59 protein-coding genes and 1 tRNA gene (1 of these 60 cut by a window edge) are annotated in these 54,523 nt (G+C 62.6%); 36 read left to right on the forward strand and 24 right to left on the reverse strand.

What is annotated here, in order from left to right; translation table 11 throughout:
* Window positions 1–261: 261 nt before the first annotated feature.
* Entirely contained in the window at window positions 262–2,073 is a 1,812-nt protein-coding gene (gene ade / locus NKH43_RS27980) for an adenine deaminase (protein WP_352860896.1), read from the reverse strand.
* 560 nt (window positions 2,074–2,633) lie between these two features.
* Entirely contained in the window at window positions 2,634–3,014 is a 381-nt protein-coding gene (locus tag NKH43_RS27985; protein ID WP_352681862.1) for a cupin domain-containing protein, read from the reverse strand.
* A gap of 351 nt (window positions 3,015–3,365) precedes the next feature.
* On the opposite strand from NKH43_RS27985, the gene NKH43_RS27990 reads away from it, so the two are divergent.
* Window positions 3,366–3,451, forward strand: a tRNA-Leu gene (locus tag NKH43_RS27990).
* A gap of 64 nt (window positions 3,452–3,515) precedes the next feature.
* Here the strand turns inward: NKH43_RS27990 and NKH43_RS27995 are convergent.
* The gene (locus tag NKH43_RS27995) at window positions 3,516–4,094 is read right to left on the reverse strand and encodes an NUDIX domain-containing protein (RefSeq protein WP_352860898.1); all 579 of its coding nucleotides are present in this window, start codon (window positions 4,092–4,094) and stop codon (window positions 3,516–3,518) included.
* 153 nt (window positions 4,095–4,247) lie between these two features.
* Here NKH43_RS27995 and NKH43_RS28000 point away from each other — a divergent pair, with 153 nt between their 5' ends.
* From NKH43_RS28000 to NKH43_RS28035, 8 genes are all read left to right on the forward strand, one after another.
* Entirely contained in the window at window positions 4,248–5,351 is a 1,104-nt protein-coding gene (locus NKH43_RS28000; RefSeq protein ID WP_352860900.1) for an NADH:flavin oxidoreductase/NADH oxidase, read from the forward strand.
* A gap of 112 nt (window positions 5,352–5,463) precedes the next feature.
* Window positions 5,464–5,781, forward strand: a complete 318-nt coding sequence (locus tag NKH43_RS28005; protein ID WP_352860902.1) for an SH3 domain-containing protein — start codon at window positions 5,464–5,466, stop codon at window positions 5,779–5,781.
* Window positions 5,782–5,843: 62 nt separating this feature from the next.
* Window positions 5,844–6,137: a DUF982 domain-containing protein gene (locus NKH43_RS28010; RefSeq protein WP_352641155.1), complete on the forward strand. Its 294-nt coding sequence runs from the start codon at window positions 5,844–5,846 to the stop codon at window positions 6,135–6,137.
* Between the two features lie 28 nt (window positions 6,138–6,165).
* Window positions 6,166–6,405: a DUF2188 domain-containing protein gene (locus NKH43_RS28015; protein ID WP_023674770.1), complete on the forward strand. Its 240-nt coding sequence runs from the start codon at window positions 6,166–6,168 to the stop codon at window positions 6,403–6,405.
* 164 nt (window positions 6,406–6,569) lie between these two features.
* Complete coding sequence (locus NKH43_RS28020; RefSeq protein ID WP_352860904.1) at window positions 6,570–7,655, forward strand: ABC transporter ATP-binding protein; 1,086 nt, start codon at window positions 6,570–6,572, stop codon at window positions 7,653–7,655.
* Between the two features lie 32 nt (window positions 7,656–7,687).
* Window positions 7,688–9,013, forward strand: a complete 1,326-nt coding sequence (locus tag NKH43_RS28025; protein ID WP_352495827.1) for an ABC transporter substrate-binding protein — start codon at window positions 7,688–7,690, stop codon at window positions 9,011–9,013.
* Between the two features lie 185 nt (window positions 9,014–9,198).
* Window positions 9,199–10,050 carry a carbohydrate ABC transporter permease gene (locus NKH43_RS28030; RefSeq protein ID WP_376705884.1) on the forward strand — a complete coding sequence of 284 codons (852 nt, stop codon included), beginning with the start codon at window positions 9,199–9,201 and terminating at the stop codon, window positions 10,048–10,050.
* Window position 10,051: 1 nt separating this feature from the next.
* Window positions 10,052–10,945 carry a carbohydrate ABC transporter permease gene (locus NKH43_RS28035; RefSeq protein ID WP_023717433.1) on the forward strand — a complete coding sequence of 298 codons (894 nt, stop codon included), beginning with the start codon at window positions 10,052–10,054 and terminating at the stop codon, window positions 10,943–10,945.
* Between the two features lie 97 nt (window positions 10,946–11,042).
* On the opposite strand, the gene NKH43_RS28040 is transcribed toward NKH43_RS28035, so the two are convergent.
* Entirely contained in the window at window positions 11,043–12,029 is a 987-nt protein-coding gene (locus tag NKH43_RS28040) for an alpha/beta fold hydrolase (RefSeq protein ID WP_352860906.1), read from the reverse strand.
* A 146-nt stretch (window positions 12,030–12,175) separates the two neighbouring features.
* On the opposite strand from NKH43_RS28040, the gene NKH43_RS28045 reads away from it, so the two are divergent.
* From NKH43_RS28045 to NKH43_RS28075, 7 genes are all read left to right on the forward strand, one after another.
* Complete coding sequence (locus NKH43_RS28045) at window positions 12,176–12,925, forward strand: competence/damage-inducible protein A (RefSeq protein ID WP_352481143.1); 750 nt, start codon at window positions 12,176–12,178, stop codon at window positions 12,923–12,925.
* A 79-nt stretch (window positions 12,926–13,004) separates the two neighbouring features.
* Window positions 13,005–13,838, forward strand: coding sequence for a universal stress protein (locus NKH43_RS28050; protein WP_023717430.1), 834 nt, complete (start codon window positions 13,005–13,007; stop codon window positions 13,836–13,838).
* Window positions 13,839–13,965: 127 nt separating this feature from the next.
* Entirely contained in the window at window positions 13,966–14,466 is a 501-nt protein-coding gene (gene gpt, locus NKH43_RS28055; RefSeq protein ID WP_352481145.1) for a xanthine phosphoribosyltransferase, read from the forward strand.
* A gap of 200 nt (window positions 14,467–14,666) precedes the next feature.
* Window positions 14,667–15,155, forward strand: coding sequence for an NUDIX hydrolase (locus tag NKH43_RS28060; protein ID WP_352790689.1), 489 nt, complete (start codon window positions 14,667–14,669; stop codon window positions 15,153–15,155).
* A gap of 654 nt (window positions 15,156–15,809) precedes the next feature.
* A complete protein-coding gene (locus NKH43_RS28065) occupies window positions 15,810–19,574 on the forward strand; it encodes a vitamin B12-dependent ribonucleotide reductase (protein ID WP_352481147.1) in 3,765 nt (1,254 codons plus the stop codon).
* 301 nt (window positions 19,575–19,875) lie between these two features.
* Window positions 19,876–20,607, forward strand: a complete 732-nt coding sequence (locus NKH43_RS28070) for a hypothetical protein (protein WP_352481148.1) — start codon at window positions 19,876–19,878, stop codon at window positions 20,605–20,607.
* A gap of 105 nt (window positions 20,608–20,712) precedes the next feature.
* Window positions 20,713–20,919, forward strand: coding sequence for a type II toxin-antitoxin system HicB family antitoxin (locus tag NKH43_RS28075; protein ID WP_023783899.1), 207 nt, complete (start codon window positions 20,713–20,715; stop codon window positions 20,917–20,919).
* 287 nt (window positions 20,920–21,206) lie between these two features.
* Here NKH43_RS28075 and NKH43_RS28080 read toward each other — a convergent pair whose 3' ends face one another.
* The gene (locus NKH43_RS28080; protein ID WP_352481149.1) at window positions 21,207–22,226 is read right to left on the reverse strand and encodes a GH25 family lysozyme; all 1,020 of its coding nucleotides are present in this window, start codon (window positions 22,224–22,226) and stop codon (window positions 21,207–21,209) included.
* A 258-nt stretch (window positions 22,227–22,484) separates the two neighbouring features.
* Between NKH43_RS28080 and NKH43_RS28085 the strand changes: the two genes are divergently transcribed.
* Complete coding sequence (locus NKH43_RS28085) at window positions 22,485–23,396, forward strand: hypothetical protein (protein ID WP_352817500.1); 912 nt, start codon at window positions 22,485–22,487, stop codon at window positions 23,394–23,396.
* Between the two features lie 13 nt (window positions 23,397–23,409).
* On the opposite strand, the gene NKH43_RS28090 is transcribed toward NKH43_RS28085, so the two are convergent.
* The 5 genes from NKH43_RS28090 to NKH43_RS28110 all read right to left on the reverse strand — a co-directional run bounded on the left by NKH43_RS28090 (window position 23,410) and on the right by NKH43_RS28110 (window position 26,174).
* Window positions 23,410–23,622, reverse strand: a complete 213-nt coding sequence (locus tag NKH43_RS28090; protein ID WP_352495816.1) for a hypothetical protein — start codon at window positions 23,620–23,622, stop codon at window positions 23,410–23,412.
* Between the two features lie 118 nt (window positions 23,623–23,740).
* On the reverse strand, window positions 23,741–24,139 hold the full coding sequence (locus NKH43_RS28095) for a GFA family protein (RefSeq protein ID WP_352481152.1): 399 nt from the start codon (window positions 24,137–24,139) through the stop codon (window positions 23,741–23,743).
* Window positions 24,140–24,334: 195 nt separating this feature from the next.
* On the reverse strand, window positions 24,335–25,291 hold the full coding sequence (locus NKH43_RS28100) for an alpha/beta fold hydrolase (RefSeq protein ID WP_352481153.1): 957 nt from the start codon (window positions 25,289–25,291) through the stop codon (window positions 24,335–24,337).
* Window positions 25,292–25,315: 24 nt separating this feature from the next.
* Entirely contained in the window at window positions 25,316–25,801 is a 486-nt protein-coding gene (locus NKH43_RS28105) for an SRPBCC family protein (protein ID WP_023717419.1), read from the reverse strand.
* 124 nt (window positions 25,802–25,925) lie between these two features.
* On the reverse strand, window positions 25,926–26,174 hold the full coding sequence (locus NKH43_RS28110; RefSeq protein ID WP_352481155.1) for a ParB N-terminal domain-containing protein: 249 nt from the start codon (window positions 26,172–26,174) through the stop codon (window positions 25,926–25,928).
* A gap of 157 nt (window positions 26,175–26,331) precedes the next feature.
* Between NKH43_RS28110 and NKH43_RS28115 the strand changes: the two genes are divergently transcribed.
* The 5 genes from NKH43_RS28115 (at window position 26,332) to NKH43_RS28135 (ending at window position 32,012) form a co-directional block, all read left to right on the forward strand.
* Window positions 26,332–27,972 (forward strand): N,N-dimethylformamidase beta subunit family domain-containing protein, encoded by a 1,641-nt coding sequence (locus tag NKH43_RS28115; RefSeq protein ID WP_352481156.1) that lies wholly within the window; start codon window positions 26,332–26,334, stop codon window positions 27,970–27,972.
* A 1-nt stretch (window position 27,973) separates the two neighbouring features.
* Window positions 27,974–29,341 carry an aminotransferase family protein gene (locus tag NKH43_RS28120; protein ID WP_352860909.1) on the forward strand — a complete coding sequence of 456 codons (1,368 nt, stop codon included), beginning with the start codon at window positions 27,974–27,976 and terminating at the stop codon, window positions 29,339–29,341.
* Between the two features lie 10 nt (window positions 29,342–29,351).
* Window positions 29,352–30,281, forward strand: coding sequence for a 3,5-dioxohexanoate:acetyl-CoA acetone transferase (gene kce / locus NKH43_RS28125; RefSeq protein ID WP_023717415.1), 930 nt, complete (start codon window positions 29,352–29,354; stop codon window positions 30,279–30,281).
* A 193-nt stretch (window positions 30,282–30,474) separates the two neighbouring features.
* Entirely contained in the window at window positions 30,475–30,984 is a 510-nt protein-coding gene (locus NKH43_RS28130; protein WP_352495812.1) for a GNAT family N-acetyltransferase, read from the forward strand.
* Window positions 30,981–32,012 carry a histone deacetylase family protein gene (locus NKH43_RS28135; RefSeq protein ID WP_352860911.1) on the forward strand — a complete coding sequence of 344 codons (1,032 nt, stop codon included), beginning with the start codon at window positions 30,981–30,983 and terminating at the stop codon, window positions 32,010–32,012. Before NKH43_RS28130 ends, NKH43_RS28135 begins: the two co-directional genes overlap by 4 nt.
* Window positions 32,013–32,030: 18 nt before the next feature.
* On the opposite strand, the gene NKH43_RS28140 is transcribed toward NKH43_RS28135, so the two are convergent.
* Together NKH43_RS28140 and NKH43_RS28145 are read right to left on the reverse strand one after the other, a co-directional pair.
* Window positions 32,031–33,296: a cysteine desulfurase-like protein gene (locus NKH43_RS28140; RefSeq protein WP_352860913.1), complete on the reverse strand. Its 1,266-nt coding sequence runs from the start codon at window positions 33,294–33,296 to the stop codon at window positions 32,031–32,033.
* A 48-nt stretch (window positions 33,297–33,344) separates the two neighbouring features.
* Complete coding sequence (locus NKH43_RS28145) at window positions 33,345–34,412, reverse strand: aldo/keto reductase (RefSeq protein ID WP_023717412.1); 1,068 nt, start codon at window positions 34,410–34,412, stop codon at window positions 33,345–33,347.
* 385 nt (window positions 34,413–34,797) lie between these two features.
* Between NKH43_RS28145 and NKH43_RS28150 the strand changes: the two genes are divergently transcribed.
* Complete coding sequence (locus NKH43_RS28150) at window positions 34,798–34,962, forward strand: hypothetical protein (RefSeq protein WP_023674744.1); 165 nt, start codon at window positions 34,798–34,800, stop codon at window positions 34,960–34,962.
* 52 nt (window positions 34,963–35,014) lie between these two features.
* On the opposite strand, the gene NKH43_RS28155 is transcribed toward NKH43_RS28150, so the two are convergent.
* Window positions 35,015–35,521, reverse strand: a complete 507-nt coding sequence (locus NKH43_RS28155; RefSeq protein WP_023717410.1) for a DUF1993 domain-containing protein — start codon at window positions 35,519–35,521, stop codon at window positions 35,015–35,017.
* A 123-nt stretch (window positions 35,522–35,644) separates the two neighbouring features.
* Between NKH43_RS28155 and NKH43_RS28160 the strand changes: the two genes are divergently transcribed.
* Window positions 35,645–36,676, forward strand: a complete 1,032-nt coding sequence (locus tag NKH43_RS28160) for a DUF1176 domain-containing protein (RefSeq protein ID WP_352860914.1) — start codon at window positions 35,645–35,647, stop codon at window positions 36,674–36,676.
* Here NKH43_RS28160 and NKH43_RS28165 read toward each other — a convergent pair.
* Genes NKH43_RS28165 through NKH43_RS28195 form a run of 7 tightly spaced genes read right to left on the reverse strand, consistent with a single transcriptional unit; the run spans window position 36,673 to window position 43,009 of the window.
* Entirely contained in the window at window positions 36,673–37,590 is a 918-nt protein-coding gene (locus tag NKH43_RS28165; protein WP_084642439.1) for an alpha/beta hydrolase, read from the reverse strand. The two genes, NKH43_RS28160 and NKH43_RS28165, sit on opposite strands and share 4 nt — an antisense overlap.
* A gap of 32 nt (window positions 37,591–37,622) precedes the next feature.
* Window positions 37,623–39,233, reverse strand: coding sequence for an NTP transferase domain-containing protein (locus NKH43_RS28170; protein WP_352495811.1), 1,611 nt, complete (start codon window positions 39,231–39,233; stop codon window positions 37,623–37,625).
* On the reverse strand, window positions 39,230–39,934 hold the full coding sequence (locus tag NKH43_RS28175) for an XdhC family protein (protein WP_352481162.1): 705 nt from the start codon (window positions 39,932–39,934) through the stop codon (window positions 39,230–39,232). Before NKH43_RS28175 ends, NKH43_RS28170 begins: the two co-directional genes overlap by 4 nt.
* A gap of 6 nt (window positions 39,935–39,940) precedes the next feature.
* Window positions 39,941–40,279: an XdhC family protein gene (locus NKH43_RS28180; RefSeq protein WP_023717405.1), complete on the reverse strand. Its 339-nt coding sequence runs from the start codon at window positions 40,277–40,279 to the stop codon at window positions 39,941–39,943.
* Between the two features lie 25 nt (window positions 40,280–40,304).
* Entirely contained in the window at window positions 40,305–41,549 is a 1,245-nt protein-coding gene (locus tag NKH43_RS28185; protein ID WP_352860916.1) for a vWA domain-containing protein, read from the reverse strand.
* Window positions 41,550–41,553: 4 nt separating this feature from the next.
* Window positions 41,554–42,483, reverse strand: coding sequence for an AAA family ATPase (locus tag NKH43_RS28190; protein ID WP_352495809.1), 930 nt, complete (start codon window positions 42,481–42,483; stop codon window positions 41,554–41,556).
* 31 nt (window positions 42,484–42,514) lie between these two features.
* Window positions 42,515–43,009: a flavin reductase gene (locus NKH43_RS28195; protein WP_023717402.1), complete on the reverse strand. Its 495-nt coding sequence runs from the start codon at window positions 43,007–43,009 to the stop codon at window positions 42,515–42,517.
* A 180-nt stretch (window positions 43,010–43,189) separates the two neighbouring features.
* On the opposite strand from NKH43_RS28195, the gene NKH43_RS28200 reads away from it, so the two are divergent.
* Together NKH43_RS28200 and NKH43_RS28205 are read left to right on the forward strand one after the other, a co-directional pair.
* Window positions 43,190–44,263, forward strand: a complete 1,074-nt coding sequence (locus NKH43_RS28200; RefSeq protein ID WP_352860918.1) for a branched-chain amino acid ABC transporter substrate-binding protein — start codon at window positions 43,190–43,192, stop codon at window positions 44,261–44,263.
* Window positions 44,263–45,282, forward strand: a complete 1,020-nt coding sequence (locus tag NKH43_RS28205; protein WP_352481167.1) for a P1 family peptidase — start codon at window positions 44,263–44,265, stop codon at window positions 45,280–45,282. Before NKH43_RS28200 ends, NKH43_RS28205 begins: the two co-directional genes overlap by 1 nt.
* 46 nt (window positions 45,283–45,328) lie before the next feature.
* Here NKH43_RS28205 and NKH43_RS28210 read toward each other — a convergent pair whose 3' ends face one another.
* Complete coding sequence (locus tag NKH43_RS28210) at window positions 45,329–45,583, reverse strand: DUF2171 domain-containing protein (protein ID WP_254817658.1); 255 nt, start codon at window positions 45,581–45,583, stop codon at window positions 45,329–45,331.
* A gap of 248 nt (window positions 45,584–45,831) precedes the next feature.
* On the opposite strand from NKH43_RS28210, the gene NKH43_RS28215 reads away from it, so the two are divergent.
* The 4 genes from NKH43_RS28215 to NKH43_RS28230 are packed head-to-tail and all read left to right on the forward strand — an operon-like array spanning window position 45,832 to window position 49,008.
* A complete protein-coding gene (locus NKH43_RS28215; protein WP_352481168.1) occupies window positions 45,832–46,557 on the forward strand; it encodes a DUF2259 domain-containing protein in 726 nt (241 codons plus the stop codon).
* Between the two features lie 11 nt (window positions 46,558–46,568).
* A complete protein-coding gene (locus NKH43_RS28220; RefSeq protein WP_031193518.1) occupies window positions 46,569–47,069 on the forward strand; it encodes a hypothetical protein in 501 nt (166 codons plus the stop codon).
* 59 nt (window positions 47,070–47,128) lie between these two features.
* Window positions 47,129–48,436: an adenylosuccinate lyase gene (purB, locus tag NKH43_RS28225; protein ID WP_023717395.1), complete on the forward strand. Its 1,308-nt coding sequence runs from the start codon at window positions 47,129–47,131 to the stop codon at window positions 48,434–48,436.
* The gene (locus tag NKH43_RS28230) at window positions 48,436–49,008 is read left to right on the forward strand and encodes an RBBP9/YdeN family alpha/beta hydrolase (protein ID WP_023717394.1); all 573 of its coding nucleotides are present in this window, start codon (window positions 48,436–48,438) and stop codon (window positions 49,006–49,008) included. The genes purB and NKH43_RS28230 overlap by 1 nt, the downstream gene beginning before the upstream one ends.
* 1 nt (window position 49,009) lies before the next feature.
* Here the strand turns inward: NKH43_RS28230 and NKH43_RS28235 are convergent, their stop codons facing one another.
* Window positions 49,010–49,822, reverse strand: coding sequence for a VOC family protein (locus NKH43_RS28235; RefSeq protein ID WP_023717393.1), 813 nt, complete (start codon window positions 49,820–49,822; stop codon window positions 49,010–49,012).
* 271 nt (window positions 49,823–50,093) lie between these two features.
* Between NKH43_RS28235 and NKH43_RS28240 the strand changes: the two genes are divergently transcribed.
* On the forward strand, window positions 50,094–50,642 hold the full coding sequence (locus NKH43_RS28240; RefSeq protein WP_023717392.1) for an RBBP9/YdeN family alpha/beta hydrolase: 549 nt from the start codon (window positions 50,094–50,096) through the stop codon (window positions 50,640–50,642).
* Here NKH43_RS28240 and NKH43_RS28245 read toward each other — a convergent pair.
* The gene (locus NKH43_RS28245) at window positions 50,639–51,412 is read right to left on the reverse strand and encodes an HpcH/HpaI aldolase family protein (RefSeq protein ID WP_023717391.1); all 774 of its coding nucleotides are present in this window, start codon (window positions 51,410–51,412) and stop codon (window positions 50,639–50,641) included. The two genes, NKH43_RS28240 and NKH43_RS28245, sit on opposite strands and share 4 nt — an antisense overlap.
* A gap of 120 nt (window positions 51,413–51,532) precedes the next feature.
* Complete coding sequence (locus tag NKH43_RS28250) at window positions 51,533–51,853, reverse strand: DUF1476 domain-containing protein (protein ID WP_023717390.1); 321 nt, start codon at window positions 51,851–51,853, stop codon at window positions 51,533–51,535.
* Window positions 51,854–52,123: 270 nt separating this feature from the next.
* Between NKH43_RS28250 and purC the strand changes: the two genes are divergently transcribed.
* The 5 genes in view from purC to NKH43_RS28275 are tightly spaced (at most 40 nt apart) and all read left to right on the forward strand, a layout consistent with a single transcriptional unit that may run on beyond the window.
* Window positions 52,124–52,918, forward strand: a complete 795-nt coding sequence (gene purC / locus NKH43_RS28255; protein WP_023674725.1) for a phosphoribosylaminoimidazolesuccinocarboxamide synthase — start codon at window positions 52,124–52,126, stop codon at window positions 52,916–52,918.
* Window positions 52,919–52,958: 40 nt separating this feature from the next.
* Complete coding sequence (purS, locus tag NKH43_RS28260) at window positions 52,959–53,201, forward strand: phosphoribosylformylglycinamidine synthase subunit PurS (protein ID WP_023717389.1); 243 nt, start codon at window positions 52,959–52,961, stop codon at window positions 53,199–53,201.
* A complete protein-coding gene (locus NKH43_RS28265) occupies window positions 53,198–53,755 on the forward strand; it encodes an RNA 2'-phosphotransferase (RefSeq protein WP_352481308.1) in 558 nt (185 codons plus the stop codon). The genes purS and NKH43_RS28265 overlap by 4 nt, the downstream gene beginning before the upstream one ends.
* Complete coding sequence (gene purQ, locus NKH43_RS28270) at window positions 53,752–54,420, forward strand: phosphoribosylformylglycinamidine synthase subunit PurQ (protein WP_352495802.1); 669 nt, start codon at window positions 53,752–53,754, stop codon at window positions 54,418–54,420. Before NKH43_RS28265 ends, purQ begins: the two co-directional genes overlap by 4 nt.
* Window positions 54,421–54,451: 31 nt before the next feature.
* Window positions 54,452–54,523, forward strand: the 5' end (the start) of a protein-coding gene (locus NKH43_RS28275) for a glutathione S-transferase family protein (RefSeq protein ID WP_352860921.1). 594 nt of this gene lie beyond the right edge of the window; only the first 72 of its 666 coding nucleotides appear in the window; its start codon is at window positions 54,452–54,454; the stop codon falls past the right edge of the window.

A 54,523-nucleotide genomic window follows, 5' to 3' on the forward strand; every position in this document is an offset into this window, starting at 1 on the left:
AGCGGCCGCTGAGCGGTCACTGTTGACGTCAGTTCGGAACAAAGCGCACGGCAGCGATCCTTCGCGCCCCCCTCTGTCCTGCCGGACATCTCCCCCACTTGGGGGGAGATTGGCCGCCACCTCGGCTTTTGCCAATCGCCAACGTTGCTGAACGAACCGGCGGCGAAGCTGCCGATCTCCCCCCTCGTGGGGGAGATGTCCGGCAGGACAGAGGGGGGCGCTGTCCCGCCGGCATCAAAAGGTTTCCACACCGCAGCAACCCTAAACGAACAGATCAACCTTCTGGAACGTCGTCACGTCGATCAGGCCGACGTCGGAAATCCTGAGCTCGGGGATGACGACCAGCGCCAGCAGCGAGTGCTGCATGTAGGCGTTGTTGAGCGAGCAGCCCATCTGGCGCATGGCGTCGCTGAGTTTGTCCGCCTTGGCGGCGACGATTTCCGCCCGCTCGTTCGACATCAGCCCGGCGATCGGCATTTCGACCAGCGCCAGCTCCTTGCCGTTGGAAAACAGCACGACGCCGCCGCCGACCTCGCCCAGCCGGTTCACCGCCAATGCCATGTCCTGCTTGTTGGTGCCAACGACGATGATGTGGTGGGCATCGTGCGCCACGCTGGAGGCCATGGCGCAGTCGCCGATATAGCCGAAGCCGGAGACGAAGGCGTTGGTGACGCCGCCGGTGCCCTTGTGGCGTTCGACCAATGCGATCTGGCAGACATCGTTGCGGCGATCCATGGCAACCAGCCCGTCCTCGACGGCAAGATCGGCCTCCAGCGCCCGCGTCGGCGCCTGGTTTTCGATGACGCCGATGACCCGCACCCGCACTTCGTTGGCGCCCATGGGTGCCGCGATGTCGAAATCGCCTGCCTTGAGCTTCTTGCCGAGCTTGACGGTGTTCTTCGCCGTCCGCGGATAATTGTAGGCTGGAATGTCGATTTCGAGCTTGCCGCCCTTGGCCAGCCTGACGCCGCGGCCATAGACCTCGTCGATGGTCATTTCGGCGAGGTCGGAGACGATCAGCAGATCGGCGAGCCGTCCCGGCGCGATCGAGCCGATCTCGCGCTCCAGCCGGAAATGCTGGGCGGTGTTGAGCGTCGCCATCTGGATCGCCGTCACCGGCTTCAAGCCCTGGCTGATGGCGTGGCGCACGACCCGGTCCATATGGCCTTCGTGCACCAGCGTACCGGAGTGGCTGTCGTCGGTGCACAGGATGAAGTTGCGCGGGTCGAGCCCGCTCTCCGTCACCGCCTTGATCTGCGAGGCCACGTCATACCAGGCCGAGCCCAGCCGCAGCATCGCCTTCATGCCCTGGCGGACGCGGGCGATGGCATCCTCGGCGCGCGTGCCTTCATGATCGTCCTCGGCGCCGCCGGCGACATAGCCGTGGAACGGCAGGCCGAGATCGCGCGAGGCATAGTGCCCGCCGACAGTCTTGCCGGCCCTCACCGTCGCCGCGATCTCGCCCGACATCACCGGATCATTGGCGGCGACGCCCGGAAAATTCATCACCTCGCCGAGCCCGATAATGTTTTCCCAGCTCATCGCCTCGGCAACATCGGCGACGGTCAGCTCGGCGCCGGCATGCTCCAGCCCCGGTGCCGAAGGCACGCAGGACGGCATCTGCACATGCACGTTGACCGGCATGGCGACGGCCTCGTCATGCATCAGCCGCACACCCGGCAGGCCGAGCACGTTGGCGATCTCATGCGGATCGATGAACATCGATGTGGTGCCGTGCGGGATCACCGCGCGGCAGAATTCCGTCACCGTCACCATGCCGCTCTCGACATGCATATGCGCGTCGCAAAGCCCCGGCACCAGATAGCGACCGCCGGCATCGACCACCTTGGTGCCCTGGCCGATGGCATGGCCGGCATTCGGCCCGCAATAGGCGAAGCGGCCGCCAGCGATGGCGACATCGGTGCCGGCGATGATCTCGCCCGAATGAACGTTGACCCAGCGCCCGTTGCGGATGACGAGATCGGCGGGCTTGCGGCCCATGGCGACATCGACCAGATGCGTCGCCATCTCGGCCCAGGGTTTTGGTTTCGTCGCATTGGCGGTCTTCGGCATCAACAGGCTCCTCTTTGCCCGACTGTGCCAAGCTGCGAGGATTTTGACCAGCGAGGAAGTAAGCGCCGACGGCGAAGTTGCAGATCTCCCCCCTCGAGGGGGAGATGTCGCCGAAGGCGACAGAGGGGGTCGGGACATCCTGACGCGAACCTTTACCGCGAACAAAACAGGCTGGCGCTCGACGCGCGACGACCCCCCTGGCCTACCCTCTTTGCCACAACTTGCCATCTCCCCCTCAAGGAGGGAGATCGATGCGCCATGGCTTTCGCCGATCGCCAAGGGCATTTTGTGCCGGCCGCAGCAACTTTGTTCTTGCTTTGTGCCGGCAGCTATGCTACTAATTTGGGTATGGTGCCAATTGGCTCCAACGACCCGTCCTCCCGAGGCGGGTTTTTTTGTTATTGCGCCATTCATGGCAAATGGCCCAGGCGGAATACGATTCCGTTGCGGCCAATCAGCCTTCGTCTCGTTAGAGGATCCTTCTGAATCGACGGTCGCGGAGTTTGACGCACTCCATCGTTCGAGCCTTCGGCCGGTTCAATCAATTCGATCGCGAACTGTCACTTCTTGCTCGGATCGTCTGCCGGGTTGACGTAGGTGATCTTGAATGGCCCCTCGCCATGAACCTGGATGATCGTTTCGCTTGTCGTCCAGGCGAAGTGATTCATTCCGGCCGGCGCGACGCCGAAGCCGCCAGCAGTCAGTTCGACGCCTTTCGCCTCGTCGAACTTATCGCCCATTCCAACATGGAAGTTGCCGGAAAGCACCGTTACGTATTCCGTGGTGGGATGATTATGTGCGGCAATTTTGTAGCCGGCGGGTGTCTTCAACCGCAGCACAAAGGCGCCGTCCTTTGAGGGATCTCCCGCGACAACAGCCATTTCCGCCCCAGCGGGAATGGCAGCAGGAGCAGGACCCCATTTGATGTCTTTGGCGTTCATCGGCATCTCATCGGCAAACAGAGGCGCCGTCCCAACAAGCAGCAGTGCCAGGGCAGAGGCAAGCTTGAGCATGACAATCTCCCAGTGTTTGTAGAGGATGGCGTCGAGTATCGGAGCGCCGATCCACTTGCCACTTCGAGCCTTACCAGGGCAGAGCGCCCGAACGCATCCTGCGAACGGGGGACGCGCATTCGCGGTAGCCGCGGAAGCTGCCGCTAAAAACATTTCCAGGTGAAACGATTTTGTTTGTATCACTGTAGGTGATCGGCCTCGCTAGCTTCCAGTGCCAGATTTGTCGACGGCAGAAGACGGCTTGACGGCCTTTGGCTGGCGGCTGAAAAGGGCTGGCCTGCGGACGTGGCGGAATTGGTAGACGCAAGGGACTTAAAATCCCTCGATCTCTGATCGTACGGGTTCGATTCCCGTCGTCCGCACCAGATTTGGTCTCGTTTGATAGTCTCCGTAACTGGAGACCGGGCGCTCGACCCAGTTCTGGGCCCCTCACACCCCAATCGGGTTCAGCTTCAAATGCTGGATCAGCATAATGGTCTTGGCGTCGATGATCCGACCATCGTGGATGCCGGCCAGTGCCTCGTCTAGCGGCATCTCCAAAACTTCGATGTCCTCGCCTTCGTCGTGGGCGCCGCCGCCGTCTGAAATGCGGTCGGCGGGCGAGTAGTGGGCGACGAAGAACCAGAGCCGCTCGGTCACGCTGCCGGGGCTCATATAGGGCGAAAACAGCCGCTGCACGTCCTTCAGCCGATAGCCGAGTTCCTCCTCGGCCTCCTTGCGGATGCAGGTTTCGGGATCGTCTTGGTCGAGCAGGCCGGCGCAGGCCTCGATCAGCGGCTCGCGGTGGCCGGTGACATAGGCCGGATAACGGAACTGCCGCACCAGAAGCACCGTCGAACGCTCCGGATCGAAAGGCAGGATCACCGCGCCGTCGCCGCGATCGTAGGTCTGGCGGGTGTGCGTTTCCCATTTGCCGTCGCGCCGGCGGTAGTCGAAGACGGTCTTTTTCAAAACCGCCCATTCGTCGGAAAGGACTTCCTCCGAGCGGATGCGAATGCGATCTTCCATGGTGGACTCCCTGCTGCCGCGGCAAGGCGTAGCCGCGAACGCCCGTTCGTGCAATCCGGCCAGCTATTGGTCCAGAGCACCGGTTCACCGTCTCGTGTCTGGCGCTGGCACAATCGGCTGCATAAATAGCGGCAACCCTTCGCGGAGTTTTTTATGACCTCATCGCTTTTCCAGCCGATCACCCTCGACGGCCTGACCTTCCCCAACCGCATCGCGGTCGCGCCGATGTGCCAGTATTCGGCCGACGACGGCTCGGCCAGCGATTGGCACCTCTATCACTGGATGAACCTGGCGATGTCGGGCGCCGGCATGGTCACCGTCGAGATGACCGATGTCGAACGGCGCGGCCGCATCTCGCATGGCTGTCTCGGCCTCTATTCCGAGGACAATGAGGCGGCGGCGCGACGCACGCTGGATGCAGCCAAGCGTGTCGCCGCACCGGGCGCGAAATTCGGCACGCAGCTTGCCCATGCCGGCCGCAAGGCCTCCAACCGGAAACCCTGGGAAGGCGGCGGCCCGCTGCACGCCGATCAGGATCCGTGGCCGATCGTGTCGGCCTCGGCAATCGCCTACGACACCGGCTGGCAGGTGCCGCGGGCGCTGGAGGATGACGAGATCCTGCAAATCATCGAACGCTTCGCCGACGCGGCGCGGCGGGCGGAGCGCGCCGGCTTCGACTTCATCGAGCTGCATGCCGCGCACGGCTATCTGATCTTCCAGTTTCTGTCGCCGCTTTCCAACAGGCGTACCGACCGCTGGGGCGGCTCGCTGGAAAACCGCATGCGTTTCGCCGTCGAGATCGCCAAGGCGGTAAAGAAGGCGGTGCCCAGGCTGATGCTGGGCGCGCGTCTGTCGATCAAGGAATGGGTCGATGGCGGCTTCGACGTCGAGGATGCGATCGAAGTGGCAAAAGCGCTGAAGGAAGTCGGCGTCGCCTATCTCTGCTGCTCGAGCGGCGGCAATTCGCCGTTGCAGAAGCTGCCGTCCGGACCCGGCTACCAGGTTCATCTGGCCGAAGCGGTGCGCAAGGGCGCCGGCATCGCGACGCGGGCCGTGGGCCTGATCGACGATCCGAAACAGGCCGAGGCGATCGTCGCCGACGGGCGCGCCGACATGGTGGCGCTGGCGCGCGCCTTCCTTGCCGATCCGCGCTGGGGCTGGCGCGCCGCGGCCACCTTCGGCGAAAAAATCCACCCGGCGCCGCAGCTTGCCCGCTCGGTGACGACGATGCAGCATTGGATGAAGGCGGCGAACTGACGGGGCGGGTTCTCACCTCGCTGGACAGGGAACCATAGCTTCGCTTTGATCCTCTGCCGGTGTAGAGTGGCGAGGGCCGCGGCTGGGCGCGGCAGGTTGGGGGAGCAGAGACATGTCGTTCAGGGGGATTTCCATTGCGGCTGCTGCCGCGGTTTTGGCCGGGCTGTCGTTCGCCTCACCAACACCGGCCGGGGCGCAATATTGCGAAGGCACGGTGCACGGTCTTTCCAGGCACTACAATCTGGCAACGGGAAGCGGCTTTCTCGCCGTTCGAGCCCGACCGAACTCGTCGTCACGCATGATCGGGCAATTGTTCAACGGCGACCAAACCGAGATCTTTGACCGTCGCGGAAACTGGTACAAGGTCGATTTCGGCGGCCGCGCCGGCTGGGCGAATGCGCGCTGGCTGCGCAACGACTGCGGCTATTGAGGTATTTTCGCCTGAGCTAAAATAGCTGTTGCAACCAAATCGGCCGCTCCGCGTTGGCGGCGATGATGGACAGCAAGCCATTTGAAAAGCCGGTCGTGGTCGAACTCGGCCATGTCGGCAAATATCGGCATATCCGCAGCGCCCAGGAGGCGGCGGAGTGCCTGATGACGGTCTGGCCACTCAATCGCGGGCCGCGTCATCGTGATGCCCTCGACACTTGCCTAAAAGTGCTGGAAGGTTATCGTTCGACGGCCGATGCACGCCGGGCACTGATCGAAGCCGCCAGGGAATCGGACGTGCTGGTTACGGACGACAGGCTGCCAAACGACAGACTGGCCGACGATAGGCTGCATTGAGGCAACGGGCTTTCAACCGGAGGGTTTCATGGCGAAACTGACCTACAAGATCGTCGAGCATGACGGAGGCTGGGCCTACAAGGTCGGCTCGACATTCTCCGAAACGTTCCCCACCCATCAGGACGCGTTGCGCGCCGCCGAGATCGCTTCCGCCGAACAGCAGGTCGCCGGCAACACCGACGGCATCCAGTACGAGGACGCCGACGGCAAATGGCACGACGAGCTCGCCGACGGCCGCGACCGGCCGCAGACCGAGGTTTCGGATTAGGGTGTGTCGATATCCAGGTGATGCCGGGCTGCTTTACAGGTCGGTTTGGTAGCGCTACCGTCTGACATCGCGCGTGACCGGGGAGGAGCCTGGTCGCTGTCGCGGTCCAGGCAAGAAAGCGGTTTCCTTCGAAGTCGTTGCGGGAATCAATCGGGAGGAAATCGATGGCGTCTGTCGCGATCGGCGATGTCTACAAATCATTCGGGACCGTCGAGGTCCTGCACGGGGTCAGCGTCGATATAGACGACGGCGAGTTCGTCACGCTGGTCGGGCCTTCGGGTTGCGGAAAGTCGACGCTGCTCAGGATGATCGCCGGCCTGGAAAAAATCTCGCGCGGCCAGATCGCGATCGGCAAACGTGTCGTCAACAACGTTGCGCCAAAAGAACGCGACGTCGCCATGGTCTTCCAGAACTATGCGCTCTACCCGCACATGACGGTCGCCGAGAACATGGCGTTCTCGCTGATGCTCAAGGGCGTTCCCAAGACGGAGAGCGATGCCGGCGTGCGGCGCGCGGCCGAAATCCTGGGACTGGTGCCGCTGCTCGACCGGTATCCGCGCCAGCTTTCCGGCGGCCAGCGCCAGCGCGTCGCCATGGGCCGCGCGATCGTGCGCGATCCGCAGGTCTTCCTGTTCGACGAGCCGCTCTCCAATCTCGATGCCAAGCTCCGGGTGCAGATGCGCGCCGAGATCAAGGAACTGCACCAGCGCCTGAAGACGACGACGGTTTACGTCACCCACGACCAGATCGAGGCGATGACCATGGCCGACAAGATCGTCGTCATGCACGACGGCATCGTCGAGCAGATCGGGCCGCCGCTCGAACTCTACGACCGGCCGAACAATCTTTTTGTCGCCAGCTTCATCGGCTCGCCCGCCATGAACATGCTGAGGGGCGAGATCGTAGGCGACGGCTCGCCGTCGTTTCGCGGCGCCGGAGGGATTTCGGTCCCGTTGGCCTCGGCACTTTCCATCGGCAATGGTGAGCCGGTCGTGCTGGGGATACGGCCCGAGCATTTGCGGCTATCCGACAATCAGGGCATTCCGGTCACTGTCGTGGTGGTCGAGCCGACAGGGTCCGAAGTGCAGCTCATCGGCCGAACCGCCGGCGGCGAGGAGATCGTCGCCAATTTCCGGGAACGGCATTCCTTCACGCCGGGCGAAACCATCTGGCTTACGGCCGAGCCTGGCCTCATCCATCTCTTTCACGGCAAAACCGGACAGCGGTTCGAAACACCCATCAAGCAGTAGGACGGCACGGACAATAAGCAGGAGGAAGCGACATGAAATTCACCAGACGCGACGTGATCCGCACCACCGCCGGCGCTGCGGCGGGAGCCTTGGGAAGCCGGCTCATCGGCTCTCCCGCCTTTGCCCAGGAGGGATTGAAGTACAAGCCCGAGGACGGCGCCAAGCTCAGGCTGCTGCGCTGGTCGCCCTTCGTGCAGGGCGACGAGGATCAATGGCTGGCCAACACCAAGCGCTTCACCGAAGCGACCGGTGTCGAGGTCCGCGTCGACAAGGAAAGCTGGGAGGACATCCGTCCCAAGGCAGCGGTCGCCGCCAATGTCGGCTCCGGCCCGGACTTGATGTTGGTCTGGTTCGACGACCCGCATCAATATCCCGACAAGCTGCATGACGTGACGGAACTGGGCGAATATCTCGGCTCGAAATATGGCGGCTGGCATGATGGACCGAAGCAATATGCGACACGGCAAGGCAAATTCCTCGGCCTGCCGCTGGCCACCATCGGCAATGCCATCGTCTATCGTGAAAGCTGGGTGAAGGAGGCCGGCTTCTCCGAATTTCCGAAGGACACGGCAGGCTTGCTCGAGCTTTGCAAGGCATTGCAGGCGAAGGGACACCCGGCCGGCTTCACGCATGGCCACGGCGTCGGCGACGGCAACAACTACGCCCACTGGCTGCTATGGAGCCATGGCGGCCAGATGGTCGACGAGAGCGGCAAGGTGACGATCAACAGCCCCGAGACGCTGAAGGCGATCGAATACGCGCAACAGCTCTACAAGACCTTCATTCCCGGTACCGAAAGCTGGCTCGACGTCAACAACAACCGCGCCTACCTGGCCGGCGAATTGAGCGTGATCGCCAATGGCATTTCCGCCTACAACACCGCCAAGATCAACAAGGACAAGGATCCGAAACTGACCGAAATCGCCAAGGACACGCGCACGACCAACCTGCCGATCGGTCCTGTCGGGAAATCCGTCGAGCTGTTCCAGGTGACCACGGCCGTGATCTTCGACTACACGCCCTACCCCAATGCGGCCAAAGCCTATCTGCAGTTCATGTTCGAGGAACAGCAAATGTCGCAGTGGATCACGTCCTCGGCGGGCTATTGCTGCCAGACGCTCAAAGCCTTCGACAACAACCCGGTGTGGACGGCCGATCCGAACAATGCCGCCTACGCCAAGGCCTCGGCGACGCTGCGGCCCAACGGCTATGCCGGCCCGCTCGGCTATGCTTCGGCGGCGACCATGGCCGACTATGTGCTGGTCGACATGTTCGCCAAGGCGGTGACAGGCCAGGCGACGCCGCAAGAAGCGATGGCAGAAGCCGAGAAGCGCGCAAACCGCTACTATCGCGTTTGAGCGGATTCAGCCGGGCAGCCATGCTGCCCGGCTTCGAATCGCCCATGGCCGCCTGGCCGATCAATGAGACTTAGAGGAGCCGACCCATGGCCGTGACCTCCGCTGCCGCTCAGCCACCCCGGTCGACGCTGTCGCGCATTTTGACGTTCGTGTCTGAAAGTCATAACGCGCTTGGCTTCGGCTTCATGCTGCCGGCGGCGGCGCTGCTGCTGGTCTTCCTAACCTATCCGCTCGGGCTCGGCGTCTGGCTCGGCTTCACCGATGCCCGCATCGGCCGCCCCGGCATCTTCATCGGCATCGAGAACTACGAATATCTGTGGGATGACGCCGTCTTCTGGCTCTCCGTCTTCAACACCTTGCTCTACACGATCAGCGCCTCGATCCTGAAGTTTGCGCTAGGCCTCTGGCTGGCGCTTATCCTCAACCAGAACCTGCCGTTCAAGTCGTTCTTCCGCGCGATCGTCCTGCTGCCCTGGGTGGTGCCGACGGTGCTGTCGGCCATCGCCTTCTGGTGGATCTACGATTCGCAGTTCTCGATCCTGTCCTGGGCGCTTATGGAAATGGGCCTGATCGACCATCGCATCAACTTCCTCGGCGATCCGGAGAATGCGCGCGCTTCGGTCATCGCCGCCAATGTCTGGCGCGGCATTCCTTTCGTGGCGATCACGCTGCTTGCCGGCCTGCAGACGATTCCGCAGTCGCTCTACGAGGCCGCCACGCTCGACGGCGCCAGCCGCTGGCAATTGTTCCGCTATGTGACGCTGCCGCTGCTGACGCCGATCATCGCCATAACCATGACGTTTTCGGTGCTGTTCACCTTCACCGATTTCCAGCTGATCTATGTGCTGACGCGCGGCGGGCCGGTGAACGCCACCCATCTGATGGCGACGCTGTCGTTCCAGCGCGGCATTTCCGGAGGCCAGCTTGGCGAAGGCGCCGCGATCGCAGTCGCCATGATCCCGTTCCTGCTGGCGGCGATCCTGTTCAGCTACTTTGGCCTGCAACGCCGCAAATGGCAGCAGGGCGGCGGAGATTGACATGACCGCGATCGAAACGAGCAAACGCCCCGAACTCGACGAAGGCGGCATGGGCTACCTGCAGAGTGTGCCGCGCCGCGTGGTGACGGTTTACCTGCCGTTGCTGATATTCGTCATCGTGCTGTTGTTTCCGTTCTACTGGATGACGATCACGGCGGTTAAGCCCAACCTCGAGATGACCGACTACGCCAATTTCAATCCATTCTGGGTGGTGCATCCGACGCTCGAGCATATCCGCTATCTTCTCTTCGAGACGTCCTATCCGGGCTGGCTGCTCAACACGATCATCATCTCGACCGCCGCCACTTTCCTGTCGCTGCTGGCAGCAGTGTTCGCTGCCTATGCGATCGAACGCTTGCGGTTCTCCGGGGCGCGGCAGGTCGGCCTCGCGGTGTTCCTGGCCTATCTCGTGCCGCCGTCGATCCTGTTCATTCCGCTGTCGGTGATGGTGTTCAACCTTGGGCTTTACGACACGCCCTTCGCGCTCATCCTCACCTATCCGACCTTCCTGATCCCGTTCTGCACATGGCTGCTGATGGGTTACTTCCGCTCGATCCCGTTCGAGCTGGAGGAATGCGCGCTGATCGACGGGGCGAGCCGCTGGCAGATCCTCACCAAGATCGTGCTGCCGCTGTCGGTGCCGGGCCTGATTTCCGCGGGCATCTTCGCATTCACGCTGTCATGGAACGAGTTCATCTACGCCTTGACCTTCATCCAGTCGTCCGAAAACAAGACTGTGCCGGTCGGCGTGCTCACCGAACTGGTGCGCTCGGACGTCTATGAATGGGGGGCGCTGATGGCGGGAGCGCTGATCGGCTCGCTGCCGGTGGTGGTGCTCTATTCGTTCTTTGTCGAGCACTATGTTTCCTCGATGACCGGAGCCGTGAAGGAATAAGTTCGGAGGTATTCCCGGCGGCCGGGATGTCCCGAGGCACCCTGCCGGCCGAGGCTGCGGCGGGTTGCACACCTTTGCGTGAGGTTCTGGGAGCGTGTCAGCTGCTGGTGTCGGACTTCGGCGCAAATGCGCGGTCGGCAATGCGTTCGATGAAAGCGACGACCCGTTCCGGCCCGACGAATTGTGGCATATGGCCAAGCCCCTCGACCGGCTCGAAATCGAGCCCGCTGATCTTTTCCATCAGCGGCCAGCCATGGATATCGATGCCCAGCACGAAGTCGGAAGCACCAAACAGAATGCCAGCCGGCATGGTGATCTCGCGATAGCGTTGCTCGATACGGCCAAGGTCGTGCTCGATGGCCACGACATCGGTCGACGTTGCATAGAAATGGCTTGGCCTGAGCCCGCACCAGCCGCCGCCCTCGACCATATAGTCGGCCGGCGTCGCCTGCGGCGCGAAAATGAAGGCCAGCGTGCGTTCTGCGTATCTGAGAGCCGCCGGGATCGCCACCGTGTGAGCCATGATCCGGCGCCGCAGCGGCGACTGAATGTATAGCGGGCCGAACTTCTCGCGCGCGTCCGGCTCCAGATGGGTCAGCGGCGCCAGCAAGGCGATACCGGAAACCGCCTCGGGATGCTCGACAGCCAGCGTCAGCGCGATGGCGCCACCCAGCGAATGGCCGACGATCAGCGGCTTTTGCAGTCCAAGCGCCTCGATAAAATGCCGCACGATCTCGGCCTGCTCGGGTAGCCGCCCGCTGGCGCCCCTGGCCCGCACCGAATAGCCGGAACCCGGACGGTCGAGCGCGATCAGCCGATAGTTCGGGCCGAACCGTCCGAACAGCGTGTGGCGGAATTGATGAAGCTGCGCGCCGAGGCCGTGCAGGAAGACGATCGGCCGCCCCTCGCCCATCTCGAAATAATGGATGCGATTGCCGTCGATCTCGATGAATTTACCGCTGGCCGGCACCAGCCTTTCGGCTTTCGCCGCAATCCGCAGCGTCGCCAGCACAGGATAAGCTGCCACGACGAGCGCCAGCAGAAACAGCGCGCCGGGCAGCCATAGAAGAATCGATACCGGCATGTTCTTGCTCATGGCCCAAACCGGCGCAGCATCACCCGCCGAAGGTTCCACTGCAAGGGAGGTGGCACAGGTGGATCCGTCGTTTGGCGGCATTGCCGCCGGCCGTTCGCCGCGCTATCTCAGGCGACCCGTTGCCGGAGCCTGCCATGACCGAAATCGTCACCGCCGCCATGCTCGTCATCGGCGACGAGATTCTGTCCGGCCGCACCAAGGACAAGAACATCGGCCACCTCGCCGACATCATGACGGCGATCGGCATCGACCTGAAGGAAGTGCGCATCGTTGCGGACGAGGAAGACGAGATCGTCGCTGCGGTGAATGCGCTGCGCACCCGCTACAGCTATGTCTTCACCACCGGCGGCATCGGCCCGACGCATGACGACATCACCGCCGATTCCATCGCCAAGGCCTTCGGCGTGCCGTGCGAATACGACGCCAGGGCCTACGCCCTGCTGGAGGCAAGCTATGCTGCCCGCGGCATCGAATACACCGAAGCGCGCAAGCGCATGGCGCGGATGCCGCGCGGGGCAGACCACATCGACAACCCGGTGTCGGTTGCGCCGGGCTTTCGCATCGGCAACGTCCATGTCATGGCCGGCGTGCCGGCGATTTTCCAGGCGATGCTCGACAATGTCGTGCCGACATTACGGGCCGGCACCAAAATGCTGTCGGCAACCGTGGAATGTCCGTTCGGTGAAGGCCTGATCGGCGGCCCGCTGGGCGACATCCAGAAGGCGCATCCGGATACGATCATCGGCTCCTACCCGAAATATGGCGACGGCAAATTCTGGACGGAACTGGTGGTGCGCGCCCGCAGCCAGCAGGCGCTGGACTCCGCGCGCGCCGACGTAGAGGTTATGGTGGCGGGCCTGACCAAGGCAAGCAAGGTGGGCTGATCGGCAGGCGTGACGGAACCAAGCATCGCGCCGTGACGTTTGTCACGAGTGGGATCGCCGAAAAACTGAGGGATTGCCCATGCGCTTCAAGACCATTGTCGCCATATTGCAGAATGAACAGGACGCCGAGCGCGTTCTCGACTGCGCGATCCCGCTGGCCAGCCGGTTCCAGAGCCATCTGATCGGCATTCATGCCGAGGCGCTGCCCGTGCCCTACACCTCGGCCACCGGCTTTCCGGACACCGAGTTCCTGCAGGTTTCGGCCGACATGAACCGGGAGCGCGCCGAGAAGTTGCAGGCCGCCTTTCACAAACGCGTCGAGAATTCCGGCCTGTCGTTCGAGTGGCGCAGCCTCGAGAGTTTTTCCGGCGACAGTGCGCTGACCGGTATCTCGACCGTTCGCACCGCGGATCTGATCATCGCCGCGCAGCGCGAATCGAGCGGCGATCCGAGCGCCGACGTCGACACGCTGGTCTACGATGCCGGCCGGCCGGTGCTGGTGGTGCCGCATTCGGGTCCGCTGGTCACCAGCTTCAAGCACGTGCTGCTCGCCTGGAACGGCAGCAAGGAGGCCGCACGCGCGGCCTTCGATGCCCTGCCCTTCATCATCGAGGCCGAGAAGACGGACATCGTCGTCATCGACCCGCCGGATACGCTCGAAGAGGCGCCGGAAACGGCCGGCGCCGAGATCGCCGCCTCGCTGTCCAGGCACGGCGCGACCGTCAGCGTCTCGGTGCTGAGGTCCGGCGGCGCCTCGGTCGACGACATCATCCAGACCAGGGTCGCCGAATCGGGCGCGGACCTGCTCGTGCTCGGCGCCTACAGCCATTCCTGGCTGCGCCAGCTGCTGTTCGGCGGGGTGACGCGAACGGTGCTGCGCACCGCGCCGGTGGCGGCTTTCCTGTCGCGGTAAGTTGATAGAGATCACGGGTTGGACAATCGCTTTGCCGCGCCCTTGCCAAGGCCAAGCCTTTCCAGTTAATTCCGCCCGCATTCCATAGTGTCTGCGCGCGATGCGCGCTTTGCGGAGTGCGCGAAAGATGTCCCTGCCCGAAAAAGCCTTCCCGGTCTCCTGGGACCAGTTCCACCGCGATGCACGCGCGCTCGCCTGGCGGCTTGCCGGCGCCAACAAGGGGCAATGGAAGGCAATCGTCTGCATCACGCGCGGCGGCCTGGTTCCGGCCGCCATCATTTCGCGCGAGCTCGGCATCCGCATCATCGAGACGGTCTGCGTTGCCTCCTATCACGATTATACCAGCCAGGGGCAGTTGCAGGTGCTGAAGGAGGTCACCCCGGCGCTGCTCGCCGATGACGGCGCTGGCGTGCTGATCATCGACGACCTCACCGACACCGGCAAGACGGCGGGCATCGTGCGCGCGATGATGCCTAGGGCGCATTTCGCCACCGTCTATGCCAAGCCGAAAGGCAGGCCGATGGTCGACACTTTCGTTACCGAGGTCAGCCAGGACACCTGGATCTATTTTCCCTGGGACATGGGCTTCACCTACCAAAAGCCGATCGCCGACGACCACGCCGGCTGATTCGCGGTAACGCCGCTTCCGTCGGAAGACAGCGTCGAGCACTCCTTGAAGGAGTGGCCCCGGCACACGATATTTCCTTAATCGACGCCCATTGGAGTGGTTAACCAGTCCACATGAAGTTTTTTACTTTTATTGCTTATGATTAGCCGTAAGATTTACGAGACGGCAAACGATTCTGGAAGCTGGGGCAAGCTTCTCCGATGTTGACAAGGCCAACGACGCACAACCATCTGGCCGAAAGAGTCCGGCGACTCTTCGGCACGGTGCCGTCCCGCCTGCAGGTTGCAGCGCTGCCTTGGCGCGATAGCGAGGACGGCGTGGAGGTCATGTTGATCACCAGCCGCGATACCGGCCGCTGGGTGCTTCCCAAGGGCTGGCCGGAAGCAAAGGAGCCGCTTTGCGAAGCAGCGGCGCGCGAGGCCGGCGAAGAGGCCGGGCTGCGCGGCACGATCTCGCATCATGAGGCCGGCCGCTATTTCTATGCCAAGGTGCTGGCGTCCGGCGAGGAAGTGCCCTGCGAGGTGCTGGTGTTTCCGCTGCACGTCGACAAGGTCGCCGACCGGTGGAAGGAAAAGCGGGCGCGCATCCGCAAATGGGTCAGCGCCGCCGAGGCGGTACGCATGGTCAACGAGCCCGACCTTTGTCAGATCATCGCCCATTTCGGTGCTGACCCGCATCGCTTCAACTGAGTCGGCACATGGCTTCCGAGTCGGCATGGTCTTCGCTGCGGCGAAGGCCTTCGAGCGTCGGCACCAGGCTTGTGGCTACAAAAACGGAAATCAGCGCGCTTCTGTCCCCGTTATCCACATATGTGACACACAAGATGTTGGGGTCATAAAAGCTACGCAAACGAATCCTTGACGGCGCAAAACGAGTCGCCTTTTATAGGCCATGCGCTCCTGTTGAGAGTGCGACCGGAAAAGTTTCGAGGCCGGTCTTTTTCCCGGAATATGTGCGTTTTGATCCGCATTCCCGCCTGTTTACGAGGCCGGCGAAGGCGTGGGATTTTGAAGCCTTGGGGGGCAAAAGGGGAGGATTGTCGGACTTGAATAAATTGTCTGTTAACACTATATTTAGTGTTTGCAGGTAGGTTCGACGCTAGATAATGTGAATTTCCCTCGACCGAGGGCGTTACAAAAAGTTTTCAGTTTTGAGGGACCCACAGGGTCCGTGAGCGCGTTGGACAGCGGCCTCGCAAGAGGCTCGACCGGCAGGGCCGCGGAGACTGTGACTATGAGAGCCGGCGGTTTCGAACGCCGGCAGACGGCGGCCATGCGCGTTTCGTCACGAGGGCAGAAATCCTCTGGGAAAAGCGCTATATGTAGACAAAAGGGACCGGACCAATGCGCATCGAGCGTCGTTTCACCAAGCCAGGGCAATCAGCTTACGCGGAGATTGAATTCCGCAAGGCGCTTTCGGAGATCAAGAATCCGGATGGCTCGGTGGTGTTCCGCTTGGACAACATCGACGTGCCGGCGCAGTTCTCCCAGGTTGCCGCCGATATCCTGGCGCAGAAATATTTCCGCAAGGCGGGCGTCCCCGCACGGCTGAAGAAGGTCGAGGAGACGCAAGTCCCCTCCTTCCTGTGGCGCTCGGTCGCCGACGAGGCTGAACTGGCCAAGCTGCCGGAAGCCGAGCGCTACGGTTCCGAGACCGACGCCCGCCAGGTCTTCGACCGGCTTGCCGGCACCTGGACCTATTGGGGCTGGAAAGGCGGCTACTTCAAGTCGGAGGAAGACGCGCGCGCCTTCCGCGACGAGCTCGCCTATATGCTGGCCACCCAGCGCGTCGCACCGAATTCGCCGCAATGGTTCAACACCGGCCTGCACTGGGCCTATGGCATCGACGGCCCGAGCCAGGGCCATTTCTATGTCGACCCGTTCACCGGCAAGCTGACCAAGTCGAAGTCTTCCTACGAGCATCCGCAGCCGCATGCCTGCTTCATCCAGGGCGTGCAGGACGACCTCGTCAACGAGGGCGGCATCATGGATTTGTGGGTGCGTGAGGCGCGCCTGTTCAAATACGGCTCCGGCACCGGCTCCAACTTCTCGTTCCTGCGCGGCGAAGGCGAAAAGCTGTCGGGCGGCGGCCGCTCGTCGGGCCTGATGAGCTTCCTCAAGATCGGCGACCGCGCCGCCGGCGCCATCAAGTCGGGCGGCACGACGCGTCGCGCCGCGAAAATGGTCATCGTCGACGCCGATCATCCCGATATCGAGGAATTCATCGACTGGAAGGTCAATGAGGAGCAGAAGGTAGCCTCGCTGGTCACCGGCTCGAAGATCGTCAAGAAGCACCTCGAAGCGATCATGAAGGCCTGCATCAACTGCGAAGGCAATGGCGACGATTGCTTCGATCCGGCGGTCAACACCGCGCTGAAGCGCGAGATCAAGGCGGCCAAGAAGGACGCGGTGCCGGAGAACTACATCTACCGCGTCATCCAGTTCGCCAAGCAGGGCTATACCTCGATGTCGTTCAAGACCTACGACACCGACTGGGATTCGGATGCCTATCTCACCGTTTCCGGCCAGAACTCCAACAATTCGGTGTCGCTGAAGGACGATTTCCTGCGCGCCGTCGAGCAGGATGGAGACTGGCATCTCACCGCCCGCAAGGACGGCAAGGTGCTGAAGACGCTGAAGGCGCGCGATCTCTGGGAAAAGATCGGCTATGCCGCCTGGGCGTCGGCCGATCCCGGCCTGCATTTCAACACGACGATGAACGACTGGCACACCTGCGCCTCGGCCGGTGCGATCCGGGCGTCAAATCCGTGCTCGGAATATATGTTCCTCGACGACACCGCCTGCAATCTGGCCTCGATCAACCTTCTGCCCTACCGCAACGCCGACGGCACCATCGACATCGCCGCCTACGAGCACACGGTGCGGCTGTGGACCATGGTGCTGGAAATCTCCGTCATGATGGCGCAGTTCCCGTCGAAGGAGATCGCCAAGCTTTCCTACGAGTACCGCACGCTCGGCCTTGGCTATGCCAATATTGGCGGCCTGCTGATGACCTCGGGCATTCCCTATGATTCCGACGAGGGCCGCGCCATCTGCGCCGCCCTCACCGCGATCATGACCGGCACGGCCTATGCCACTTCGGCTGAAATGGCCGCCGAGCTCGGCGCCTTCCCCGACTACGACCGCAATGCGCAGAACATGCTGCGCGTCATGCGCAATCACCGCCGTGCTGCCTATGGCGAAAGGGACGGCTACGAGAAGCTTGCCGTCAACCCGGTGCCGCTGGTCGCCTCGGATCTCAAGCAGCAGGAGCTTGCCAACCATGCCAAGGCCGCCTGGGACCGCGCCATCGAGCTTGGCGAGGAGCATGGCTACCGCAACGCGCAGGCAACGGTGATCGCGCCGACCGGCACGATCGGCCTGGTGATGGATTGCGACACCACCGGCATCGAGCCCGATTTCGCGCTGGTAAAATTCAAGAAGCTCGCCGGCGGCGGCTATTTCAAGATCATCAACCGTGCGGTTCCGGAAGCGTTGCGCACGCTCGGTTATTCCGAGAGCCAGATCGCCGAGATCGAGGCCTATGCCGTCGGCCACGGCAATCTCAACCAGGCGCCGGGCATCAATCCCGGCTCGCTCAAGGCAAAAGGCTTCACCGACGAAAAGATCGCAGCACTCAATGCCGCGCTGAAGTCGGCCTTCGACATCAAGTTCGTCTTCAACCAGTGGACGCTGGGCGCCGACTGGGTGAAGGAGACGTTCGGCTTCACCGATGAGCAGCTCAACGATTTCTCGTTCGAGATGCTGCCGGCGCTTGGCTTTTCAAAGAAGGACATCGAGGCCGCCAACATCCATGTCTGCGGGGCGATGACGCTGGAAGGCGCGCCGTTCCTGAAGGCCGAACACCTGCCGGTGTTCGACTGCGCCAGCCCGTGCGGCAAGATCGGCAAGCGTTCGCTGTCGATCAACAGCCACATCATGATGATGGCGGCGGCGCAGCCCTTCATCTCCGGCGCCATTTCCAAGACCATCAACATGCCGAACGACGCGACGGTGGAAGACGCCAAGGGCGCCTACATGCTGTCGTGGAAGCTGGCGCTGAAGGCCAACGCGCTCTATCGCGACGGCTCGAAGCTCTCGCAGCCGCTCAATGCCTCGCTGCTCGCCGATGGCGAGGAGGACGAGGACGAAGCCGTCGAGCAGCTGATCGCGGCACCGGCCGCGCAGCGCGCCGTTCAGGTGACCGAGAAGATCGTCGAGCGCGTCGTCGAGCGTCTCTACCGCGACCGCGAGAAACTGCCGAACCGCCGCAAGGGCTATACCCAGAAGGCGGTCGTCGGCGGCCACAAGGTCTATCTCAGGACCGGCGAGTTCGACGACGGCCGTATCGGCGAGATCTTCATCGACATGCACAAGGAAGGTGCGGCCTTCCGGGCGATGATGAACAACTTCGCCATCGCCATCTCGCTCGGCCTGCAATATGGCGTGCCGCTCGACGAATATGTCGAGGCCTTCACCTTCACCAAGTTCGAGCCGGCCGGCATGGTGCAGGGCAACGACGCGATCAAGAACGCCACGTCGATCCTCGACTACGTGTTCCGCGAACTGGCTGTCTCCTATCTCGGCCGCCACGATCTCGCCCATGTCGACCAGTCGGATTTCGACAAGACTGCACTCGGACGCGGCATCAACGAAGGCAAGGCGACGCCCTTCTCCAAGGGTCTCACCCGCGGTGCCTCGCCGGTCAAGCTGGTGTCGGGCATGGGTGCGGAGCCCAAGGGCTTTGCCGGCGCGGGCTCCGGAACTCCGTCCCGTACCGCCCCAACCGCCTTCTCCGGCTCCAACGTGCTGACGTTGAAGCCGGCCAGCGACGAAGCCATCGCCTACAAGCGCGACTACGAGGAGCGCGCCAGGGAACTGGTCGAGGACATCGTCTACGCGGAAGCCTCCGACCCGACGGAGCTGTTCACCGACGAGGCCGCGAAAGAAGCAGCCGAAGCCAAAGCGCTCGCCGCCAACCGGCGCCAGCAATCGCTGATGCAGGGCTACACCGGCAACGAATGCTCGGAGTGCCATAATTTCACGATGGTGCGGAACGGGACGTGCGAGAAGTGCGATACTTGTGGGGCGACGAGCGGGTGTAGTTGAGGGAATCTGAAACGCTAAATGAACATCGTCGGCCCGGTCGCAAGATCGGGCCGAAATGGTAAGGAGAACAAAAAAGGTACGACGCATAAGGATGTCCTTATGTGACATCCTCTTAAAACACCAAAGCCGACCCTCCCAGGCCGGCCTTGGATGCCGCGAATAAGCCGAAGCCCACGCGGGGCGACGAGATCAGAATCCCATCTCCTGTAGCAAGGTTATTATATGGAGATTCTGATCGAGGAGTCGAGAAGGCATCGGTAGCAGTGTGACTTTTTAACGGCTCCAGAAAGGCCCTCTCATTATGAAAACCGAACCGCAAATTAGCGCCAATAAATTGATTGAGTATTGCTTCGCTCGATCCACTCGACGATCTGTGATCATTGAAGATATCATCAGACCCAAGAACTTCCTCCTCGACACGCGCTACAATGAGATTGAGCGCGCAATGATGCATTTCATTGAAACTCACGGTCAGGATGACAGCCGACTGTCGCAGCTCGACAGGGCTTTGCTGTCGCGCCAACCTGCTACCTCGCACGATGAGCAAAGGCTTCTTACTGCTCACGATGCAATTGAACTTTGTCGCACTATGAGCTTGGCCAAGCTACCTACTGCTGCGAAATTAACCGGCATTCCGGATAGCCAGCCAAAGTTCTTTCTCAGCGGTGTCTCTGTTAGCGTCCGACCGACAAACTCGGCGAAGGTACCACAGACAGGAAAGAAGGAATTTGGCTTCGGCTTGGTTAAACCCTATCTCTGCAAGACTCTACCATTGTCGACAGAAACGTCGGCACTGCATGGGGCACTTCTCCATTGGTACGCGGAGGAATGCTTCCAAGAAGCCGGAGAACCACGAGCAGAGTTCTGTTTTGTGATTGATGTGTTTGCGCAGAAGATCTTCACTGCACCTGGTAGTTTCAGTCAACGCAGAAAGCTGCTGGCGGCGTCGTGCCAAGAGATCGCAGACAGGTGGCAGTCAATTCGGGCGAGGCTAATTGCTGACGAAGTGGCTAGTCGGAAACGGCTTAAGTAATCATCTGGCATGCTCCACCTTCTCCCGTCGTTCCGGGGAGAAGGTGAGCAGCGCCAGGAACCCTGAACAGCATCCTATACCAGTCCGGTCTGAAGGAGTGACAACATGCGGTACGCGGTGGTGATTGAAAAAGCCGGAAACAATTTTTCCGCTTATGTTCCGGATCTGCCCGGCTGCATCGCCACCGGTGCGACGGTGCCTGAGGTTGAAGCCGAAATTCGTGACGCAATACGCTTTCATATCGAAGGCCTGCGGGCCGACGGGCTGGATGTGCCCAAAGGGGTCAGCCTGGCGGAATATGTAGAGGCGTAGAGCCGCCAGCCGAACTGGGGCTGGTAGTTATCTACCACGCGTTTCGCTTTGATGGCACGGCATGGATCCTAGGGTCTGCGCTCCGCTTCGCGTTCGCTCCGCCCTAGGATGACGAAGACACGGGGCCTGGAGGCCAATCGCCAAAGCCGGTAATTGGCGGGAACATCCCTCCCTTCGTCATCCTAGGGCGGAGCAGGAGCGAAGCGACGTTGCGGAGACCCTAGGATCCATGCCGTGGCCCGGCGGCGCGATGCCGACAGTGGAAGCCAGGCACCCGACCGGCCGCGCTACTCCACTTCCGCCACCATCTGCCGTCCACCGACCCAGTCGCGCCACGCCCTCTCGTCGCCGTGGAACACGTTGAGGTCGATGCGGCCTCTCACACCGTGCGACAGGCCGGAGCCGGAATATTGCCAGAACAGCCATTTGCGGCCGGGATAGACCTTTGACGGATGCGCCGCCACGGCGCGCAGCCAGAATGGATAATCTGGGAATGCGCCGCGCAGATTGTCGCGGTAGAAGTCGGGCGCGGTGTAGATGATCGGCCGCTGGCCGTAGTGGCGCTCGAGCTTGTCCATGAACACCTGCATCTTCTCCAGCACCTTTTGCCGGGACGGGCGGCGCTTGCAGCTGGATTCGCCGTTCCACTCGACGTCGATCACCGGCGGCAGCGCACCCTCGACCCTCGGCACGTTGCGGATGAACCAGTCCGCCTGCTCGCCGGCGGTGCGGCACCAGTAGAAGAAATGATAGGCGCCGCGCTTCAGGCCGGCGGCGTCGGCATTGCGCCAGTTCCTGGTAAACATCGGGTCGATATGATCGCCGCCGTCGGTCGCCTTGATGTAGGCGAAATTGGCGCCCTGGGCGCGCAGCTTTTGCCAGTTCACATTGCCCTGCCAGCGCGAAACGTCGACGCCATGGACGGCAAGGCGCCTTGGCGAGGAGGACTTGCCGAAATTGATCGGCTTGGCGTCGCGAAAACCATAGCGCGTGACCGGCTCTGCAAGCATTGCCGGTGCTGCGCGTGTCAGCCGCTTCGGCGGCGACATCAGCGCGATCACCTCGGCCGGCGGTTCGACGTCCTGATCGGGTACGTCCATCGCGACCGGCTGTTCGTCCTGCTCCTGTTCGGCAAAAGCGGGCGCAGCATCAGTTTTCGCCACGGATGCCACCGGCGCGGGTGGCCGCACAACCGAGCTGGTGGTCTCGCTGGACGGCACTTGCAGCGCATCGACGCCGGAGGTCGACGTGCAACCGGCAAGGCACAGCGCTGCGATCGAAAAGATGACGACGCCTGATATCCGCATCTGGACCTGTACGCAAAACACAACAGACCGAAGGCAGGACAACGCCGCCGGACAAACCAAGCTGGATTCCTAACAAGAAACTACCAACAAAGTTTGAATCGAATTGTTAGGGCTCTCGTCGAGACGTCGGCGGGCAAAGGGACGCTGCCCTTCCACCGTTCGGCCACGTCGCTGGCTTCGCAATCCCGCTTGACAACTCACTGCGTGAGATTAGTCTTCGCTAATCTTACGATGTAAGGCCATACTTGGGAGGGAGTCATGCAGCCCGCCGCCTTGTCAGAATTGCAGCCCTTAGTCACGCCGGAGCCACGCTCGCCCGCCATCGGGATCGACGAGATATCCGGCGATCTCAGCCGCGTCATCGAACGCGCTGAGGTCGATGCCTGGCTCGATCTCTATCGCGCCGCCCCGGCAGACTTTGCCGCAAGGCAAGGCCTAGCCATCGCCGAAGATGGCGATCTCGTCTGGACCACCTGCACGACGATCCCGTTCATCCATTTCAACTGCGTCAAGAACCTTGGTGTCGATAGCGCGGCCACCGAGAGCCGGCTCGATACGCTTCTGAGGCATTATCGCGACGCCGGCATTCTGCGGCCCTGGTTCTACACCAACCCACACACCGAGCCCGCGACGCTCAGCTGCTGGCTCGAGGCGCGCGGCCTGCAGCGTCAGGGAGGCTGGGAACGCATCTTTCGCGACGCCACGCCGTTGCCAGCGGAGCCGCTTTTCCCGACGGAGGATGTCTCGGTCGAGCGGGTGACGCCGGCAACGGCAAGGGAATGGGCTGGGTTCATCGACAGCCAATACCGGTTGCCGACCTCACCGTGGTTACTGGCGCTGGCCGGCCGGCGCGGCTGGCACCATTACATGCTGCGGCGCGACGGCGCGGCGGCGGTGCGCTCGATGTTCATCGGCACCGACGGCATGGCCTGGAGCGGCATCGACGCGCCGGTGCCCGGCATCATGGCGCCGAGCTTCGATCTCGATGCAATGCTCGGCGAAGCGATGGTGCGCGACGGACTTGCGGCCGGTGCAAAACTGTTCGTGGCCGATATCGAGGCGCCGCAAGCCGAACGCGACGGGCCGGCCTATCGCAACTATGCACGTCTCGGCTTCAAACTCGCTTATTTCCGCAGCCATTACAGCTATTTGCCGGCAAATTCCGGCTAACCGCTTCAAGACCCTAGCCGCACAGCCACAGCTTGTGGCAGGTCGTGGCCATCAGGTGGGCCGGCGGTACAAAACGATCGTTGACCGCCACATCATCGTCCGCCCGCCGGACTTTTTCTTCGAGCAGCGTGCGAAGTTGCGCCGGTTGCACGCGGTCGCGCTCCATCACCAGCTTGATCATCGGATCGCTCAAGAGTTCGTCCAGGGTGTTGATGCTGTCGTTCATTCCGTCGCCTCCTCGACTGCCGCCCGCACGCAATAGATAGGCAGCAATGATGGCCCGCCAATGACGCTTTGCCGGCTATCTCGTGTCGCTTTGGATTAAATTTTGTCCAGATTTCACCTCAAACCGGAGGTGGCGCGCCTTCATATTGCGGCAGGCCGTCGTCGATCTGCACCCAGGGCTGCTTCGAGGCGGTCCAGATATGCATCTCGGGCCTGAACACTGAGGGGTCATCGAGCGAGCCGGTGGTGACGCCGATGATGCCGGCGGAATCGCGCCGGGAAAACATCGTCGTGCCGCAGCGCGGGCAAAAGCCGCGCTTGAGATCGGGCGAGGAATTCACCATCGCCAGCGGACCGTCGACCGTCACATCGTCGATACGGAACAGCATGCGCGCGTTGAAGGCGGCACCCAGCGCCTTCTGGCACAACCGGCAATGGCAGATCCGCTCATTGATCGGTGCCGCCTCGGCGCGGTAGCGCACCGCGCCGCACAAACATCCACCCTGATATCCAGCCATCGCCCGCGTCCCTTCCCTGTAAGGATAGGCGATACCTATCGATAGGCGTGGCAGCGTCAATTGAAAAGCTTTGATGGCGCCATCTATAGCTGTGATGCGGCCGATACACGATTGGCTCGATGCGCCGCGCCAAGGCCTCATCGACGAAATGCCGGCCGTCTCGCGGGAGACGGCCGGCAGACAATTGACTGCGTGTCAGTTCGTTTCGTTGACGACTTCGTCCCAGGTCTTGACCTTGGTCTCGCCATTAAGGAACGGCAGCGCGGCAGGTGTCAGTTCCGGCGCGAAGAACACATCGTAGTGGGTGCGGTTCGGCACGATCGCCAGGCGGTTCTGCGACAGGTTCTCGCGCATCCAGCCGGCGTCCTTCAATCCGCCGCCGAGCATCTGGTAGAATTTGATCTCGTGCTCGGGCCGGTACATGTCGCTGTCGCCAAACACCAGCATCACCGGCATTTTCAGCTTCGGCACGTCGGCGGAATAATCGTAGTCCTTGCGCATATAGGCGCCAAGTTGATCGAGGAGTTTCGGAAAATCCTCCGGATGCGGCGCAACGGCGACGTAGGATTTGTACATCGGCGTGTCCTTCATCATGTCAGCCATCGCCGCGCCGACCTGTGCCTGCTGGCCACGCATCTCGGCATAGAAGCCGTCCGCGGCGTAGGGGGTCGAGACCAGCACCAGCCGGCGCACCGCCTCGGGATGCTGCACGGCCATGCGGAAGGCGACGCCGCCACCCAGCGAATAACCCATGACGTCGACCTTGTCGTAGCCGAGCGCCTTGACGATCGCCGCCATGTCGTCGCCCATCGCCTCCAGGCTGAGCGGCCGGTCGCCGAGTGCGGTGCGGCCATGGCCCTGCAGGTCGACGCCGATGACGGTGCGGTTTTCGGTAAGCTTCGGCAGGATCGGCGCGAACATATCCGTCGTGCCGAGCCCGCCATGCAGCAGAAGCAGCGGCTCTCCCTTACCATAGACGGCGTAATAATAGTTCAAACCGTTGATCGGCAGCAGGCCGGATTTTTCCGGCTTCGGCAATGTTGCGGTTGCGGTCGTCATGGCGGGCTTGGCCTCCTCAGCGTTGATGGTGCCCGGCGCCGCAAACAGCGCGGCGGCCGAAGCGAAAATGGCGAAAAATATCGATCTGGACATGTCAGTCTCCCTCTCCCGTTTGCATCAAAGTCGCTTTGCGACTTCCTCGAGCTGTTCGGCGCACTGGCCCCAGCCCTCGTGAAAACCCATTTTCTCGTGCTGTTCGCGGTCGGCGACCGACCAATGCGCAACCCGGGCGACGTAGCGGGTCTTGCCCGTGCCCTCGTCCTCGAGTGTCACAATGCCGGTCATGAACGGTTTGGCGGAAGGCTCCCACGCCTTGGTATAGGCATCGGTGAAGACGAGCTTCCTGCCCGGCACGACTTCGAGGAAGACGCCGGGGTTCGCAAACTCGTTGCCGTCGGGACCGGCCATGACGACCAGGCTGGTGCCGCCGGCGCGAACGTCCATCTCAGCGCGCGGCGTCGTCCACGGCTTCGGCGCAAACCATTGCGTCAACAGCTTCGGCTCGGTCCAGCAGCGATAGACGTTCTCGCGCGGTGCATCGATGATGCGGGCGAGAACCAGTTCGCGGTCGGAGTTGGGGGCGATGTCGAGCTTGGTGGTCATGGTGTTTCCTCACATGTCGGGTTTGGCTTTCGTGTCTAGGACGAACCGACAAGACGCAAGCCGACACGGGTCCGCGAGAAAAAATCCGCGGGACCGGAGATTCGAACGACGGAACCGAGTGGCTTCAGTGGCGCTTGGCTTGGACGAGGTAGGCGTCGATCTCGGTCTCGCCCAGCCACTTGGCCGCTTCCAACCGGTGCAGGCCTTCGACGAGGATGTGGCGCTTGCCGTCATGGCGCACCTGGATCGGCGTCTTCATGCCGTTTTCCAGAATGTCCTCGGCCAGATGGCGGACGGTCTCGGGATGCAGCGTCTTCTTGCGCGCGGTCGGCACGTAAATGTCGTTGACCCTAACCTTTTGCACTCTCAGCATATCGGCTCCCGTGGCGGACAAGGCCGCGGTTTGTGAGATAGTCTGTTTGTCCGGCAAGGCCAAGGGAGCAGCCCGGCGATGGCTGGCCCGATCGTTTCCAATTGACGCTTGGCCGGCGGATGGCCGAAATGGCGGCCTTTCGACCTTAGCGGTGTCCATGAACCATCTGCCGACCGAGTTTCCCGATTTCGGACTGACGCCGGAGCAGCGACGCCAGGCGGTGCGCAGCCATTACTGGGAATGGCCGGGCATGGATGGCGGGCGCGGCGAGATCTGGTGCTATAGCGATCGTTTTTCCTACCGCCCCGGCGACATGGTGGCGCTGCATGTCAGCTCGACGGCCGCCAGCTTCGGCATTGTGGTCGTCCGTGACGGCGGCATGGAAGTGACGACGTTCGAGGAGGCCGGTATCGCGGCGCGCTGGCAGGATACGCCGGATCAGTGTTCGGTCGAGGGCTGCGGCTGGCAAGCATCGTTCGAATTTCGCATCGGCGACGACTGGCCGTCCGGTGCCTATCGCGTCACGCTTGAAGCCGACGCTCGCGACGGCAACCCGATCCGCTGCCATCATCTTTTCATCGTCGCGCCGCAGCCCGGCAAGAAGCTTGGTCGTGTGCTGCAGGTGGCGGCCACCGGCACCTGGCTCGCCTACAACACATGGGGCGGTTCCAACCATTACGAAGGCATCACCGGGCCAGGCCGCGACAAGTATGCACGAATGGTGTCGACGCAGCGGCCTTGGTGCCGCGGCTTCGTCGTGCTGCCCAGGGACGCGCCGCGCGTGCCGCTCGAAGTCGCCGTGCCGCCGAAAACCGTGCCGCGCTATCCGCATATGGAATGGGCGTTTGCCACCGGCCATTCGAAGAAATACGCCTCGTCCGGCTGGGCAAGCTATGACAGCCATTTCTTCCGCTTCGCCGAGCGTGCCGGCTACGCCGTCGATCTTGCCAGCCAGCACGATCTGCATTTTTCGCCCGACATTCTCGACGGCTACGACTGCGTCGTCTTCGTCGGCCACGACGAATACTGGACCTGGGAGATGCGCGATGCGGTCGACACCTATGTCGAGCGCGGCGGCCATGCGGCGCGCTTCGCCGGCAATTTCATGTGGCAGACCAGGCTGGAGGACGAAGGCCGCCGGCAGGTCTGCTACAAATACCGCGCTCGCGCAGAGGACCCGGCCTATCGCGGCGGCGATATAAGGCGCGCCACCAATTCCTGGGAAGCGCCGGAAATCGGCCGGCCGGGTGCGGCGACCTTCGGCCTCAATGCGACAAGAGGCGTCTATGCGGGCTGGGGCGGCTGCGCGCCGCGCGGCGTACGCGGCTTTCCGGTCTACCGGCCTGAGCATTGGGCGTTTGCCGGCACCGGCATCTACTATGGCGACCTGCTCGGCGCCGACAGCCATGTCTATGGCTACGAGGTCGACGGGCTCGATTTCGAGATCCGCGGCGGCCTGCCCTACCCCACGCCCGACAGCGGCGCACCGGACGGCCTGCAGGTGCTCGCGGTCGGCATGGCTGCCCAGGTCGAGGAAAGCGCCGACATTCCGTTCGAGGACCAGTTCCTCGGCGACGAGGACGGTCGCTTCACCGCCGAAACGCTGTTCGGCGAGGCAAGCGACGCCAATCTCGACAAGGTCAAACGCGGCAACGGCATGATCGTCAATTTCCCGCGCGGCAAGGGCGAGGTGTTTCACGCAGGAAGCTGCGAATGGGTCGCCGGCCTGCTAAGGCAGGACGCGATGGTCGAGCGCGTCACCAGAAATGTCCTCGACCGCTATCTTGGAAAGCCATGACATGCTGAAGTCCCCTGTCCCGGAAGCCCGCGAAGCCTCGCATCTGTTTTATCTGTCCAGCCTGCGTCGGCCGCTGATCGACCGCGCCGAAGGCATCTACATGTGGACGCAGGATGGCCGCCGCTTCATCGACGGATCGAGCGGGCCGATGGTCGCCAATATCGGCCACTCCAACCGCAACGTGCTCGACGCGATGAAACGGCAGATGGACCGCGCCACCTTCGCCTACCGCCTGCATTTCGAGAACGAACCGGCCGAGGAGCTCGCGCGGCAACTGGCGGCCAAACTCCCCGAGGGCCTGGACCGCATCTTTTTCGTCTCCGGCGGCTCGGAGGCAACGGAATCCTGCGTCAAGCTGGCGCGGCAATGGGCGGTCGCCACCGGCCAGCCCAGCCGCTGGAAGGTGATCACGCGTTTTCCGTCCTATCATGGCGGCACGCTGGGTGCGCTCGCCGTCACCGGCGACGATGCGCTGGCCGAAACATTTGCGCCGATGATGCAAGTGATGCCGACCGTGCCGGCGCCCATCGCCTGGCGCGACCGCGACAATCTTTCGATGGAACAGCGCGGCATCCGCTATGCCGACATGCTGGAGGAGAAGATTCTCGCCGAGGGGCCGGACAGCGTGCTCGCCTTCATCATGGAGCCGGTCGGTGGCGCTGCCACGGCAGCACTGGTGGCGCCGGACAGCTACTATCCGCGCATCCGCGAGATCTGCGATCGCTACGGCATCCTGCTCATCCATGACGAGGTGATGAGCGGCGCCGGTCGCACCGGAAAATTCCTCGGCGGCGACCACTGGAACTGCAAGCCCGACATCGTTGCGCTGTCGAAGGGGCTGGGCTCGGGCTACGCGCCGCTCGGCGCGCTGGCGGCACCGATGCGGCTGGTGCAGCCATTGCTCGCATCGGGCGGCTTCCAGCATGGCCATACCTATGCCGGCAACCCGCTCGCCTGCGCCGCCGGGCTCGCCGTACTCGGCGAGATGGACCGTCTCGGCCTGATCGCCAATGCGGCCGATATGGGCAAGCTTTTGATGGACGAGCTGAAGGGATTGGCGAAGCGGTTTCCGTTCATCGCCGACGTCCGCGGCAAGGGCCTGCTCACAGGTGCCGAAATGGTCGCCGACCCAGATACGCTGAGGCCGATCGAGCCGGCAAAGAAGGCCACCCAGCGGCTGCTCGACCTCGCCTATGAGCGCGGACTGATCATCTACGGACGCAAGGTCAAGGGCGGCGTCGACGGCGACAATTTCATGGTCGCGCCGCCGATGATCGTCACCGCCGCGCAGATCGGCGAGATCGTAGCCATCATCGGCGACTCGCTCGAAGTGCTGGCCGGTGAACTCGACCTGCCGGTCGAAGGCTGAGGGGCGAACCATGGCGCCGCGAAAAATCATTATCACCTGCGCCGTCACCGGGTCGGTGCACACACCATCGATGTCGCCGCATCTGCCGGTGACGCCGGACCAGATCGCCGCCGACGCGATCGCCGCCGCCGAAGCCGGTGCCTCGATCCTGCATCTTCACGCCCGCGACCCCAAGGATGGAAGGCCGACCGCCGACCCCGAGGTGTTCATGCAGTTCCTGCCGCGCATCAAGCAGGCGACCGACGCAGTGATCAACATCACCACCGGTGGCTCCTCGCTGATGACGCTCGACCAGCGGTTGGCCGCCCCGCTCAGGGCGGAGCCGGAAATGTGCTCGCTCAACATGGGCTCGATGAATTTCGCGCTGTTCCCCATGCTCGAGCGGCCGCGGGAGTGGCAGCACGAATGGGAGCCGAAGCTGCTCGAGGCGACCCGCGACACGATCTTCAAGAACACCTTTGCCGACATGGAGACGGTGCTCGAAAAGCTTGGGCGCGGATGCGGCACGCGCTTTGAATTCGAGTGCTACGATGTCGGCCACCTCTACTCGCTGGCGCATTTCCGCGACCGCGGGCTGGTGTCGGGACCGCTGTTCATCCAGTTCGTGTTCGGCATCCTCGGTGGCATCGGCGCCGATCCCGAAAACCTGATCCACATGAAGCGCATCGCCGACAAACTGTTCGGCGACAGCTACCAGTTTTCGGTGCTGGCCGCCGGACGCCATCAGATGCCGATGATCTCGATTGCGGCGGCGATGGGCGGCAACGTTCGCGTCGGGCTGGAGGACAGCCTCTACGACGGGCGCCAACTGGCCAAGTCCAATGCCGACCAGGTCCGCCGTATCCGCAGCGTGCTCGACGGGCTGTCGCTGGACGTCGCGACGCCGGCCGAGGCGCGGCAGATGCTGGCGCTCAAGGGCGGCGACCGTGTGGCGTTCTGATGGTTGCGCTCCGGCACACCCCCCTCTGGCCTGCCGGCCATCTCCCCCTCAAGAGGAGAGATCGGCAGCTTCGATCTCGCTGCCCACCCTGCAACGTTGGTGAATGGCGAAACCCGGCGCGACATCCAATCTCCCCCCTTGAGGGGGAGATGTCCGGCAGGACAGAGGGGGGTGCCTGGGCGCCCTGCCTGCCGTGAGTACGCCATCCACAAACGTGCTTATCCGCCCCGGCCGGGTGGAGGACGTCGAAACCATCCACGCCGCACTCCTACGGCTCGGCGCGCATGTCGGCGCACATCAGGAGATCACCTCGACAGCTGCGGATCTCCGCACCTATGGCTTTGGCGAAAAGCCTGCCTTCTCGACCTTGATCGCCGAAGTCGGCGGCGAATTTGCCGGGCTTTGCCTGCATTTTCCGATCTTCTCGACATGGATGGGACGACCCGGCGTCTATGTGCAGGACCTCTACGTCGAGGACCGGTTTCGCGGCCGCAGGATCGGCGAGCGCCTGCTGCGCCGGGTGGCGGCGCAGTGCCGGAAGGCAGGCGGCGTCTATCTCAGGCTGTCCGTCGATACCGACAACGAGACCGCCAAGGCTTTTTACGAACGTTTGGGCATTGCCTGGTCGAGCTACGAGCAGGTGCAGAAGATCGTCGGCGACGCCTTTTTCGCCTTCGCCGATGCACCGGAGGAGCCAACATGAAAGCCTTCTATGCCGAAGAACAGAAGCGCCACGACCCGAAGGCGTTCCTCTCAAGCGGCGCGCCGCAGCCCAATCCGGAAAAGCCGGAACGGGTCGAGCGATTGCTAGCCGGCGCAAAGGCTGCCGGCTGCACGATCGAACGGCCGCGGGATCACGGGCTCGGCCCGATTGCGGCGGTGCATACGCCCGAATATCTCGATTTCCTCCAGCATATCTTCGCGCGCTGGCAGCGCATCGAGGGTGCCTCTGCCGAGGTCATTCCCAACATCCATCCGATCGCGCGGCACGGCTCCTATCCTGCCTCGGCAGTCGGCCAGGCCGGCTACCACATGGCCGACACCGCCTGCCCGATCTCCGGCGAGACGTGGCAGAGCGCACTGTGGAGCGCCTGGAGCGCGGTTGAAGCAGCCGAGGCGGTGATGTCGGGCGTGCCTTCAGCCTATGCGCTCTGCCGTCCGCCCGGCCATCACGCCTTTGCCGAGGTCGCCGGCGGCTTCTGCTTCATCAACAATTCGGCGGTCGCCGCACGGGTTCTGCGCAAGCAAGCGGCGCGGGTGGCGATCCTCGACGTCGACCTGCATCACGGCAATGGCACGCAGGGCATCTTCTATGCCCGGCCGGACGTGCTCACCGTGTCGCTGCATGCCGACCCGGTGCGCTTCTATCCGTTTTTCTGGGGCCATGCCGACGAGCGCGGCGAAGGCGCCGGCCTCGGCTACAATCTCAACCTGCCGCTGCCGCGCAAATCCGGCGACGCCGCATTCGTCGAAGCACTGGACGTGGCTTTCCAGCGTATCCGCGCCTTTGCGCCAGAAGCGCTGGTGGTGGCGCTCGGCCTCGACGCCTTCGAGGGCGATCCGTTCGGTGGGCTGTCGGTGAGCACGCCCGGTTTCTCGCGCATTGGCGAGGCCATCGCCGGTCTCGGCCTATCGACAGTCATCGTCCAGGAAGGCGGCTATCTCTGCGACGAGCTCGGCGACAATCTCACCGCCTTCCTCACCGGTTTTGGCGGCGCCCACAAGCGATGATCGGCCCGCGCGGCGCGCTCAGGATCGTTCCTGCCTCAGCATGGCGACAACGCGGTGCACACTCTCCAGCGTCTCGTCGATCTCGGCTGAAGTGTTGTAATGAGCGATGCCTATGCGCACGACGCCCTGGTCGGCCGGAATGCCGAGCTGGTGCACAATCTCCCAGGCGTAGTTGTGGCCGGACCATAGGAAGATGTTTTCCGCATTCATCTGCCGCACGATCGCCTCCGGCACGATGCCTTGGACGGTGAAGGACACCGTCGGCACGCGCTCATTGATCCGCTTCGGATCGGTGATGCCGTGGATGGTCAGGCCGGCAATATCCGACAGACCGTCGATCAGCCGTTGCGCCAGCGGGTTCTCGTAAGCGATCGACAATTCGAAGGCCTTGGTTATTTTCTGGCGGCGCGATGCTTGATCGCCGGCCGCCGCGCCCAGCTCGGCAAGATAATCGACCGCCGCCGACAGGCCGGCCATCAATTCAATTTGCGGCGTGCCGAGCTCGAAGCGCTCCGGCAAGGCATTGGACGAGCAACGGCATTTGTACGGCTTCAGCGCATCGACGACGTCCAGCCTGCCCCACAAAATTCCCATATGTGGGCCGAAGAACTTGTAGGCCGAGCAGATCAGGAAATCACAGCCGAGATTTTGGACGTCGATCAGGCCATGCGGGGCGAACTGCACGGCATCAACGTAGACCAACGCACCGGCCTGCCTGGCAGTGCGGGTCAACGCCTTCACCCGGTTGATCGACCCGGTGAGATTGCTGGCGTAGTTGAGCGCGATGAGCCGCGTCCTCTCGGAAAGCAGCGCGGCGAGCGCCGCCTCCTCGATCTGCCAGCTCTGCTGGTCGAAAGGTAGCCAGCGCACGACAAGGCCAAGGTCTTCAGCCAGTTGCAGCCAGGGTGAGATGTTGCCCTCATGGTCCATGCGGGTGAGGATGATCTCGTCGCCGGGTTTCATCGTACGGCCAAGCGTTCGCGACATGTGGTAGGTCAACGTCGTCATGTTGGCGCCGATGATGATTTCCCGCGGACTTGCCGCGCCAAGGAAATCCGCCATCGCCAGATGGGCCTCGTCGACGATGTCTTGTGCCGCGATGGTGGTCTCGAAGAAGCCGCCGAGATTGGCATTGGTGGTCAGCAGGCAGCGTGACACCGCGTCCGCCACCGCCTGCGGCACCTGCGTGCCGGCAGGATTGTCGAGATAGATGCGCCTGCGGCCCTTGTCGGTCAGCGACAAGGCCGGAAATTTTGCGCGCACCGCGTCGATCCGGAAGTCCATGGCTGTTCCCCTCCCCTTATGATCATCGGACGATCACGTCTCGACGCCTCACGGGCACGGATTGCCGACGCGCTGGTGGATCGCATCGACGGCTTTCTGCATGTCCTCGGTCCAGACCACGTTGGCGGAAGAGAGCGCCATTTCGAGTTGCGAAATGGTGGTGGCACCGATGATGTTCGAAGTGACCAAGGGCCGGTTCGAGACATAGGCATTGGCAAACAGGGCCGGCTCCATGCCGAAGGTGCGCGCCAACCGGTTGTATTCGAGCTGCACTTCGGCAGCATTCGGCGTCTCGTAGCGCTGGCCGCGGTTGAACAACTGCGAGCGCGAGCCCTGCGGCCGCGCGCCATGATCGTATTTGCCGGTCAAATAGCCTTGCGCCAGCGGCGAATAGGCAAGCAGCGACACCTGCTCGCGCTCGCAGACTTCGGCAAGGTTCACCTCGAAGGTGCGGTTGACGAAATTATAGGCGTTCTGCAACGAGACGACGCGCGGGCCGAGGCCCTTGTCGGCTTCGGCAATGAAACGCATGACGCCCCAGGAATTCTCGTTCGACAGGCCGAAGTGGCGGATCTTGCCGGCCTTCACCAGCTCGTCGAACACACCAAGCGTCTCGGCGATCGGCGTCTCGCCCTCCGGCACGCCGGCGGCATCGGAGCGTCGCGGCACGGCGCCGATGCGGTTCGGATTGGCGCCCCACGGTACGTCGCGTTCCGGCCAATGGATCTGGTAGAGATCGATGTAATCGGTGTTGAGCCTGGCGAGTGACTTATCAATAGCGTCGAAGATGTCGGCGCGCACCAGCTTCGACGGGCGGTCGCCGCGAAACCAGGTGTTGGCGGTGCGGCCAACCACTTTCGAGGCGATGATCACCTGGCCGCGATTGCGCTTCTCCTTCATCCAGTTGCCGATGATTGTCTCGGTGCGGCCCTGCGTCTCGGCCTTGGGCGGGATCGGATAGAGTTCGGCGGTGTCGATGAAATTGACGCCGCGCGCAAACGCCAAATCCATCTGAGCGTGACCGTCCGCCTCGGTGTTCTGCTGGCCCCAGGTCATCGAGCCGAGGCAGATCTGCGACACGAAAAGATCGGTCTGGCCGAGGCGGCGTTTGTGCATGGAGGTTCTCCGGCGGGAATTTTGCGCGGCTGCGCGAGGAGGAAGCAATAGCATACAGGAAAGCGCCGGCCGCTTCCAAGCCCGCCGCCGGCAGGCCAGGCGACTTTCCCAGGATGCCGGCGAACGGGGTTTATCCCCACGGCCAATAAAAAGCCGGACTGCATGTGCATGCAGTCCGGAAGTTCGCCAGGAATGGCGAGGAAAAACCGGCCAAATGCCGGCACTGACGCATACGGTCGAAGTGCCGCAGAAGTTTCGCCGGACCAGCCGAATTATGTCAAAAAAGATCGGGGCAGCATGGCTGCCATGCGAATGCTGCACTGCACAATCGTCATGATCCGCCTATATTGAAGGCCGCGGAGGTTTCAATAGAGGGGCTTGAATCATGGGATTCTTCACTGAAATGTTCGCCCGTCCGCGTCCGCGGGAACAGCTGCGCTATCGCGCGGCACTGGCGCTACTCCATTCGATGAGCAATGCCGATCGCGCCGATATCGGGGTCAAGCCGGCCGATTTCCCACGCATCGCCCGGGAAATGTCCTTGCGCTAAACAGTGCACCGCGAGATATCCCGGCGCGGCCGGGATATCTCCTGAGCGAATCTCAACGCAATCCGAGGAAGATCGACTTGCCCAACGGCACGCCGTTGTGGCGCAGGATGTCATAGGCAGTGGTCAGGTGGAAATAGAAATTGGGCATGGCGGCATGCAACAGATACTGCATTCCTGGCATCGAAACCTCGCGTCCCGCAAGCCTCAGTTCGACCATCCTGTCATCTGAACCATCGAATTCGGCCGCCGAAAATGTCGCGAGATGAGCCAATGTCTTGCTAAGGCGGGCCTGCAGATCGGCGAAGCTCGCCTCATTGTCCTCGTATTTTGGCACCTCACGCCCGGCCAGCCGCGACGGCGCGCCCTTGGCGTGATCGGTGGCAATCTGTACCTGCCTGGTCAGGGCGAACATGTCCGGCGCCAGCCTCGCCGTGAGATACACCTGCGGATCGATCTTCCGGTCAGCCGCATTTTGCTCGGCAATGCTCAGGACGTTGGCCAGTGCCTTCAGCCTCGCCGAAAATACCGGCACGGATGCTTCATACATTGATATGGTCACAAGAAATCTCCACGCGGCCCGACTGCCGACGGCGAGAGGTAGCGCTTTCGCACGCGATTGTTCAAGCGTCACCACGTCGCCGCAATCGATATGATAGGATTTTTCATCGAGTGGAGGTTCCCGATGAGACGCGCCCTTTTCGCAACGGCCGCTTTTATCTCTCTTGCCGGCCAATCGGCGCTCGCCGCAGACGCGCCTTATATCGACGACAGGTCGAATGCCGAAGCGGTCATCCGGTCGCTTTATAGTGCCATCAGCCGGCACGAATTCGCGCGCGCCTGGGACTATTTCGGCGACACCAAGCCGGCCAAGGATTTCAACTCCTTCGTCAAAGGCTATGACGGCACCGACACGGTCGACGTAAAAACCGGTGGTGTGTCCGAAGACGGTGCTGCCGGCAGTATCTATTACAGCGTTCCGGTCGCCATTCGGGCGACGGCCAAGGACGGCAGCCAAAATGTCTTTGCCGGCTGCTATACGCTGCGACAGATCAACGCCTCGATCCAGGAACCGCCATTTCGCCCGATCTTCATCGACAAGGGTGCGCTGAAACCGTCAAGGGCCGATTTCGAAGATGCCGTGCCGGCAAGCTGCGGCGAAGGACCGCCGCCGCCGAAGAAGGACGCGGCGCTTGAGCAGGCCAAAAAGGCGTTTGGCGCCACCTATGGCGACCAATGTGACAAGGAGTTTCTAAGCACCGAGCCGGACATTTTCTCGATCCAGTATAAAGACAAGGATGCGGCTGCCAGTGATCCCGAAAGGGAAACGCGGCTTTTCCACTTCTCCTGCTCGGCCGCGGCCTATAACGAAAGCTCTATTTATTACATGAGCGACGACGTGCTCGGCGTCAGGCAATTGCAGTTCGCCGAACCCGAAATGGACATTCGCTACGAAAACAACGACAGCGAAGGCAAACTGCTGGGCATGACCATAGTTGGCTTCCAGACCTCCGGCTGGGCAACCAATTCCGATTACGACGAAGAGACCAAGACGATCGCTACGTTCAACAAATGGCGTGGCATCGGCGATGCCTCTTCATCGGGGACATATCTGTTTCGCAACGGCGATTTTTCCCTGGTCCAGTACGACGTCGACGCGTCTTACGACGGCGAGGAAAATCCGCAGACGGTCGTCGACTACAACACCGCGCCCTAGGGGGCCTTCGATAACATCCAGTTGAGTGTACCCCGCCAGTCGGTCATGCGGATTGGCGTGCCATGCGTGCCAGTTTCAAAACGGACGAAGCGGGTCGGATAGGTTCTCGATTTGGCTAGGATCGATCGGAAGAAGCCTTCCTGTTTCTCGATTGGAAACACCGGGTCCTTGCTACCCTGGCCGAAGAAGACCGGCACACGACGCTTGAATGCGGGGCTTGAGAAGAAACTCTCATCCCACAGCGAGCCGAGCAGCAGCAGCCCGTCGATGCGCCCGCCGGTGTCCTTGCGATCGGCCAGCTTCCAGCATAACGAACCGCCCATCGAGCCACAGGCGACGAAGATTTTTGCGCCCGGCGACTGCTCGGCATAGTGGCCGATCAACGCAGCGATCTGGGCGGCACCGGTGTCGCCGAAGTCGGAAAAATCCGGCGACAGATAGAGGCCGCCATTGCCGGCCATCAGGTTCTTGATGCGGTTGAAATTGCCGCCAAAGGTGATGTCGTCGGTGCCCTGCTTACGGCTGCCGCCCTGCCCGTGCAGGTAAAGCACGATGATGCTGGCGCCCCCGACTTTGCCGACGGCAATGTGGCGGACATCTCCAGCGTCGGTCTTCAGCAACAGATCCTGCTGCACCTTGCGCACGCCGGTATCGGTGTATTGCGCGTGCACACGACGCTCAGGCACTTCGTCACGGGCGTTGATGTCGCGCAACTCACGATAGTCGATGACCGTATAGGCGCCGTTGTTTTCGGATGAGAGCGTCGCCGGATAGGCGAACAGATCATCCTTGAAGGGTTTGAGTTCGAGAGCGTTGGCGTAGGCGGCACAAGAGAGCGACAAAAAAATCGCGATCAGCAGGGCCGGGAGGCCAGAGGGGGGCAAGCGGAACCGGAAGCAAGAACGAAAGGCCATCCCGCAGCCATGCGTTTTTCGGCTTCGGTTTGTCAATCCTGCAGCACGCCGCCGGCGCTTTCCAGCGCCTCGCGCGTGTCGACATCGACGGCCGCCCCTTCGCCGATCTCGACATCGATGACGTCGAGCCCTTCGGCCTCGACCAGATGACGGGCACCGGTATCGCCTTCGAGGTGAGCGATGGCGGCGAACAGCGAGCGCGGCAGCAGCACCGGGTTGCCGCGCCGGCCATTATGAGAGGCGCGCACCACCGATCGCCCTTCGGACTTGCGGAACGCCTCGATCAGCCTGTCGAGGTCGGCCGAGGCGACGCCCGGCATATCGCCGAGGACGATCAGGGCGCCGGCGGCGTCGCCAGAAACCTTGGCGATGCCTGCCTTCAGCGACGAAGACAGACCCTCGGCGAAATCCGGATTGTCGGCGAAGGTCACATCCATGCCCGACAGTGCGCTGCGCACGCGCTCGCGCTCGTGGCCGGTGACGACGATGGTGGCCGCGGCTTTCGAACCGACCGCGCGTTCGGCGGTGCGGCGGACCAGGGGCTTGCCGTCGAACAGCGCCAAAAGCTTGTTCGGCCCGCTCATGCGGCTGGAGCGGCCGGCCGCCAGAAGCACCGTCTCGACCCTTGGTTCTGCTTTGGCCGGCAGCGGCTCGCGCGGCTGCGGCCGCGTCGGAATTTCCATCAGCAGCCCGCCAACGCCCATGCCGGCAATATCCCTGGCGGTCACGTCGAGACCAGCAATCAGCCGGTCGAGCACCCAGTCGAAGCCGTTCTCCTTGGGGCTACGGGCGCAACCGGGCGCACCGATGATGCGCTTGCCGCCTAGATTGCCGAGCACCAGCAGATTGCCAGGATCGACCGGCATGCCGGCGCGAATGACGGTGCCGCTTGCCCTTTCGATGGCGGCGGGCACGACGTCGCCGAAATCGGCCATCGCCGAGGCGCCGAAGATCACCACCATATCGTTGTCGCGGATCAGCGAGGCGGCAGCCTCGGCGACGGGGCTGACCTCATGCGGGGTTCGACGCTCCGTCGTCAGCCGGCTGCCCGAACGCGCCAGGCGCGCTTCGGTGACGCGCAGCGTCTTGTCGAGCACGCTCGGCTTGATGCCGGGCAGCACCGTCTGGATGAGGCCGACGCGCACCGGCTGATAGGCGTTGACCGCAAAAATCTCGCCCTCGGCGCAGATCCTTGCCACCGCATCGACCAAAGCGAAGGCGACCGCAAACGGAATGATTTTCACCGTCGCAACCATCTGACCTTTTTCGACCGGCGCATGCTGCGCCAGCGTGGCGATGGTAATCGTCGGATCGACGGCATTGATGGCGTCGATCATCGCCGCGTCGACGGTGAATATGCCGGCAGCCTGCGCGTGGAGGTTGACCCTGCCGGTCGCAGCGCGCTTCGCCTCGATGTTGCGATGGATCATATATGCGGCGAGCTTTTCGGCCGCGGCATCCTCGCTGAGATCATCGGGCGCCAACACCGCCGCGACGACCTCGGAAATCCCGGAGGCCTTCAACAGGGACACATCCTCGGCGCTTAGCCTGTGCGCCTTGCGGAAGCGGCGCTCTCCGGCTGTGGTGGCGTGCGCCAGCACTGCCCCTTCGGCCGCATCGATCGGAACGGGACCAAATTTCACGCGACCGCGCCTTTGGATTCGAGGCCGCGAGAGCGAAAGGCGTGGATCGCTTGCGCCAACACCGCGACGGCGATCTCGGCCGGGCTGGCAGCCCCAATGTCGAGGCCGATCGGTGCATGAATGCGGGCGATCTGGTCGGCGGTCGCGCCCAAGGCCAGCAAGCGTTCGACGCGTTTCGCATGGGTCTTGCGACTGCCAAGCGCCCCGACATAGAAGCAGTTGGCGTCGAGCGCCGCCTTCAGCGCGAAATCGTCGATCTTCGGATCATGAGTGAGGGCAGCCAGCGCGGTATAGCCGTCGAGCGGCTGACGCTTCAGGACATCCTCCGGCCATTCGGCATGCAGCGCGATGTCGGGAAAGCGGTCGGACGTGGCAAACGCCGTGCGCGGATCGATGATCTCGACGGGATAGCCGGCGATCCTGGCCATCGGTGCAAGCGCCTGGCTGATGTGGACGGCGCCGATCACCACCAGGCGTGGCTGCGGCAGATGTGCGTTGAGGAAGAAGGCCCGTCCCTCAGCTTCGACCGACCCGGAATTGCCGGTGCGGAATGCCTTGGCGATGGCTGCCCCGAGTTCGCCGGCAACCTGGTCGCCCTCGCGCACGATACGGTCCCGGCCGTCACCAAGATCGGTTACCAAAATCGCCGCGCGGCGGGCACGACGTTCGGCGTTGAGTGTCTTCAGCGCGTAAGGATCCATCGACAATCAGCCCAATCTTTCGACATAGACCTTGATGCGGCCGCCACAGGACAGGCCGACCTGCCACGCAGTCTCATCGGCGACCCCGAACTCCAGCATCTTCGCCTTGCCGCTATCGATGACGTCGATTGCTTCGGTCACCACTGCGCCTTCGACGCAGCCGCCCGAAACGGAGCCATGGAAATTGCCTTCGGTGTCGATGACCAGATGGCTACCGACCGGCCGCGGTGCCGAACCCCAGGTTTCGACCACGGTGGCAATGGCGACGTCCTTGCCGTCCTTCATCCAGCCCTCCGCGATGATCAGCGGGTCGCGGGCTTCATCGAGATAGACACTGTGTTCCATGATTTTCTCCCTGGGAGACATGTGGTTATGCGACGCGCTTCGCGCCAGCCTGGATCCACCGGCGCGGGTCGACCGAACGCACCGAATTCTTGTCCAGCGACGCACAGAGATCGGCGAGCGCGTCGAGATTGTGCACCGAACGGAATTCGTCGACATGCGGCAGCATCGCCCTGACGCCGCGGGCGCGCGCCTCGAAGCCGTCGAAGCGCAGCAGCGGGTTCAGCCAGATCAGCCGCCGGCAGGATTTATGCAGCCGTTCCATTTCCTCCGACAGGCCGGCGACCTCGTCGCGCTCCAGCCCATCGGTGATCAGCAGTACCACCGCGCCTTGCCCCAGCACGCGGCGCGACCAAAAACGGTTGAATTCTGCCAGCGTATCGCCGATGCGCGTGCCGCCCGACCAGTCCTTTACCGCGGCAGAACAGTCGGCGAGTGCGGCATCGGGATCGCGATGCCGCATCTGACGGGTCAGATTGGTAAGCCTGGTGCCGAAGACGAAGGCGTGCACGCGCCGGCGCTTTTCCGTCAGCGCATGCAGGAAATGCAGGAAGATCCGCGTGTACTGGCTCATAGAACCGGAAATGTCGGCAAGCACCACCAGCGGCGGATGGACTTCGCGGGGCGAGCGGAATTTAGGCAGGATCAACTCGCCGCCGGTGCGCGCAGCCGAGCGCATCATGGCGCGCGGATCGATACGGCGGCCATGCGCATCGGCTTTGAAACGCCGCGTCCGAACCATGTCGACGGGCAGCCGCAACTGGGCGATCGCTATCTTGGCGTCGGCCATCTCGGCGGCGCTCATCTGGGCAAAATCCTTGCCTCTCAGCACCTCGTTGCCGGAGAAGGTGAAGCGCGCGTCGACCTCGATCTCGGGAACTTCCTGCGCCGGCTGGTTCTTCTGGTGACCCTCGAACATCGCCTGGCTGACGCGGTTCTCGGCCGCGCGGGGTTTTTGCTTCCCTTTGTTGTCGGGAGCGATCGGCGAAAAGATCGCCAGCATCTTTTCGATCAGCTCGTGCGACTTCCAGAACAGCCGGAAGGTCTCGTCGAAGGTGGCGTGATCTTCGTGCCTCGAGACCAGCACGGCGTGCAGCGTCCAGTAGAAATCGTCACGCGAGCCGATGCCGGCAGCGAGCACTGCCTCGATGGCGTCTTTGACCGAGGCCGGTCCGACACGCATACCGGCCTTGCGCAAGGTGCGGGAGAAATAGACGACGTTGTCGGCGATCCGCCCGTCCGCCGTTGCCTCTTTGGGTTCCGCACGCGGCATCGCCCTACTCCGCCGCCGACAGCTCGGCCTTGACCTCGTTGAGGATGCGCCGGCCTTCGCCCTCACCGATGCGGGCAATATCGTCCTGGTATTTCAGCAGCACGCCAATCGTGTCGGAAACCGTCTCAGGGTCCAACGCCACCTTGTCGAGTTCGGTCAGCGCGCCGGCCCAGTCAATGGTCTCGGCGACGCCGGGCACCTTGAACAGCTCGATCTGACGCAGCTTCTGGATGAATGAAACGACCTCGGCCGAAAGCCGGCTGTTGGCCTGCGGCACCTTTCGGCGGACGATCTCAAGCTCGCGCTCGGCATTGGGATAATCGACCCAGTGATAAAGGCAGCGCCGCTTCAGCGCGTCGTGGATTTCGCGCGTGCGGTTGGTGGTGATGATGACGATCGGCGGCTCCTCCGCCTTGATGGTGCCGAGTTCGGGCACCGTCACCTGGAAATCGGAAAGGATTTCGAGCAGGAATGCCTCGAAGGCCTCGTCGGTGCGGTCGAGTTCGTCGATCAGGAACACCGGTGCGGCGCCCGCCTTGCCAGTCAGCGCATCGAGCACCGGGCGGCGGATCAGATACTTTTCGGAAAAGACGTTGCGTTCCATGTCGGAGCGGTCGACCTTGCCGGCCGCCTCCTCCATGCGGATTTCGATCATCTGCGCGGCGTAGTTCCACTCGTAGACGGCAGACGAGACATCGAGCCCTTCATAGCATTGCAGGCGGATCAGCCTACGGCCAAGGGCCTCGGCCAGCACCTTGGCGATCTCGGTCTTGCCGACGCCCGCCTCACCCTCAAGGAACAGCGGACGCTTCATGCGCAGCGACAAAAACAGCACAGTCGCCAGCGACCGGTCCGCCACATAATCCGCACCGGTCAACAGATCGAGCGTCTCGTCGATGGTCCGCGGCACGGGGCGCGATTTCAGCTCGGTCATTTGATCTCCATGGACGCGGCCATCAAAGCCTCTACAGAGCGTGGTAGCTGCGGTCGTGATAGATCAGCGGCCGCAAATTATCGCCGGTGCGCAGGCCTGTCACCTTGCCAAAAAGCACACGATGAGTGGCCAAATCCTTGGTGTCGATCAGCTCGCAGTCGAAGACGGCAAGCGCGCCCTTCAACGTCGGCGCACCGGTCGAGATGACGTCCCATTCGGCCAATGCGAAACGCTCCTCGACCGGCAGGCCGGTGATGCCGGAAAAGCCGATCGACAGCGGCTCCTGATCCGAAGCCAGCGTGTTCAGGGCAAATTTGCCGTTTTTCACAAACGGCTCGTTCTTGGGATTTTCACGATTGAGGCAGACCAGGATGGTCGGCGGCGTGTCCGACACCGAGCAGGCCGCGATCACCGTCGCGCCACGCTTGCCCGCCGGGCCATCAGTGGTGACCACATGCACATGGCCGGCAAAATGGGCCATAGCGTCGCGGTAGGCCTGCGGCCCGATTTCATTCTTCTTCAGCACCGATGATTTTCCGTGAGTCAGAACCAGCCGTTATATATGACCGCATATTGCATGCCACAAGCGAAGTGCTTGAGCTATATCCCGAATTCGCGTGTTGCGCCAAAGCTGGCCAGCCTTTAGGTCTTGACGGCATTGGCGCCGGCAAAACACGCGATCGGCGCGGAGGAATTCTTCGCTCGCATGCGACCTTGGACAACCACGATAGCGGTGCTGGCCTGGCTCTCGCTCGCCGGTAGTGCGAGTGCCGAGACGCTGCTGATCGGCGTCGCGGCGCCTTTGTCGGGGCCGTCGGCGATCCTCGGCAAACAGATCGAGGCAGGCGCGACAATGGCGGCTGAAGCGAGTGATACCGAGATCAGGACGATCGATGACGCCTGCACGGCCGCTGGCGGCGTTGCCGCCGCGCGGGAATTCGCCGCGGCCAAGGTCAAGGTCGTCATCGGTTTTCTGTGCACCGACGCAATCGAGGCGGCTCTGCCGATCCTCAAGGATGCCGACATCCCGGTGATCACCGTCGGCGTGCGCACGGAAAGCCTGACCGACCGGCGCGCCAAGACGGGATGGCCGATCTATCGTCTCGGGCCGCGCAGCGACGACGAGCGCAATGCCGTCGCCGCCACCCTCACCCGCCTATGGCAGAACGAGCTGTTCGCTATCGTCGACGATGGCACGATCTATGGCCGCGAAATGGCCGAGACGTTTCGGTCTGCCGCCGAGCAGGCGGCATTGAAGCCAGTGTTCGTCGACACGTTCCGGCCGCAGCTCGACAACCAGATCGGCCTGATCGGCCGACTGAAGAAAGCCGGCGCAACGCATGTCTTTGCCGGCGGTGACGGCGATGATGTCGCCATTATGGGCCGCGACGCCGGCCAGCTCGATACCGGCATGGTGTTTGCCGGCGGTGAAGCGCTGCGCGCGCCGCTCGGCGACGTGCCTTACGCCGTCGGCACGCTAATGATCGCGCCGCCCGAATGGGTTGACGTCGCCGACCCCAAGGTGCTGCAAAGCTTTGTCGCACAAAACATCGTGCCGGATGGTTATACGCTTCCCGCCTATGCCGCGGTCGAGATCGCCCGCGAGGCCTTTGCGGCTTCCGAAACCTCCGGCAAAAGCCTGGCTGACCTGCTTACTGGACATGACTTCACTACGGCGATCGGGCCGATCCGCTTTGACGAGAAAGGCGACCTGACGCAAAATCCTTATCGCGCCTACCGTTTCGACGGCGGCCGTTTCGTGCGGGCGGAGAGCCAATAATGTTCCATACCGGTCCGCGCAATCTCATCACCGACGTTGCCGGCTTGCGGGTTGGCAATGCGGCGAATGCCAAGCTGAAATCCGGTGTGACCACCGTCATCTGCGACGAACCGGCCGTGGCCGGCGTGCAAATCCTGGGCGGTGCGCCGGGCACCCGCGAAACCGACCTGCTCGAGCCGCACAATTCAATCCATGCCATCCACGCCGTGGTGCTTTCGGGCGGTTCGGCCTTTGGCCTCGACGCCGCGTCGGGGGTACAGGCGGCATTGCGCGAAAGAGGCATCGGCGTCGAGGTCGGCGGCTTTCGCGTGCCGATCGTGCCGGCGGCGATCCTGTTCGACCTGCGCAATGGCGGCGACAAGGATTGGGGCCGGTATCCGCCTTACCGCGACCTCGGCTACGAAGCCGCGCAAGCCGCCGCGATAGACTTTGCGCTCGGCACCGCCGGCGCGGGTGCCGGCGCGCTGAGCTCCGGTCTGAAGGGCGGGCTCGGCTCGGCCTCGACAATGCTGGACAGCGGCGTCACCATCGGCGCGCTCGCCGCCGTCAACCCGACCGGCTCGGTGACGGTCGCCGGGACCCGCCATTTCTGGGCGGCACCGTTCGAGATCGGCGACGAGTTCGGCGGCTTAGGCTATCCCCACCCGATGCCTGACGGTGCCAGAAAGATCCTGCTGAAGTTCCGTGACAAGCATGCCGCAGAGCAGGCGGAAACCGGCGCCAACACGACCATCGCCGTGATCGCCACTGATGCGGTCCTCACCAAGGCCGCCGCCAAACGCCTGGCGATATCAGCGCATGACGGCTTTGTCCGTGCCATTTGGCCGACGCACACGCCCGCCGACGGCGATCTGGTCTTCGCGCTGGCAACGGGCAAGAGCGGCATCGAGCTCGGGCCCAACGATGCAATCGATCTCTACGCAGCTGCCGGCGCGACGATGGCGCGCGCCATCAGCCGCGGCGTCTTTGCCGCGACGCCGGCCGAGGGCGATCTCTTCCCGGTCTGGTCGTCGCGCTGAACGCGCCGACGCTCATTCGGTGAGCAGTAGTCAGACTGGACTATGATCAGGTGGGGTCGGATTTTTCTTCCTCGAACGTGACCGCAACATCCGAGTTTGCCGACAGGCGCACCTTCTGGCCCTCGACCTCGGCGACGAGGCTGAGAGGAATGAAGTGGTGATGGCCCCTGTGAGCGCCCTCGCCGCTGTCGCGCTTGGTCAGCTTGATGCGATCCCCGTCGACCTTGTCGACGGTGCCGACATGGACGCCGTCGGCGCCGATCACTTCCATACGTTCGCGGATCTTGGCTGCATCGGTCATGGGGGTCTCCCTTAGGGCGCCGCGCGTCCTTTGGACGCGCAAAGGATGCTCTAAACATTTTGAATCAATGCATCGTGCCCTTCCGAAAATCGATTCTGATTTTCGGAAGGCACGATGCGGTGAAGCTGCCGACAATAACAAACGACAGCCGGATTGGATGCATCGACTTCGTGTTTCAGTTAGCACGATCTTTTGACAGCATCGTGATAGGGAATTTAACGACGTCGACTGCCTGAACGGAAAGCCCCATGCGAAATCTTGCCCTGTTTGCCGTCTGCCTGTTCGCCCAGCTTGCAACTTCGGTCGCTGCCTACGCAGGCGATGTCGCCGAGCTTGAGATCCTCGGCTTCAGCCGTGACCGCGGCATCTTCGCCTTCGAAGAATATGGCGTCCAGGACGGATCGGGATTCCCGTATGCCAACCGCTATTACATCGACACGGCCGACGACAGTTTTCTCAAGGGATCGCCGATCCGAGTCCGGCTCGAAGACGAGAATGCCATGGTGGACGCAGCGCGGCTGCAGGCTCGGCAAAAGGGCGAAGCGATCGTCAGTCAGGCGGAACTCACGGCAAATCGCGGCATCACCGCCGGCTTCAACCCGGTGACCGAGCTTTCTGCCGATCCCTTCCGCATGGTGGTCAATCCGCGCCCGATCTTTTCGCCGGTCGACGATCCGCTCGAGTTCCGGCTCGACCAGATCGGCATGAATGACACCGAACGCTGCCAGAGCCAGGGCGAGATCAACGGCTTTCGCCTGCTGCGCATCGAGGCGAAGGACGGCGGCCAGACGAGGATTATTCACGAGGACAAATCAATCCCGCAAAGCCGCGGCTGTCCGAATGGGCACCAGATCGGCGCGGTCCAGACATTTTCACTGGATAGCCTCAGCGCCTATGCCGTGCTGATCGCGGTGCGCCAATACGGCTTCGAAGGGCCGGACTATCGCTGGATCGCGGTAACCGGTCGCCTGTGACGTTCCCCGCCATGCGCTATCGCGCTCTGCGCCGTCTCCGCCGCTCCTTGCCGCCGCTGCGCACCGCTTTTGTCGGTGCCTTGTTGTGGGCCATGGCGATGGGCGCCAGCGCGCTGCTCAATCTGCAGCTGTACGATTGGGAGACCCCGGCGAAGGTCCGCTTCGTCTCGCTGCTTTATGCTGCCGGCGGCGCGCTGGCCTTCCCGGTTGGGCTGTTTCTGGCGCGACTCGTCTCCCTCGGACGCAACTGGGAGATCGCCCTCGCTGCCGCCTTCGTCTGCCTTCTCACCGTGACTATCGCCTTCACCGGCGGCCTCTTTGGGCTGCAATACCGCTCCTACTATGTCCAATGGCATGCGCCCGCGCTCACCATCACCTGGGTTTTCCAGTTCGTGTTCACGATGTTGACGGCGCTCTACCAGTTCGTCGTCCTCGGCATCCGGCTGTATTTTCCGCTCGGTTTCATTGCGCTGGCTGTCGCCAGTGTCTGGTTTGCGCGCCAGCAACGTTGAGCATTTTGCTTGCCTCTGTTAGGACGCGGGCAAATGCTCTTGCAAGTCAGGACCGACTGATGATCCCTCGCTACTCCCGGCCGGAAATGGTGGCCATCTGGTCGCCCGAAACCCGGTTCCGCATCTGGTTCGAGATCGAGGCCTACGCCTGCGACGCATTGGCCGAGCTCGGCGTCATCCCGAAGGAGGCCGCCAAGACCATTTGGGAGAAAGGCGGGGCGGCGAAATTCGATGTCGAAGCCATCGACGAGATCGAACGCGTCACCAAGCACGACGTCATCGCCTTTCTCACCCATCTTGCCGAATTCGTCGGGCCGGATGCCCGCTTCATCCATCAGGGCATGACATCCTCCGACGTTCTCGACACCTGTTTTGCCGTGCAGCTCACCCGGGCCAGCGACATCCTCCTGGCCGACATTGACGGGCTGCTTGCGGCGCTCAAGCGCCGCGCCTTCGAGCACAAGGATACGATTACCATCGGCCGCAGCCACGGCATCCATGCCGAGCCGACCACTTTCGGCGTCAAGCTGGCGCAGGCCTATGCCGAATTCTCGCGCTGCCGCGAGAGGCTGGTGCACGCACGCGAGGACATCGCCACCTGCGCCATCTCGGGTGCGGTCGGCACCTTCGCCAATATCGACCCCTATGTCGAAGAGTACGTGGCCAAGAAACTTGGGCTGAAGCCCGAGCCGGTGTCGACGCAGGTGATCCCGCGCGACCGCCATGCGATGTTCTTCGCCACGCTCGGCGTCATCGCCTCGTCGATCGAGCGGCTGGCGATCGAGATGCGCCATCTGCAGCGCACCGAGGTACTGGAGGCGGAGGAGTATTTTTCGCCCGGACAAAAGGGCTCGTCGGCGATGCCGCACAAGCGCAACCCGGTGCTGACCGAGAACCTCACCGGCCTTGCTCGCATGGTGCGCTCCTTCGCGCTGCCGGCAATGGAGAATGTGGCGCTGTGGCACGAGCGCGACATCTCGCACTCGTCGGTCGAGCGCATGATCGGGCCCGACGCGACGGTGACGCTCGATTTCGCGCTGTCACGGCTGACCAGCGTCATCGACAAACTGCTGGTCTACCCCGACAACATGCTGAAGAACATGAACAAGTTCCGCGGCCTCGTGCATTCGCAGCGCGTGCTGCTGGCGCTGACGCAAGCCGGCATTTCGCGTGAGGAAGCCTACCGGCTGGTGCAGCGCAATGCCATGAAGGTGTGGGAGCAAGGCGCTGATTTCCTTGAGGAACTTTTGGCCGACAAGGACGTTGTTGCAGCCCTGCCTGAGGCCGAGATCCGCGAGAAATTCGACTTGGGCTATCATACCAAGCATGTCGACACGATCTTCAGCCGAGTGTTCGGAGAAGCCTGATGATTTCGGCGGCCGGAGATTTCGATTTTCTTGCCCTGCCCGGCCGCGGCAATTCCGGACCGGATCATTGGATGTCGCATTGGTGCAGGGTGCTCCCCAATTCGAGCCGCGTGCTGCAGGCAGAGTGGGACCGGCCGAAGCCTGAAGACTGGATCGGCCAGGTGGATGCTGCGGTGGCCGCCGCACCGCGCCGCATCGTGCTGCTTGCACATTCGCTGGCAGTGGCGACGGCGGTGAAGTGGGCTTCCGGGGCCAGTCAAAGCCAGCTCGACAAGGTCGCGGCGGCGTTCCTGGTCGCCGCGACCAATGTCGAGGATACCGATCCCTCATTCGACGCGGTGCGCCCGTTCGCGCCGATGCCGCTGAAGCGCCTGCCCTTCCCGGCATTGGTGGTGGCGAGCCGCAGCGACCCGCGCGTCACCTTCGACAAGGCGACCGCTTTTGCCGCAGCCTGGGGCGCGGATATCGCCGATGCCGGCGATCTCGGCCATATGGGAAACGAGGCCCGCCTGGGCGTATGGCCAGCGGGCCTGCTGATGCTAGGACGCTTACTCGAGAAGGCTAACCTCTAGCCTACGCCTTACCGGGAACCGTCCTTATCACTGTGCCCCACGGATCCTCGCGGGTAGTGTCGCTCGCGGCATTGTCCGAACGCATCTCGACCCAGGCCAGGCCGGAGCGGGAGGGATCTCGGCGACCGGCACCCGGGCTCTGCCACGCATTTGCGCCAATGTGGTGATGATAGCCGCCGGACGACAGGAACACCGCCGCGCCACCATATTTTGCCACCGTGTCGAAACCGAACTCCTGGTGCCACCATGCTTCGGCTTCTTCCGGCCTGCCGACCCGCAAATGGACGTGGCCGATAATGCTGTTTTCCGGCGCGCCCTGCCAGCCGGTGTCGCCGGCCGGCACTTCGGCAACCACCGAAGGGATGTTCAGCCGCTCCGTCGCCATCGCGATCTTGTCGCCGTTCCATTTCCAGTCCTGCGGACGGCGGTCGGCATAGATCTCGATGCCGTTGCCTTCCGGGTCGGTCAGATAAAGCGCCTCGCTGACCAGATGATCGGACGCGCCCTCGATGCCAATCTTGCCGGCGATGGCGTGATTGATCCAGCGGCCGAGATCGGCCCGACTGGGTAGTAGGAAGGCGGTGTGGAAAAGACCGGCGCTGCGCGGGTCATCCGGTTTCGCAGCCGGATCCGCTTCGATGTCGAGCAAAGGACGATTGACTGCGCCGAGCGTGATCGTGCCGCCGGAGCGGCTCAGTTCCTGCAAACCGACGACTTTGCGATAGTAGGCAGCGAGATTTTCTGCATGGCGCGCCCGCAAGCCGACGCGGGCAACGCTGACCGGGGTCGTCGCGGCAAAAGGCAGTTCGCTCATCAAAGTGCTCCGTTCAGGCGGCGCTCGACAAGCTTCCAACAGAGGAACCCGGCGCCATCAATCATTCTACGCCGTGTCCGTGCCAAAATCTCGGAACAGCCATTCTTTCCTGGCGACAGATCGTCGATCGCGATCGTTCACACAAGAGCGCAAGAAGCGAACATGGTGTTCACAATAGCGAGCAGAACCGGGCTCGTGAGAGGCCGTTTGCGTGTCGCTGTTGAGTTTATACCCGGTTGCACCCGACAGCGCCTCTCGCTACATGCGCGCCATGAAAGTCAGGGAAGCAGATATTCTCATCGTGCCGGGCTACACCAATTCCGGCCCCGATCATTGGCAGAGCCGCTGGCAGTCGAAACTATCGACAGCGCGCCGCGTCGAACAGGCGGAATGGTCGAAACCGGTGCGCGAGGATTGGACGGCCGGTGTCGCCAAGGCGGTTAACGAGGCCGAGCGGCCGGTCGTCATCGTCGCCCATTCGCTTGGCGTCGCCGCGGTCATCCAGGCCTTGTCTCGGTTCGAGCGGCCGGTCGCCGGCGCTTTTTTCGTGGCGCCGCCCGATGTCGCCAATCCAAAGATAAAGCCGAGGCACCTGATGACCTTCGGTCCCTATCCGCGTGACCCGCTGCCGTTTCCGTCGGTGGTGATCGCCAGCCGCAACGACCCGTTCTGCGCCTTCGGCGTCGCCGAGGACATTGCCGCGGCTTGGGGCTCGCTGTTCATCGACGCCGGCGATGCCGGCCATCTCAACGCGGATTCCGGCTTTGGCCCCTGGCCCGAAGGGTCGATGACGTTCGCGAAATTCCTGACGGATCTCTAGGAAGCGATTGAACCCCTGACGCTGCTCAGCAGGGTCTTTGCCCCAAGCGAAATCAGCGAATGCTCGGAACCCATCGCCAGCAGCCGGTAACCCATCGACACCACGCGACCGGCGATGGCCGGTTCCATCACATAGATCGCCGCATGCTTGCCGGCTTTGCGGGTGCGCTCGGCGATCGAGGCGACGGTCTCCATCATGCTCTCCAGCGTCGAACTGACGGTGGTTCCCTTCGACCAGGCGATCGAGAAATCCGACGGGCCGAGGAAGATCCCGTCGATACCCGGCGTGTCGAGAATGCCGTCGAGTGCATCAAGCGCGGCGCGCGTTTCGACCATGGCGAACGCCATGGTGCGCTGGTTACTGTCGCGCAGCCAGTCGGCATAATCGCCCTTGCCATGGCGCGGAAAGGCATAGGTCGGCCCCCAGGAGCGCTCGCCGAGTGGCGGGTATTTCATGGCGGCGGCAAACAGCTTTGCGTCCGCCACCGAATTCACCATCGGGGCGATCACAGCCTCGGCGCCGAAGTCGAGCGCGCGGCTGGCCATGTCGAAGCGGCCGACCGGGATGCGCACCAGCGCCGGCTTGTTGGCCGCCAGCACCGGCACAAGCCCGCGCAGCACGCTGTCCTCGTGATGGCCACCATGCTGCATGTCGAGCGTAACCGCGTCGAACCCTTGTCTGGCCAATATCTCGACAGTCAGGGCATCCGGCACGCCGGACCATGCGGTGAACAGCGTCTCGTCGGCCGCCAGGCGTGACTTCAGGGACATTGGTGATTTCCTCTTTGCTTGCAGCAATTCAGCCGGAAATGACCGCAAAGGCAAAGAAAAACCGCCCGGTTAGGCCGGGCGGTCGATTGGTCCAGCATTCGATCGATGTCGGTGGAAGGATCAGGTGTTCTTGATCTGCTCAATCGCCTGCGCCATCAATTCATCCATGGTGCGGCGGATCTGATGGTCCGACTGGTCGATGCCGGCTGCATCGAAATCCTTGCGTATCTTGCGGAAAACGTCGTGATCGCCGGCTTCCTCGATGTCGCTGACGACCACTTCCCTGGCATAGGCGTCGGCCTCGGCGCCTGACTTGCCGAGCTTTTCGGCAGCCCACAGGCCGAGCGCTCTGTTGCGGCGTGCCGCAGCCTTGAATCGAAGTTCCTCGTCGAATGCGAATTTGCGCTCAAAGCCCTCTTCGCGGTCTTTCATGCTGCTCATGGCATCCCTCCGTGAAATCCGATTCGTTGTGCCAATATGTGTTGCCGGAGCACAAACCAAAAGGGCGCCGGCCGGTCAATATGCTACATTGCCTGCTGCGCTGCGGCATTTCGGTCCCCGAAAGCGGTTGATTGAAAGGATTTGCCGATTGAGCAAACAGTGCGATTGGGATAGACACCGGCATTGAACCCCACCGTCGCCATCTTATTTTAGGCAGACGGACAGGAACTGGTCGCTTGCCGCCTGCCCGCAAATCCAGAGAAAAATCAGATGAAAAATCGCCGCCGCATTTATGAAGGCAAGGCCAAGATCCTTTATGAGGGACCGGAGCCTGGCACGCTGATCCAGTTCTTCAAGGACGACGCCACCGCTTTCAACAAGAAGAAGCATGAAATCGTCGATGGCAAAGGCGTGCTCAACAACCGCATTTCCGAGCACATCTTCAATCATCTCAACCGGATGGGCATTCCGACCCACTTCATCCGCCGGCTCAACATGCGCGAGCAGCTGATCAAGGAAGTCGAGATCATCCCGCTCGAAGTGGTGGTGCGCAACGTCGCCGCCGGCTCGCTGGCCAAGCGCTTGGGCATCGAGGAAGGCACCGTGCTGCCGCGCTCGATCATCGAATTCTATTACAAGGCCGATGCGCTCGACGATCCGATGGTATCGGAAGAGCACATCACCGCCTTCGGCTGGGCGAGCCCGCAGGAGATCGACGACGTCATGGCGCTGGCCATTCGCGTCAACGACTTCCTTTCCGGCCTGTTCATGGGCGTCGGGATCCAGCTCGTCGATTTCAAAATCGAATGCGGCCGCCTGTTCGAAGGCGATATGATGCGCATCGTCGTCGCCGACGAGATCTCGCCGGATTCCTGCCGGCTGTGGGACGTGGCGACCCAGGACAAGCTCGACAAGGACCGCTTCCGCCGCGACATGGGCGGGCTCGTCGAAGCCTATCAGGAAGTTGCCCGCCGCCTCGGCATCATGAACGAGAACGAACCGCCGCGCCCTGCCGGACCGGTGCTCGTCGCATCGACCGACGGTGTCAAAGGCAAGCCGCACTGACGGCTTGCCCGCTCAACAGGTGAACAGGAGCATGTCCAGCGTGATCAAGGCCCGCATTACCGTAACCCTCAAGAACGGCGTGCTCGACCCACAAGGCAAGGCAATCGAGCATGCGCTTTCCGGAATGGGTTTCGGCGGCGTCGGCCAGGTGCGGCAAGGCAAGGTTTTCGATATCGAGCTTGCCGAGGGCGACAAGGCCAAGGCCGAGGCCGATCTGAAAGCTATGTGCGACAAGCTTCTGGCGAATACGGTGATTGAGAATTACGCGGTGGAGATCGGCTGAGCTTGTCGAAAGACATCCAGATATCGAAGTTCATGAGTCTTGTTTTACGCCATGCTCCCCATGAAGCGGGGCTGACTTTGGATGAGAACGGTTGGACTGATTTCAACAAACTTTGCGCGGCGATTCAGGCGAAGTTCGGCACATCCGCCGCCGAGGTTGTTCGGATCATCGACGAGAACCCGAAAAAGCGCTTTGCAATCGACGGTGATCGTGTCCGTGCGGTTCAAGGCCACAGTGTCGAGATTGATCTCGGCCTGTCGCCATCAATTCCTCCAACAGTCTTATATCACGGCACCAAGGAAGAGTTTCTCCCCAGCATCTTACGAGAAGGCTTGATCAGCCAGTCTCGGCAGCACGTTCATTTGTCAAAAGACATTGAAACAGCTGTGATCGTCGCACAGCGCCGCAAGGGGAGAAGTGTTATCCTGCGGATCGACTCGGAAAACATGGCCAAAAACGGCGCCTTATTTTTTCTTTCCGAAAATGGCGTCTGGCTGACCAGCCATGTTTTGCCGCGATATCTGTTCCAACTCAACGAGCATGAATTCTCATGAAATCAGCCGTCGTCCTGCTCCCCGGCCTTAATCGCGACCGTGACATGATCGCGGCGCTGACCAAGATTTCCGGCACGCCGCCGGTCACCGTCTGGCAGACCGACACTGAAATTCCCGATGTCGACCTGATCGCCATTCCCGGCGGCTTTTCCTTTGGCGATTATCTGCGCTGCGGCGCTATTGCCGCGCGCATGCCGGTGATGCGGGCTGTGGCCGAAAAGGCGGCCAAGGGCGTCACGGTCATCGGCGTCTGCAACGGCTTCCAGATCCTGGTCGAGGCCGGCCTGTTGCCGGGTGCATTGATGCGCAACACCTCGCTGAAATTCGTCTGCCGGCAAGTCAAGCTGCAGATCGTCAATGCCAACACGATGTTCACCCGCCGCTATCAGCCGGGCCAGGTCATCCGCGCGCCGGTGGCGCATCATGACGGCAATTATTTTGCTGATGCCGAAACGCTGGCCCGCCTCGAAGGCGAAGGCCAGGTGGTGTTCCGATATGCCGAAGGCACCAATCCCAACGGCTCGATCAACGACATTGCCGGCATTGTCAACGGCCGTGGCAATGTGCTCGGCCTGATGCCGCATCCCGAGAACCTGATTGAAGCGGCGCATGGCGGCAGCGACGGCCGGGCGCTGTTCGAAAGCGCGCTGGGCATCGCCGCTTGATGCATTCAATCTTCCTCCTGGAGCGACGGTCATGAAACTCTATTCGCGACCGCTGTCGCCCTATTCGTCGATCGTGCGGGCGCTGGCCTACATCAAGAACGTG

This window comes from Mesorhizobium sp. M1163, assembly GCF_040318415.1.
Taxonomy (GTDB): Bacteria; Pseudomonadota; Alphaproteobacteria; order Rhizobiales; family Rhizobiaceae; genus Mesorhizobium.

Excerpts from the sequence above, each read along its gene's own strand:
- gpt (WP_352481145.1), top strand. The coding sequence starts at position 13,966 with ATGTCCCTGCCCGAAAAAGCCTTCCCGGTCTCCTGGGACCAGTTCCAC.
- NKH43_RS28150 (WP_023674744.1), top strand. The coding sequence starts at position 34,798 with ATGGGATTCTTCACTGAAATGTTCGCCCGTCCGCGTCCGCGGGAACAG.
- NKH43_RS28235 (WP_023717393.1), bottom strand. The coding sequence starts at position 49,822 with ATGAGCGAACTGCCTTTTGCCGCGACGACCCCGGTCAGCGTTGCCCGC.
- NKH43_RS28015 (WP_023674770.1), top strand. The coding sequence starts at position 6,166 with ATGGCGAAACTGACCTACAAGATCGTCGAGCATGACGGAGGCTGGGCC.
- NKH43_RS28075 (WP_023783899.1), top strand. The coding sequence starts at position 20,713 with ATGCGGTACGCGGTGGTGATTGAAAAAGCCGGAAACAATTTTTCCGCT.
- NKH43_RS28180 (WP_023717405.1), bottom strand. The coding sequence starts at position 40,279 with ATGGAACACAGTGTCTATCTCGATGAAGCCCGCGACCCGCTGATCATC.
- NKH43_RS28080 (WP_352481149.1), bottom strand. The coding sequence starts at position 22,226 with ATGCGGATATCAGGCGTCGTCATCTTTTCGATCGCAGCGCTGTGCCTT.
- NKH43_RS28160 (WP_352860914.1), top strand. The coding sequence starts at position 35,645 with ATGAGACGCGCCCTTTTCGCAACGGCCGCTTTTATCTCTCTTGCCGGC.
- NKH43_RS27995 (WP_352860898.1), bottom strand. The coding sequence starts at position 4,094 with ATGGAAGATCGCATTCGCATCCGCTCGGAGGAAGTCCTTTCCGACGAA.
- NKH43_RS28120 (WP_352860909.1), top strand. The coding sequence starts at position 27,974 with ATGCTGAAGTCCCCTGTCCCGGAAGCCCGCGAAGCCTCGCATCTGTTT.
- ade (WP_352860896.1), bottom strand. The coding sequence starts at position 2,073 with ATGCCGAAGACCGCCAATGCGACGAAACCAAAACCCTGGGCCGAGATG.
- NKH43_RS28230 (WP_023717394.1), top strand. The coding sequence starts at position 48,436 with ATGATTTCGGCGGCCGGAGATTTCGATTTTCTTGCCCTGCCCGGCCGC.
- NKH43_RS28095 (WP_352481152.1), bottom strand. The coding sequence starts at position 24,139 with ATGGCTGGATATCAGGGTGGATGTTTGTGCGGCGCGGTGCGCTACCGC.
- NKH43_RS28065 (WP_352481147.1), top strand. The coding sequence starts at position 15,810 with ATGCGCATCGAGCGTCGTTTCACCAAGCCAGGGCAATCAGCTTACGCG.
- NKH43_RS28085 (WP_352817500.1), top strand. The coding sequence starts at position 22,485 with ATGCAGCCCGCCGCCTTGTCAGAATTGCAGCCCTTAGTCACGCCGGAG.
- NKH43_RS28105 (WP_023717419.1), bottom strand. The coding sequence starts at position 25,801 with ATGACCACCAAGCTCGACATCGCCCCCAACTCCGACCGCGAACTGGTT.
- NKH43_RS28020 (WP_352860904.1), top strand. The coding sequence starts at position 6,570 with ATGGCGTCTGTCGCGATCGGCGATGTCTACAAATCATTCGGGACCGTC.
- NKH43_RS28140 (WP_352860913.1), bottom strand. The coding sequence starts at position 33,296 with ATGGACTTCCGGATCGACGCGGTGCGCGCAAAATTTCCGGCCTTGTCG.
- NKH43_RS28200 (WP_352860918.1), top strand. The coding sequence starts at position 43,190 with ATGCGACCTTGGACAACCACGATAGCGGTGCTGGCCTGGCTCTCGCTC.
- NKH43_RS28210 (WP_254817658.1), bottom strand. The coding sequence starts at position 45,583 with ATGACCGATGCAGCCAAGATCCGCGAACGTATGGAAGTGATCGGCGCC.
- NKH43_RS28000 (WP_352860900.1), top strand. The coding sequence starts at position 4,248 with ATGACCTCATCGCTTTTCCAGCCGATCACCCTCGACGGCCTGACCTTC.
- NKH43_RS28100 (WP_352481153.1), bottom strand. The coding sequence starts at position 25,291 with ATGTCCAGATCGATATTTTTCGCCATTTTCGCTTCGGCCGCCGCGCTG.
- NKH43_RS28250 (WP_023717390.1), bottom strand. The coding sequence starts at position 51,853 with ATGAGCAGCATGAAAGACCGCGAAGAGGGCTTTGAGCGCAAATTCGCA.
- NKH43_RS28240 (WP_023717392.1), top strand. The coding sequence starts at position 50,094 with ATGAAAGTCAGGGAAGCAGATATTCTCATCGTGCCGGGCTACACCAAT.
- NKH43_RS28005 (WP_352860902.1), top strand. The coding sequence starts at position 5,464 with ATGTCGTTCAGGGGGATTTCCATTGCGGCTGCTGCCGCGGTTTTGGCC.
- NKH43_RS28215 (WP_352481168.1), top strand. The coding sequence starts at position 45,832 with ATGCGAAATCTTGCCCTGTTTGCCGTCTGCCTGTTCGCCCAGCTTGCA.
- NKH43_RS28050 (WP_023717430.1), top strand. The coding sequence starts at position 13,005 with ATGCGCTTCAAGACCATTGTCGCCATATTGCAGAATGAACAGGACGCC.
- purB (WP_023717395.1), top strand. The coding sequence starts at position 47,129 with ATGATCCCTCGCTACTCCCGGCCGGAAATGGTGGCCATCTGGTCGCCC.
- NKH43_RS28175 (WP_352481162.1), bottom strand. The coding sequence starts at position 39,934 with ATGGATCCTTACGCGCTGAAGACACTCAACGCCGAACGTCGTGCCCGC.
- NKH43_RS28090 (WP_352495816.1), bottom strand. The coding sequence starts at position 23,622 with ATGAACGACAGCATCAACACCCTGGACGAACTCTTGAGCGATCCGATG.
- NKH43_RS28145 (WP_023717412.1), bottom strand. The coding sequence starts at position 34,412 with ATGCACAAACGCCGCCTCGGCCAGACCGATCTTTTCGTGTCGCAGATC.
- NKH43_RS28185 (WP_352860916.1), bottom strand. The coding sequence starts at position 41,549 with ATGCCGCGTGCGGAACCCAAAGAGGCAACGGCGGACGGGCGGATCGCC.
- NKH43_RS28070 (WP_352481148.1), top strand. The coding sequence starts at position 19,876 with ATGAAAACCGAACCGCAAATTAGCGCCAATAAATTGATTGAGTATTGC.
- NKH43_RS28190 (WP_352495809.1), bottom strand. The coding sequence starts at position 42,483 with ATGACCGAGCTGAAATCGCGCCCCGTGCCGCGGACCATCGACGAGACG.
- NKH43_RS28115 (WP_352481156.1), top strand. The coding sequence starts at position 26,332 with ATGAACCATCTGCCGACCGAGTTTCCCGATTTCGGACTGACGCCGGAG.
- NKH43_RS28110 (WP_352481155.1), bottom strand. The coding sequence starts at position 26,174 with ATGCTGAGAGTGCAAAAGGTTAGGGTCAACGACATTTACGTGCCGACC.
- NKH43_RS28035 (WP_023717433.1), top strand. The coding sequence starts at position 10,052 with ATGACCGCGATCGAAACGAGCAAACGCCCCGAACTCGACGAAGGCGGC.
- NKH43_RS28060 (WP_352790689.1), top strand. The coding sequence starts at position 14,667 with ATGTTGACAAGGCCAACGACGCACAACCATCTGGCCGAAAGAGTCCGG.
- NKH43_RS28205 (WP_352481167.1), top strand. The coding sequence starts at position 44,263 with ATGTTCCATACCGGTCCGCGCAATCTCATCACCGACGTTGCCGGCTTG.
- NKH43_RS28010 (WP_352641155.1), top strand. The coding sequence starts at position 5,844 with ATGATGGACAGCAAGCCATTTGAAAAGCCGGTCGTGGTCGAACTCGGC.
- NKH43_RS28165 (WP_084642439.1), bottom strand. The coding sequence starts at position 37,590 with ATGGCCTTTCGTTCTTGCTTCCGGTTCCGCTTGCCCCCCTCTGGCCTC.
- NKH43_RS28025 (WP_352495827.1), top strand. The coding sequence starts at position 7,688 with ATGAAATTCACCAGACGCGACGTGATCCGCACCACCGCCGGCGCTGCG.
- NKH43_RS28135 (WP_352860911.1), top strand. The coding sequence starts at position 30,981 with ATGAAAGCCTTCTATGCCGAAGAACAGAAGCGCCACGACCCGAAGGCG.
- NKH43_RS27985 (WP_352681862.1), bottom strand. The coding sequence starts at position 3,014 with ATGAACGCCAAAGACATCAAATGGGGTCCTGCTCCTGCTGCCATTCCC.
- NKH43_RS28030 (WP_376705884.1), top strand. The coding sequence starts at position 9,199 with ATGCTGCCGGCGGCGGCGCTGCTGCTGGTCTTCCTAACCTATCCGCTC.
- NKH43_RS28220 (WP_031193518.1), top strand. The coding sequence starts at position 46,569 with ATGCGCTATCGCGCTCTGCGCCGTCTCCGCCGCTCCTTGCCGCCGCTG.
- kce (WP_023717415.1), top strand. The coding sequence starts at position 29,352 with ATGGCGCCGCGAAAAATCATTATCACCTGCGCCGTCACCGGGTCGGTG.
- purQ (WP_352495802.1), top strand. The coding sequence starts at position 53,752 with ATGAAATCAGCCGTCGTCCTGCTCCCCGGCCTTAATCGCGACCGTGAC.
- NKH43_RS28040 (WP_352860906.1), bottom strand. The coding sequence starts at position 12,029 with ATGCCGGTATCGATTCTTCTATGGCTGCCCGGCGCGCTGTTTCTGCTG.
- NKH43_RS28245 (WP_023717391.1), bottom strand. The coding sequence starts at position 51,412 with ATGTCCCTGAAGTCACGCCTGGCGGCCGACGAGACGCTGTTCACCGCA.
- NKH43_RS28045 (WP_352481143.1), top strand. The coding sequence starts at position 12,176 with ATGACCGAAATCGTCACCGCCGCCATGCTCGTCATCGGCGACGAGATT.
- purC (WP_023674725.1), top strand. The coding sequence starts at position 52,124 with ATGAAAAATCGCCGCCGCATTTATGAAGGCAAGGCCAAGATCCTTTAT.